Source organism: Bradyrhizobium sp. 192 (genome assembly GCF_023100965.1).
Classification (GTDB): Bacteria; Pseudomonadota; Alphaproteobacteria; order Rhizobiales; family Xanthobacteraceae; genus Bradyrhizobium; species Bradyrhizobium symbiodeficiens.
Map to the genome: position 1 here is coordinate 7,839,834 of NZ_CP064690.1, position 57,346 is coordinate 7,897,179.

50 protein-coding genes and 2 pseudogenes (2 of these 52 only partly in view) are annotated in these 57,346 nt (G+C 64.4%); 29 read left to right on the forward strand and 23 right to left on the reverse strand.

Features of this window, described 5'->3' with window-relative positions:
• The 4 genes from IVB24_RS36860 to IVB24_RS36875 form a co-directional block, all read left to right on the forward strand.
• Positions 1–272, forward strand: the 3' portion of a protein-coding gene (locus IVB24_RS36860) for a helix-turn-helix domain-containing protein (RefSeq protein WP_094973131.1). Its footprint begins 163 nt before the window's first position; only the last 272 of its 435 coding nucleotides appear in the window; its start codon lies beyond the left edge, outside the window; it ends in the stop codon at positions 270–272.
• Between the two features lie 244 nt (positions 273–516).
• Complete coding sequence (locus IVB24_RS36865) at positions 517–1,257, forward strand: haloacid dehalogenase type II (RefSeq protein ID WP_247771490.1); 741 nt, start codon at positions 517–519, stop codon at positions 1,255–1,257.
• A 21-nt stretch (positions 1,258–1,278) separates the two neighbouring features.
• The gene (locus tag IVB24_RS36870) at positions 1,279–1,746 is read left to right on the forward strand and encodes a YbaK/EbsC family protein (RefSeq protein WP_247771491.1); all 468 of its coding nucleotides are present in this window, start codon (positions 1,279–1,281) and stop codon (positions 1,744–1,746) included.
• Positions 1,747–1,805: 59 nt separating this feature from the next.
• On the forward strand, positions 1,806–2,627 hold the full coding sequence (locus IVB24_RS36875; RefSeq protein WP_247774245.1) for an adenylate/guanylate cyclase domain-containing protein: 822 nt from the start codon (positions 1,806–1,808) through the stop codon (positions 2,625–2,627).
• Positions 2,628–2,694: 67 nt separating this feature from the next.
• On the opposite strand, the gene IVB24_RS36880 is transcribed toward IVB24_RS36875, so the two are convergent.
• Entirely contained in the window at positions 2,695–3,051 is a 357-nt protein-coding gene (locus IVB24_RS36880; RefSeq protein WP_247771492.1) for a hypothetical protein, read from the reverse strand.
• A gap of 416 nt (positions 3,052–3,467) precedes the next feature.
• On the opposite strand from IVB24_RS36880, the gene IVB24_RS36885 reads away from it, so the two are divergent.
• The gene (locus IVB24_RS36885; RefSeq protein WP_140483741.1) at positions 3,468–3,725 is read left to right on the forward strand and encodes a hypothetical protein; all 258 of its coding nucleotides are present in this window, start codon (positions 3,468–3,470) and stop codon (positions 3,723–3,725) included.
• 116 nt (positions 3,726–3,841) lie between these two features.
• Here IVB24_RS36885 and IVB24_RS36890 read toward each other — a convergent pair whose 3' ends face one another.
• A complete protein-coding gene (locus tag IVB24_RS36890) occupies positions 3,842–4,777 on the reverse strand; it encodes a LysR family transcriptional regulator (protein WP_166467200.1) in 936 nt (311 codons plus the stop codon).
• A gap of 118 nt (positions 4,778–4,895) precedes the next feature.
• Here IVB24_RS36890 and IVB24_RS36895 point away from each other — a divergent pair, with 118 nt between their 5' ends.
• The 5 genes and pseudogenes from IVB24_RS36895 to wrbA all read left to right on the forward strand — a co-directional run.
• Positions 4,896–5,648 (forward strand): SDR family oxidoreductase, encoded by a 753-nt coding sequence (locus IVB24_RS36895; protein ID WP_094973137.1) that lies wholly within the window; start codon positions 4,896–4,898, stop codon positions 5,646–5,648.
• 29 nt (positions 5,649–5,677) lie between these two features.
• A complete protein-coding gene (locus IVB24_RS36900) occupies positions 5,678–6,376 on the forward strand; it encodes a pirin family protein (protein WP_166473878.1) in 699 nt (232 codons plus the stop codon).
• 156 nt (positions 6,377–6,532) lie between these two features.
• A pseudogene (locus tag IVB24_RS36905) lies at positions 6,533–6,601 on the forward strand (NAD(P)H:quinone oxidoreductase); the annotation flags it as partial.
• A gap of 55 nt (positions 6,602–6,656) precedes the next feature.
• Positions 6,657–7,810, forward strand: a protein-coding gene (locus IVB24_RS36910; protein ID WP_247768201.1) for an IS3 family transposase whose coding sequence is annotated in 2 segments (ribosomal slippage) — positions 6,657–6,906 and positions 6,906–7,810 — 1,155 coding nt in all. Because the reading frame shifts where the segments join, the coding sequence is not laid out codon by codon here.
• 32 nt (positions 7,811–7,842) lie between these two features.
• Positions 7,843–8,379, forward strand: a pseudogene (gene wrbA / locus IVB24_RS36915) (NAD(P)H:quinone oxidoreductase); the annotation flags it as partial.
• 60 nt (positions 8,380–8,439) lie between these two features.
• On the opposite strand, the gene IVB24_RS36920 reads toward wrbA, so the two are convergent.
• The 3 genes from IVB24_RS36920 to IVB24_RS36930 all read right to left on the reverse strand — a co-directional run bounded on the left by IVB24_RS36920 (position 8,440) and on the right by IVB24_RS36930 (position 12,173).
• A complete protein-coding gene (locus IVB24_RS36920) occupies positions 8,440–9,585 on the reverse strand; it encodes a GNAT family N-acetyltransferase (RefSeq protein ID WP_247771493.1) in 1,146 nt (381 codons plus the stop codon).
• Between the two features lie 119 nt (positions 9,586–9,704).
• Entirely contained in the window at positions 9,705–11,057 is a 1,353-nt protein-coding gene (locus tag IVB24_RS36925; protein ID WP_247771494.1) for an O-antigen ligase, read from the reverse strand.
• A gap of 15 nt (positions 11,058–11,072) precedes the next feature.
• Positions 11,073–12,173: a glycosyltransferase family 1 protein gene (locus IVB24_RS36930; RefSeq protein WP_247771495.1), complete on the reverse strand. Its 1,101-nt coding sequence runs from the start codon at positions 12,171–12,173 to the stop codon at positions 11,073–11,075.
• 245 nt (positions 12,174–12,418) lie between these two features.
• On the opposite strand from IVB24_RS36930, the gene IVB24_RS36935 reads away from it, so the two are divergent.
• Positions 12,419–13,411 (forward strand): glycosyltransferase, encoded by a 993-nt coding sequence (locus IVB24_RS36935; RefSeq protein WP_247771496.1) that lies wholly within the window; start codon positions 12,419–12,421, stop codon positions 13,409–13,411.
• A 3-nt stretch (positions 13,412–13,414) separates the two neighbouring features.
• Here IVB24_RS36935 and IVB24_RS36940 read toward each other — a convergent pair whose 3' ends face one another.
• Positions 13,415–14,443 carry a glycosyltransferase family 2 protein gene (locus IVB24_RS36940; RefSeq protein WP_247771497.1) on the reverse strand — a complete coding sequence of 343 codons (1,029 nt, stop codon included), beginning with the start codon at positions 14,441–14,443 and terminating at the stop codon, positions 13,415–13,417.
• A 395-nt stretch (positions 14,444–14,838) separates the two neighbouring features.
• Between IVB24_RS36940 and IVB24_RS36945 the strand changes: the two genes are divergently transcribed.
• The 5 genes from IVB24_RS36945 to IVB24_RS36965 all read left to right on the forward strand — a co-directional run bounded on the left by IVB24_RS36945 (position 14,839) and on the right by IVB24_RS36965 (position 21,146).
• Positions 14,839–15,639 (forward strand): methyltransferase, encoded by an 801-nt coding sequence (locus tag IVB24_RS36945; protein WP_140482685.1) that lies wholly within the window; start codon positions 14,839–14,841, stop codon positions 15,637–15,639.
• 291 nt (positions 15,640–15,930) lie between these two features.
• Complete coding sequence (locus IVB24_RS36950; RefSeq protein WP_247771498.1) at positions 15,931–18,300, forward strand: exopolysaccharide transport family protein; 2,370 nt, start codon at positions 15,931–15,933, stop codon at positions 18,298–18,300.
• A complete protein-coding gene (locus IVB24_RS36955; protein ID WP_247771499.1) occupies positions 18,293–19,096 on the forward strand; it encodes a WecB/TagA/CpsF family glycosyltransferase in 804 nt (267 codons plus the stop codon). The genes IVB24_RS36950 and IVB24_RS36955 overlap by 8 nt, the downstream gene beginning before the upstream one ends.
• Before the next feature lie 14 nt (positions 19,097–19,110).
• Positions 19,111–20,103, forward strand: coding sequence for a UDP-glucose 4-epimerase GalE (gene galE / locus IVB24_RS36960; RefSeq protein ID WP_094973144.1), 993 nt, complete (start codon positions 19,111–19,113; stop codon positions 20,101–20,103).
• A gap of 91 nt (positions 20,104–20,194) precedes the next feature.
• Positions 20,195–21,146, forward strand: a protein-coding gene (locus IVB24_RS36965; protein WP_247769420.1) for an IS630 family transposase whose coding sequence is annotated in 2 segments (ribosomal slippage) — positions 20,195–20,535 and positions 20,534–21,146 — 954 coding nt in all. Because the reading frame shifts where the segments join, the coding sequence is not laid out codon by codon here.
• Positions 21,147–21,216: 70 nt separating this feature from the next.
• On the opposite strand, the gene IVB24_RS36970 is transcribed toward IVB24_RS36965, so the two are convergent.
• On the reverse strand, positions 21,217–25,332 hold the full coding sequence (locus IVB24_RS36970; protein WP_247771500.1) for an EAL domain-containing protein: 4,116 nt from the start codon (positions 25,330–25,332) through the stop codon (positions 21,217–21,219).
• A gap of 297 nt (positions 25,333–25,629) precedes the next feature.
• Between IVB24_RS36970 and IVB24_RS36975 the strand changes: the two genes are divergently transcribed.
• From IVB24_RS36975 to IVB24_RS36985, 3 genes are read left to right on the forward strand one after another with little or no spacing between them, the layout of a single operon-like run.
• Complete coding sequence (locus tag IVB24_RS36975) at positions 25,630–26,682, forward strand: Ldh family oxidoreductase (protein ID WP_247771501.1); 1,053 nt, start codon at positions 25,630–25,632, stop codon at positions 26,680–26,682.
• Between the two features lie 21 nt (positions 26,683–26,703).
• Positions 26,704–28,071, forward strand: coding sequence for an LLM class flavin-dependent oxidoreductase (locus IVB24_RS36980; protein ID WP_247771502.1), 1,368 nt, complete (start codon positions 26,704–26,706; stop codon positions 28,069–28,071).
• 15 nt (positions 28,072–28,086) lie between these two features.
• Positions 28,087–28,872, forward strand: a complete 786-nt coding sequence (locus IVB24_RS36985) for a fumarylacetoacetate hydrolase family protein (RefSeq protein ID WP_247771503.1) — start codon at positions 28,087–28,089, stop codon at positions 28,870–28,872.
• Positions 28,873–28,982: 110 nt separating this feature from the next.
• Here the strand turns inward: IVB24_RS36985 and IVB24_RS36990 are convergent, their stop codons facing one another.
• A complete protein-coding gene (locus IVB24_RS36990; protein ID WP_247771504.1) occupies positions 28,983–29,438 on the reverse strand; it encodes an Lrp/AsnC family transcriptional regulator in 456 nt (151 codons plus the stop codon).
• Between the two features lie 153 nt (positions 29,439–29,591).
• On the opposite strand from IVB24_RS36990, the gene IVB24_RS36995 reads away from it, so the two are divergent.
• The 3 genes from IVB24_RS36995 (at position 29,592) to IVB24_RS37005 (ending at position 35,579) form a co-directional block, all read left to right on the forward strand.
• Positions 29,592–33,038, forward strand: a complete 3,447-nt coding sequence (locus IVB24_RS36995) for an indolepyruvate ferredoxin oxidoreductase family protein (protein ID WP_247771505.1) — start codon at positions 29,592–29,594, stop codon at positions 33,036–33,038.
• A 76-nt stretch (positions 33,039–33,114) separates the two neighbouring features.
• Positions 33,115–34,536, forward strand: coding sequence for an indoleacetamide hydrolase (gene iaaH, locus IVB24_RS37000; protein ID WP_247771506.1), 1,422 nt, complete (start codon positions 33,115–33,117; stop codon positions 34,534–34,536).
• A 91-nt stretch (positions 34,537–34,627) separates the two neighbouring features.
• Positions 34,628–35,579, forward strand: a protein-coding gene (locus IVB24_RS37005; RefSeq protein WP_247771507.1) for an IS630 family transposase whose coding sequence is annotated in 2 segments (ribosomal slippage) — positions 34,628–34,968 and positions 34,967–35,579 — 954 coding nt in all. Because the reading frame shifts where the segments join, the coding sequence is not laid out codon by codon here.
• A 12-nt stretch (positions 35,580–35,591) separates the two neighbouring features.
• Here IVB24_RS37005 and IVB24_RS37010 read toward each other — a convergent pair.
• Positions 35,592–36,641: a DUF3616 domain-containing protein gene (locus tag IVB24_RS37010; protein WP_247771508.1), complete on the reverse strand. Its 1,050-nt coding sequence runs from the start codon at positions 36,639–36,641 to the stop codon at positions 35,592–35,594.
• Between the two features lie 137 nt (positions 36,642–36,778).
• Here IVB24_RS37010 and IVB24_RS37015 point away from each other — a divergent pair, with 137 nt between their 5' ends.
• Positions 36,779–37,045 carry a hypothetical protein gene (locus IVB24_RS37015; RefSeq protein WP_247771509.1) on the forward strand — a complete coding sequence of 89 codons (267 nt, stop codon included), beginning with the start codon at positions 36,779–36,781 and terminating at the stop codon, positions 37,043–37,045.
• On the opposite strand, the gene IVB24_RS37020 is transcribed toward IVB24_RS37015, so the two are convergent.
• Complete coding sequence (locus tag IVB24_RS37020) at positions 37,029–37,940, reverse strand: LysR family transcriptional regulator (RefSeq protein ID WP_094973153.1); 912 nt, start codon at positions 37,938–37,940, stop codon at positions 37,029–37,031. The genes IVB24_RS37015 and IVB24_RS37020 overlap by 17 nt on opposite strands.
• A 134-nt stretch (positions 37,941–38,074) precedes the next feature.
• On the opposite strand from IVB24_RS37020, the gene IVB24_RS37025 reads away from it, so the two are divergent.
• From IVB24_RS37025 to IVB24_RS37035, 3 genes are read left to right on the forward strand one after another with little or no spacing between them, the layout of a single operon-like run.
• On the forward strand, positions 38,075–39,226 hold the full coding sequence (locus IVB24_RS37025; protein ID WP_094973154.1) for an HlyD family secretion protein: 1,152 nt from the start codon (positions 38,075–38,077) through the stop codon (positions 39,224–39,226).
• A gap of 4 nt (positions 39,227–39,230) precedes the next feature.
• Complete coding sequence (locus IVB24_RS37030) at positions 39,231–40,841, forward strand: MDR family MFS transporter (RefSeq protein WP_247771510.1); 1,611 nt, start codon at positions 39,231–39,233, stop codon at positions 40,839–40,841.
• A gap of 29 nt (positions 40,842–40,870) precedes the next feature.
• Positions 40,871–41,332 carry a carboxymuconolactone decarboxylase family protein gene (locus IVB24_RS37035; RefSeq protein WP_094973156.1) on the forward strand — a complete coding sequence of 154 codons (462 nt, stop codon included), beginning with the start codon at positions 40,871–40,873 and terminating at the stop codon, positions 41,330–41,332.
• A 131-nt stretch (positions 41,333–41,463) separates the two neighbouring features.
• On the opposite strand, the gene IVB24_RS37040 is transcribed toward IVB24_RS37035, so the two are convergent.
• The 6 genes from IVB24_RS37040 to IVB24_RS37065 form a co-directional block, all read right to left on the reverse strand.
• Positions 41,464–42,324 carry a D-amino-acid transaminase gene (locus tag IVB24_RS37040; protein WP_247771511.1) on the reverse strand — a complete coding sequence of 287 codons (861 nt, stop codon included), beginning with the start codon at positions 42,322–42,324 and terminating at the stop codon, positions 41,464–41,466.
• 189 nt (positions 42,325–42,513) lie between these two features.
• Positions 42,514–43,245, reverse strand: a complete 732-nt coding sequence (locus IVB24_RS37045) for an amino acid ABC transporter ATP-binding protein (protein WP_094973158.1) — start codon at positions 43,243–43,245, stop codon at positions 42,514–42,516.
• Between the two features lie 12 nt (positions 43,246–43,257).
• Positions 43,258–43,950, reverse strand: coding sequence for an ABC transporter permease subunit (locus IVB24_RS37050; RefSeq protein WP_094973159.1), 693 nt, complete (start codon positions 43,948–43,950; stop codon positions 43,258–43,260).
• Between the two features lie 2 nt (positions 43,951–43,952).
• On the reverse strand, positions 43,953–44,684 hold the full coding sequence (locus IVB24_RS37055; RefSeq protein WP_094973160.1) for an amino acid ABC transporter permease: 732 nt from the start codon (positions 44,682–44,684) through the stop codon (positions 43,953–43,955).
• 119 nt (positions 44,685–44,803) lie between these two features.
• Positions 44,804–45,715 (reverse strand): amino acid ABC transporter substrate-binding protein, encoded by a 912-nt coding sequence (locus tag IVB24_RS37060; RefSeq protein WP_094973161.1) that lies wholly within the window; start codon positions 45,713–45,715, stop codon positions 44,804–44,806.
• A gap of 101 nt (positions 45,716–45,816) precedes the next feature.
• Positions 45,817–47,202: a M20 family metallopeptidase gene (locus IVB24_RS37065; RefSeq protein ID WP_140482659.1), complete on the reverse strand. Its 1,386-nt coding sequence runs from the start codon at positions 47,200–47,202 to the stop codon at positions 45,817–45,819.
• A gap of 264 nt (positions 47,203–47,466) precedes the next feature.
• Between IVB24_RS37065 and IVB24_RS37070 the strand changes: the two genes are divergently transcribed.
• A complete protein-coding gene (locus tag IVB24_RS37070; RefSeq protein ID WP_166477002.1) occupies positions 47,467–48,846 on the forward strand; it encodes an LLM class flavin-dependent oxidoreductase in 1,380 nt (459 codons plus the stop codon).
• Positions 48,847–48,849: 3 nt separating this feature from the next.
• On the opposite strand, the gene IVB24_RS37075 is transcribed toward IVB24_RS37070, so the two are convergent.
• The 4 genes from IVB24_RS37075 to IVB24_RS37090 all read right to left on the reverse strand — a co-directional run bounded on the left by IVB24_RS37075 (position 48,850) and on the right by IVB24_RS37090 (position 54,102).
• Complete coding sequence (locus IVB24_RS37075) at positions 48,850–50,511, reverse strand: thiamine pyrophosphate-binding protein (protein WP_247771512.1); 1,662 nt, start codon at positions 50,509–50,511, stop codon at positions 48,850–48,852.
• Positions 50,512–50,698: 187 nt separating this feature from the next.
• On the reverse strand, positions 50,699–51,202 hold the full coding sequence (locus IVB24_RS37080; protein WP_247771513.1) for a GFA family protein: 504 nt from the start codon (positions 51,200–51,202) through the stop codon (positions 50,699–50,701).
• Between the two features lie 155 nt (positions 51,203–51,357).
• Positions 51,358–52,485: an alkene reductase gene (locus IVB24_RS37085; RefSeq protein ID WP_247771514.1), complete on the reverse strand. Its 1,128-nt coding sequence runs from the start codon at positions 52,483–52,485 to the stop codon at positions 51,358–51,360.
• A gap of 120 nt (positions 52,486–52,605) precedes the next feature.
• Positions 52,606–54,102 carry an aldehyde dehydrogenase family protein gene (locus IVB24_RS37090; RefSeq protein ID WP_247771515.1) on the reverse strand — a complete coding sequence of 499 codons (1,497 nt, stop codon included), beginning with the start codon at positions 54,100–54,102 and terminating at the stop codon, positions 52,606–52,608.
• Between the two features lie 183 nt (positions 54,103–54,285).
• On the opposite strand from IVB24_RS37090, the gene IVB24_RS37095 reads away from it, so the two are divergent.
• Positions 54,286–55,131, forward strand: a complete 846-nt coding sequence (locus tag IVB24_RS37095) for an SDR family NAD(P)-dependent oxidoreductase (RefSeq protein ID WP_247771516.1) — start codon at positions 54,286–54,288, stop codon at positions 55,129–55,131.
• 190 nt (positions 55,132–55,321) lie between these two features.
• Here the strand turns inward: IVB24_RS37095 and IVB24_RS37100 are convergent, their stop codons facing one another.
• The 3 genes from IVB24_RS37100 to IVB24_RS37110 form a co-directional block, all read right to left on the reverse strand.
• Entirely contained in the window at positions 55,322–55,528 is a 207-nt protein-coding gene (locus IVB24_RS37100) for a hypothetical protein (RefSeq protein WP_247771517.1), read from the reverse strand.
• A gap of 176 nt (positions 55,529–55,704) precedes the next feature.
• Entirely contained in the window at positions 55,705–55,980 is a 276-nt protein-coding gene (locus IVB24_RS37105; protein WP_091966026.1) for a YiaA/YiaB family inner membrane protein, read from the reverse strand.
• A gap of 40 nt (positions 55,981–56,020) precedes the next feature.
• Positions 56,021–56,716 (reverse strand): PspA/IM30 family protein, encoded by a 696-nt coding sequence (locus IVB24_RS37110; protein ID WP_094973168.1) that lies wholly within the window; start codon positions 56,714–56,716, stop codon positions 56,021–56,023.
• Positions 56,717–56,820: 104 nt separating this feature from the next.
• Between IVB24_RS37110 and IVB24_RS37115 the strand changes: the two genes are divergently transcribed.
• Positions 56,821–57,346, forward strand: the 5' portion of a protein-coding gene (locus IVB24_RS37115) for a TetR/AcrR family transcriptional regulator (protein WP_166476996.1). 107 nt of this gene lie beyond the right edge of the window; the window shows 526 of its 633 coding nt (coding positions 1–526); it begins with the start codon at positions 56,821–56,823; its stop codon lies beyond the right edge, outside the window.

Below are 57,346 nucleotides of genomic sequence, written 5' to 3' on the forward strand. Positions count from 1 at the left end.
GCTACGGCGAGCTTCGGCGCGCCATCCGCGACGTCAGCGACAAGGTGCTGATCCAGCAGTTGAAGGAGCTGGAGGCCGATGGGCTCGTGAAGCGGACCGACTACAAGGAAGTGCCGCCGCGGGTGGACTACAGCCTCACCCCGTTGGGCCACAGCCTGGCCCAGGCTCTGGTGCCGCTCTGCACGTGGGGCACGGAACACATGGCCGAGGTCAGCCAGGTGTTCGCAGAGCGGGCGACCTGGACGCGGCGAGGGCGTGAGCCGATCGGCTAGATTGCGCTGCATTTCGTGAGGACGGTGCCAAACACATGGCGGCTTGTCGGCTGTCATAGTCCGGCAGGTTTTTGCCTTGCGTTGATCGCCGGATCAGCGGACGGCGCGCCAAGTCCGCTCGGGGGTGACAAGCCGCCGATCACACTTTCATTGGCAGACTTCCGCTGTGCTTTGGTAAGCTGACGGTTATACGCACTCCCCAAGCGGGGTTCTTGTGACTACGACGATCCCGGAGGACTGGTCGATGCCCATCAACGCCGTCGTCTTCGACGCCTACGGAACGCTCTATGACATCCAATCGGTCGCCGACGTCACAGAGGATGCGTTTCCGGGCTATGGCGAGATCATCACGCAGGTCTGGCGCATCAAGCAGCTCGAATACAGCTGGTTGCGCTCGCTGATGGGACGATACCAGGACTTCGCAGCGGTCACGCGCGACTCGCTCACCTATACGCTGCGCATGTTGGGACTTGCCTACGAACGCGAGGCATTCGAGCGCGTGATCGAGAAATATATGCACCTCGAACTCTATCCGGATGCGATGAGCGCGCTCGCAGCCCTGAAGCCACGAAAACTCGCGATCCTCTCCAACGGCAGCCCGGACATGCTGAATGCACTGGTGCGCAATTCCGGCCTCGACGGCCTGCTCGATGCAACCATCAGCGTCGATGCCAAGAAGATCTTCAAGCCGAGCCCGGCAGCGTATGAGCTGATCGGCGAGGAGCTCGGCACCGCGCCGCATGAGGTTCTGTTCGTGTCCTCCAATCCCTGGGACGCGGCGGGGGCAAAGTCGTTTGGACTGAACGTCGCCTGGATCGAGCGGGTGACGCCGGAAGCCATGGCGCTGGCTTGCCTCGAGAACGAACTCGTGGCACCGCTGACGATGTTCAAGGCGATCCGCACCCAGATGGACGAGCTTGGCTTTGCACCTGACCACCGCGTCCGTTCACTCTCGGAATTGCCTTCACTTGCCGCCCGCCCGTAAGTTCTCGATGAGCCGACCTGAATGAGCCTGGAATCCGTTCGCGCCTTTTTCGCCGAGAAAGCCCCCGACATCTCCGTCATCGAATCCGAGGTCAGTTCGGCCACAGTGCCGCTGGCCGCAGAAGCCTATGGCGTCGAGCCCGGCATGATCGCCAAGACGCTGAGCTTGCGCGTCGGCGAACGCGTGATCCTGATCGTCGCCGCCGGCACCTCGCGGATGGACAACAAGAAGGTCAAGGCGCAGTTCGGCGGCAAGCCGAAGATGCTGGGGCTGGAGGAGGTCGCCGACATCACCGGACACGAGGTCGGCGGCGTCTGCCCGTTCGGCCTGAAGTCGCCGCTGCCGGTCTATTGCGACGTCTCGCTGAAAGCGTTCGACGTGGTGGTCCCGGCCGCGGGCTCGACCCACAGCGCGGTTCGCATCACGCCGGAGCGGATGGCCGAACTGACCGGCGCCGAGTGGGTCGACGTCTGCGAGGTCAGACCGTAAGGCGGCACCGGATACGATCTCTGGTGCATTTGCCGGTCAGGGAGGCTAGCATGGCGCCGATGACCGACGACAAGGTGAAACGACGACTGACTACCGTGCTGTGCGCCGACGTGTACGGCTATTCGCGTCTGATGGAAGCGGACGAGACAGGAACGCTGGAGACGCTCCGCCGCTACCGCACGGCCATCGCGCGACTGGTCGAGCGCCATGACGGCCGCATCGTGAATACCTGGGGCGATGCCGTCATCGCCGAGTTCGCCAGCGTCGTCGAGGCCGTGCAATGCGCGGTCGAGATCCAGCAGGAAATCGCAAGTCACGCTGCGGACGCGCCGCAGGCGAGCCCGATGCAGTTTCGCATCGGCATCAACCTCGGCGACGTCATGGTGGACGGCACCGACATCTATGGCGACGGGGTCAATATCGCATCGCGGCTGCAAGAGCTCGCCGAACCCGGCGGCGTCGTGATCTCGAGCTCCGTCTACGATCAGGTGCACAACAAACTGTCCGTTGGCTTCGACTGCCTCGGCCAGCGTCCGATGAAGAATATTGCCCCCCTGACCAGTTATCGGCTGACCTTGGGCGGCCAGACCGCTGTGCCGGGAGGCTTCCCGATCGAGGCGAGTGCAGAGCGCCCGCGCGCTTCGCGGATGGACGACAGGCGCGAGCCGTCGTCGGCGCCGAACATCGTCTCGGATTGGCTCGCAAAGCTGCCCCGCCCGCTTGCCGCGGCCCTCACGGTGTCGGCCTTCCTGATTCTGATCAATCTTTTCACCGGCAGTAAGATCTGGTTCCATTGGCCGGTCGCAGCCATTCTGTTCGGTGTCGTCCTGCGGATGGCGCTCGGACATCGAGCTGAATCGAACAGCAGGACGGAGCGCTGAACGAGCGCACGCCAGCATCGTCGCACCCGGCGCCGCGCAAATTTCCGGATCAAGCGCTCATCAGAGCCTAATCGTTGTCATCGTCATAGGGACGCGGTTGCGCCTGCGGAGGTGGCGGCAACGCATCGTCATAGCGCGGCGGCGGTGCGGCTCGATTGCGTGGCACCTGCTGCTGCGGCGGCATCTGGTTGTTGGACTGGAACACGGCGCGGCAGCCGCTCGATAGCTGCGGCGTATTCTGCCGCAGGCAGGCGGTGATCCGGCCGACGTCCGGAATCTGATCGCTGCACAGACGCCAGACGTCCGGCGTGCAGGCCATCTGCTGTTCCATGGTCCCGCGATATTCTTCGGCGAATGCTGCGCCCGGCGCCACCATGCCGCCGATCGCGAGCACGACACCCAGCGCAATTCGCTCTGTTCGCATGTCCCGATCCTTCTCGATTCCCATCTTCGATTTCCTGGGATTCTCATCAGTCAATGAGGCGGGAGCCGGTTCTGGACCAACAACAAAATGTGAAAAAGGGGCCTGGAACCTACTCCAACTTGCCGATCGTCTTCACCGCCGCAATCAGCCGCCTGCTGTCGGTCGCGACGAATTTCGCGAAGGCCGGACCTGGTAACGCAGCGCGCAGCAACGGCAATGCAGCAGCGGCGCGCAGGACATCGCGTCGATCCATGGCAGGTCCCTCCCCCGATTTTTTCTTGGTTCGGCACCAGCCTGGCGTGACGATCGGCAAGAACAAGACGTTAACGAAACGTTATCCATGTTTGGCCCGCAGCCCGGAACGCCGCACCAAAGCCACCGTTGCCTTCCCAGATCCGCTCGTCAGGGAGTGTGCCATGGGAAAGCTTGCGACCATCGACGTAGCCCTCGACGAGATGCTGGTGAATCTCGCAGCGATCGTCCTGCGGCTGTCAAAGCCCGAATTGACGCGAACCCCGGAAGCACGCAACGCATTGGCGCAATCGGTGCATCAATACGCGGTGTGCGCGGCGCGCTCCACCGATCCGCGTGTGCACGAATTGAAATCGCAGTTGGAAGAGACGCTGAAACCGAACTTGCGTATCGCCTCAATCGACGGCGTGAAGGTGTCGTAGTCAGGCTCCTTCGTTGCGACCAGCGCTTGCGACGAAGTAATCCAGTCTCCCCCTGCGGAGACACTCTGGATTGCTTCGCTGCGCTCGCAATGACGCGGACGTTGAGGCCGCTCGCTCTAAGACGCCTTCACCTTCCCGCGCGGCCGCCGCTTGCAGGTGCCCGGTAACTTCGCCGCGAGGAAATCGCCGAGCGCTTCGACGCGGGCGGGACGCGGGCCGCCGGGGGGCGTCACCAGGTGCACCGCGCCTTCAGCCTGCTTCCAGTCCTTCAGGATCACTTCGACCTCTCCCGAGGAGATGGCCTCGCCGACGATGAACTCCGGAAGCTCAGCAATGCCGAGGCCGGCGATCAGCGCCGGCATCACGGCTTCGCCATTGTTGACGCGGAGCTGTCCGCCCGGGCGCACGCTGGCCTGCTCGCCGGCCGAATTGGTGTAGTGCCAGACATTGGGCGTCGAGAGATAGGCGTAGCTGAAGCATTTGTGCTCGGCCAGATGCATCGGATGCGTCGGCCGTCCGTGCTTCTTCAGATAGGACGGCGCAGCCACGGTGAAGCGCGGCATGGTGAAGAGCCGCCGCGCGATCAGCGAGGAGTCCGGCAGCCGCGCGATCCGCACCGCCATGTCGAAGCCCTCGCCGATCAGGTCGATGGTCGCATCGCTCAAATGCAGATCGACCGAGACTTCCGGATAGGCCTCGAAGAACTCCGGCAACAGCGGCGCCACCGCCTTGATCCCGAACGTCATGGGCACCGCGAGCCGCACCAGGCCGCGCGGCGCCACCGATTGCGCCAGCGCCTCGTTCTCCGCCGCTTCGCCGTCGGTCAAAAGGCGCGTCGCGCGCTCGGCGAGCTTGTGCCCGGCGTCGGTCAGCGCAAGCCGGCGGGAGGTGCGGTTGAACAGCCGCGCGCCGAGCCGCTCCTCCAGCCGCGTGACGGCCTTGGACACCGTCGCCTTGGACATCGCCAGCTCGCTCGCGGCCCCCGCAAAGGACCGTAATTCCACGACTTTCGCGAAGATCGCGAGCGCCTCGAAATCGGGGAGTTTTGCCATGGCAGCCCATCCGCAGGGGTATTTATGGAAACAATGCGTTTCAACAGTTTCTATTTCTATACCACAGGCGGAGGCTTATCCAAGGGTCAATCACAAACCCACGGACTGGAGAAATCCAATGACCAAGAAGCTCTCAGGCAAGGTTGCCCTCGTCACCGGCGGCTCGCGCGGCATCGGCGCGGCCTCTGCCCGCGCCCTCGCCGATGAAGGCGCTGATGTCGCCATCAGCTATGTCGCCTCGCCCGACAAGGCGGAGGCCGTCGTCGCCGAGTTGAAGGCCCGGGGCGTCAAGGCCCGCGCCTTCAAGGCCGACCAGGCCTCTGCCAAGGACGTCACCAAGCTCGTCAACGATGTCGCCAAGGAATTCGGCCATCTCGACATCCTCGTCAACAACGCCGGCGTCGCGGCTGGTGGCGCTGCCGACGATGCCAATGCCGACACTGGCGCGCTGGAGCGTCAGGACCAGGTCAATGTCCACGGCGTCATCGCCGCGATCCGCGCCGCTTCGCAGTTGATGGGTGAAGGCGGCCGCATCGTCACCGTCGGCTCGATGCTGGCCGACCGCGCCTCGTTCCCGGGTCTTGCCGACTACGTCGCGACCAAGGCGGCCGTCGTCGGCTACACCAAGGGCGCGGCGCGCGATCTCGGCCCGCGCGGCATCACCGTCAACGTCGTGCAGCCCGGCTCGATCAACACTGACATGAACCCGGATGACGACCGCGACTTCGCGGAAGCCCAGCGCAAGCAGCACGCGCTGCAGCGCTTCGGCCGTCCCGAGGAAGTCGCAGCCGGCATCGTGTTCCTCGCGAGCCCGGACGCCTCCTTCGTCACCGGTACCGTTCTCAACGTCGATGGCGGCTTCGGCGCCTGAGACGTCAAAATCAAACAAGGACCACGCAAATGATTGAACTCAGACCTTTCGACAAGCTCGGCGGCGCCGATCACGGCTGGCTCAAGGCCAAGCACCACTTCTCCTTCGCCAGCCATTATGACCCCGACAACATGGGTCACGGCGCCTTGCGGGTGTGGAACGACGATGAGATCGCACCGAACACCGGCTTTCCCGCCCATCCCCACGCCAACATGGAGATCATCACCTATGTGCGCGAGGGCGCGATCACCCATCAGGACAGCCTCGGCAATCAGGGTCGTACCGAAGCGGGCGACGTGCAGGTGATGAGCGCCGGCAGCGGCATTCGCCACTCCGAGTACAATCTGGAGCCGAGCAAGACCCGGATCTTTCAGATCTGGATCGAGCCAACGCTGCGCGGGGGACAGCCGACCTGGGGCTCGAAGCCGTTTCCGAAGGCCGATCGCTCCGGCAAGCTCGTCACCATCGCGAGCGGGATCGAAGGTGACACGGACGCGCTGCCGATCCGCGCCGATGCGCGGGTACTCGCCACCACGCTGAAGGCCGGCGAGAGCGCGGAGTACGCGCCGCAGAAGTCCCGGCATCTCTACCTGGTGCCTGCGGCAGGCGCAGTCGAGATCAACGGCGTGCGCGTCAACGCCCGTGACGGCGCCGCAATTCGCGACGAGGATCGGCTGAAGATCACCGCGCTGGAAGATACGGAGCTCGTGCTCGTCGACGCTGCGTAAGCGCGCCCCACACACAACCCGTCATGACCGGGCTTGACCCGGGCATCCATCGCCTTCGCAAGGAGCTTTTCCGAGCTTGATGGATTGCCGGGTCAAGCCCGGCAATGACAGCGAACAAGACAACTCAACGCATCAAACCCACACACGGAGCCCATCATGACCAAAGTTCTCGTCCTCTATTATTCCGCTTACGGCCACATCGAAGCGATGGCCAACGCTGTGAGCTGCTGCCGGTTTGATGGACACCGAGATTGGGTGTTTCATGAAGCCGGAGGTGGTCATGCAGAGACGGAAGTTCAGTCGAGAGTTCAAGGTCGAGGCGGTCAAGCTTGTCAGGGAACGAGGGGTGTCGGTGGCGCAAGCCGGCCGCGACCTGGGGGTTCATGAGAACGTGCTGCGCAAATGGGTGAAGGAGTTCGGCTCCGATCCCGTTCAGGCCTTCCCCGGCCACGGGCAAATGAAGCCTGAGCAATTGGAGATCGAGCGGCTGCGGCGCGAGGTCACCAAGCTGAAGGCGGAGCGGGACATCCTAAAAAAGGCCGCTGCCTACTTCGCGAAGGAAGCGACATGAAGTTCGGCTTCATCGCGAAGCACCGGACCATCTGGCCGGTGGCATGGCTATGCGAAGCAATGGGCGTATCGCGGTCGGGCTTCCATGCCTGGCTGAACCGATCGCCCAGCGCCAGATCCCGAAGCGACGAGACGGTAGGCCAGAGGGTCAAGGCGAGCTTCGTTGCCAGCGACCGGACCTATGGCGCACGGCGCGTCTGGAGAGACCTTCTGGCAGACGGCGTCGACTGCGGCCTGCATCGAATCGAGCGGCTGATGCGCCTGCAGGCCTTGCGGGCGAGACCAAGGCGCCGGCGCCTGCCGAAGGACGAAGGCGACCGGCAGATAGCGAACGTGCCGGCGAACCTTCTGGATCGTCAGTTTGTGGCTGAGCGGCCGAACCAGAAGTGGATCGCCGACTTCACCTACATCTGGACCGCCGAGGGCTGGCTCTACGTGTCGGCCGTGATCGACCTGTTCTCGCGCCGTGTGGTCGGCTGGTCGATGAGCTCTAGTATGACAGCGCAATTGGTTGCCGATGCCCTGTTGATGGCAGTCTGGCGCCGCGGCAACCCGGATGCTTTGATGCATCATTCCGATCGCGGCAGCCAATACGTCAGCGAACAGTTCCAGCGCCTGATGGCCGACAGCGGGATCGTTTGCAGCATGAGCCGATCCGGCAATGTGTGGGACAACGCGGCGATGGAGAGCTTCTTCTCGTCGTTGAAGACCGAGCGCACCGAGCGCAAGACCTATCGCACCAGGAACGAGGCAAGAGCAGATGTGTTCGACTACATCGAGCGGTTCTATAACGCCGTCCGGCGTCATTCGACCATCGGCTATCTCAGCCCCGTTGAGTTCGAGCGTAAGGTGGGATTAGCTTAACCTGGTGTCCATCAAACCGGCAGCAGCTCACTGTCGCCGAAGGCGCGCGCGAGGCGGGCGCCACCGTCGACATCAAGCGCGTGCCGGAGCTGGTGCCGGCCGAGGTCGCAAAGGCCTCCTATTACAAGGTCGATCAGGCCGCCCCTGTCGCCAAGATCGACGATCTCGCCAATTACGACGCGATCATCGTCGGCACCGGCACCCGCTTCGGTCGTATGGCCTCGCAGATGGCGAACTTCCTCGACCAGGCCGGCGGGCTCTGGGCCAAGGGCGCGCTGCACGGCAAGGTCGGCGGTGCCTTCACCTCGACCGCGACCCAGCATGGCGGCCAGGAGACGACGCTGTTCTCGATCATCACCAACCTGCTGCATTTCGGCATGGTCGTTGTCGGCATGAACTACGGCTTCGCCGGCCAGATGAAGCTCGACGAAGTCACCGGCGGCGCGCCCTACGGCGCCACCACGATCACGGGCGGCGACGGCAGCCGCCAGCCCAGCGCAAACGAACTCGCCGGCGCGCGCTATCAGGGACGCCAGATCGCGGAGACCGCCAGGAAGCTCCATGGCTGACGTGAACGGCTGAGCTTCATGGCTGATGGAAACGCGGCATTCCCGTTCGGGAATGCCGCTTCAGCGTATTCCCTTGCCCAGGACTCGCGCCGCAAGAGCTGCGACGGCTGGATGGCGGCGCAGGCCCTGCGCGGCATGGTCGCGCCACGCAAAGGGAGCGCCGCGCCAGGACAGCGCGACGCTGACGTCGGTCAGCGGGACCCTCTCGGCGCCGAAGCGACGCTTGTAGTCCTGGTTGCCGATGCTGAGGTCGAAGCGGCGCACGCCCCCGGCATGCAGCGCCGCCATCGTGCGCTCGATGACGAGCAGCCCCGGCGAGCAGCTCGACCATGAGGTGCCGCCGTGGCTGATGCGGAGGAGGTAATAGGTTGCGCCGGATCTGACGCCGAACGCGGTGGCGACGGTCCCCTCGTCGCAGACGAGCGCCGTGACGACGGCATAGCCTTCCGCGACGCCCCGGCGGGCGACCTCGCGGTAAAACCGGGCATGGGCGTCGTCGTTGAGGACGAACCGCGAGCCGAGCTGGCGCATACGCGCCTGCTGCTGCACATCCATGACGTCGAGCAGCTCATGCGCGCGCGCAACGTCCGCCGCGATCTCGAACCGCGCGCCCTCATGCCGGTCGAAGACGCGCCAGCAACGCGGCATCTGCATGCGCTTGATCGAGGCCTGATAGTCGGCATAGTCGTCGCCCATCAGCACGACATTGCCGTTCAGCGATGACGATCCGATCCGCCCCATCGCGACCAGCGGGTTCGGCTTGCCACTGACCTGGGCCGGCATCTTCCTGAAGCGCAGCAGGTCGAAGCGGTCCGGCAACGCGCGCAACGCCTCGACCAGGGCCCCGCCGATCGCATCCATTGCGGCGGCGTCCAACGCGGCATCGAGCGCCAGGATCGGCGCGTTGTTGTCGGAGACGCCGAGATCGGCGAATTCGACGATACGGATGCCGCGCCTGATACGGCTGACCATCGGCACCAGCGCGATGTCCTTGCCGGTGGCGGCATCCGAGATCACCGCGATCAGCGGTGCAAAATCGTGAAACGCCTGATACCACGCATCGAGCCAGTGACAATGCTGGAATGCGGTGCGATGCCCGGCGCTCAGCCGCGGCGCAGCCTGCCGCCAGTCACGCACGAAATCGATCGCGATCTTCGGCGTGCTGGACACGAGATCATCTGGTTGCTCGACGCTGAGGAACGTCATCTGCGGGGCATACGATTACGGAACGTTTCGATATGGATGATGTTTTGTCGCACTCCGCAAGAGACCTAGCCGCTCAATCGTTAAGCCAATGCCACCGTCGCGCCGGCTGCGACAAGCTGTCAGCGCTCCGGCTTCATCTGCTCGACGCATTGGAACCTGGCGAGGAAATGCAGGCCGGCCACCGCGAGCGCGAACATGAACCAGATCGGATTCTGCCGCTCGAGCAGGAAGGTCTCGGTCGCGCCGTAATACAGGCCGAACAGCCAGATGGTCAGGAACAGCTTTCCCAAAGCGCCGCTGCGGCTGTGAGTCTGTGCGGACTGGAAATTGCCGAGTGGTGCGAGCACGAAGACGAGGATCACGAGCAGCAGTCCCGGCAGACCGATGGTGACGGCGAGGTCGAGATAGCTGTTGTGGCTGTGCGCCGCCGAGGTCGCCCATTCGGCGCCCTGCGCGGTCTGCCGCGCCGTGACGTTGTCCCAGAAGGCCGCGTAGCCGTGACCGATGATCGGCTTCTCGGCGACGGCCGCCAGCGCAAACTCCCAGATCGCGGAGCGGCCGGTAAAGGTCGGATCGAGCGGCAGCAGGCGCGTCATCGCGCCCAACGCCGGGCTCAAGACGCTGCCGACCGTAAGCAAATTCATCACGATCAGCGGCACGAAGCAGATGATCCGCTTGAGCCACAGGCTGGGGGTGACATAGACCAGCGACGCCAGCGCGTAGATCGCAAGGCACAGCACCGACGAGGTCTTGCCGCCGGTGAAGATCAGGAAGATGCCGGCCAGCGCGGCGATCGCGGGTCCCATCACGAACGAGCCGATGGCGGTCAGGTAGATCCCGACATAGACCAGGATGGTCATCACGGGCGAGGCGATATTCTTATGGCCGAAACTGCCGCGCCAGTCGCCGGCAAGCTGTGGCTCGCCGATATCGAGCGCGGTGTGGATCGAATAATGCGGCGCGAGGAAGACGCCGAGATAGCACAGCGCGAGCAGCACCAGCGCAGCTCCGCCCAGGCACCAATTGAAGCTGCGCTGCGTCGGCGGCAGCAATGGCAGCAGGACGGCGAGCGACGTTATGCTGGCCGCGAGCACGAAGCGCTGGATCGAGACGCCGCGGCTTTCGGAGAGGGCGATGTTGATCACCAGCCAGCCCACGAGGCAGAGGTGAAGCGGTGTCACCAGCGTCTTCAGCGCGGGCGCATCCGTGGTGGCGACGAGCAGCACCGCGACCGCGGCGAGCAGCCCCCAGGCAACATAGGTCAGCGCCATTCGCCCGCCGACGACGGCGGTGACATCGGGATTGCGCAGGTCCGGGAAGGGATCGAGAGTTACCAGCACCAGCAGCAGCGCTGCGACGGCGACGAGGCAGCGCGCCGCCTGCACGGCATTCAGCTCCGCCAGGCCATCGCGCAGGGCACGGGCCAACGAACGGGTATCGAGATCAGTGATGTCGGCGGCGCTGCGGTTCATGCTGCGATCCACGGCTCAAGACACTTGCTGACGCCGGGGAGGCTCCAGGTCCAAGCTCAGCCCCGTTGAGAGTCCGTCGCCAGGCCTTTCGGACGTCTGCGCCGCCGGCTGCCGCACGATGCTGCGCGCGATCTCGTAATATTGCAGCGCCCGTTGCTCCAACGTGAGACTGTCCAGAACGTAACCGCGCGGATCGAACGCGCCCGCGGCACATCCTCCCCAGAAATTTTGCCAACCCGCCTCGAAGCCCGCGACGTCGACGAACTTGGCGCCGCAGCGCTCATCCCAATATGGCACCGACGACACCGGCGCGAACTGTACGCGGTGCGGATAGTAATCGGGGTCCCGCCATGGGCCGCCCGGATCCCAGGCGAAAACAGGCACGCCGCAAGACAAGGCCTGCTGATAGGCAATGCCCTGGCTCTCGTTCTGGCACAGGAAGATCATCGCGCGCGAACGCGCCAGCGCTTCCTGATAATCTTCTTCCTTGTAGCTGCCATAGCGCAGCTCCGTGAACGAGCGGCCCTCTTGGCGCAGACGGGCGCGGACGGGTTCGATCAACTCCGGCGCATAGCGCTCGCGGTCCCAGTGGACCTTGTCGTAGACCAGCACGTCGATCGTCTTTTGCGCTTGCGCCGACGGCGCCCACAGATCGGTGTCGATGCCGACCGGCCATGCCTCCGTCTCGGGCCAATACGGCCGGTACATGTCGACATACCAGGGGCCCGGCACCACGACCTTCTTCACCGGCAGGCGCTTGAACAGATCGGGGTCGTCGAGCGGATGATTGTGGGCGGCAACGCCGAGCAGGATCGGGTTCTTCCACGCGAACTTGTCGAGCAGGAAGGTGCGGCCGATGATGCAGGCGAGCTCTTCGGGATGCTGCGCGATGTAGCCGTAGTCGTTGACGCGGTAGCGGATGCCGAGCCGGTCGAGTCCGGCACGGAGATTGAGGAACACGCGAAGCTGGCCACTCATGCGCGGCTCGCCCATCAGCATGCGGCGCGCCATGCGCCGCAGATGCCGGTCGCCGGGAAACCAGCGGTCGTCCTTGTCCTCGTAGAAGAGGTTGAGGATCATCGCATCGGGGTCGTGTTCGAAACTCTTAGCGGGCACTGGATCCATCCGCGGCAGCAGGTAGCGCATTCTCGCATGGGACCGGCTGCCGCACTCCCCCAAATTTACCTCAGGCTTAATGCCAGCGGCTTAACGCTAACTGACGAAACCCGCGCCGCGCACCCGTTCCCGTCAACGATCCGACTGTAATGTGAGTATCATTCGCGGGCATGCCCATGTTGCGATCGATCGCATCATCCGTTCAGCCGCATGCGCCCTGGTTAACAGACTCTTAAAGGCGAGCCGTGGCTCAGATCACCGCCGAAGACGTTCTCGATTTGCCGGCCACCACACGCCTGGTTCCGGCGGTTCGCCAGCCACTGCCGTCGAGCTCGACCTGGTCGGTGTCCGTCGTCATTCCCGCCAAGAACGTTGCGGCCTATGTCGGCGAAGCCATCGCCAGCGCACTGGCGCAAGGCGAGGTGGGTGAAGTGATCGTCGTGGACGACGGCTCGACCGACGACACCACCGCCATCGTCCGCGGCATTCGCGATCCGCGGCTGCGCCTGATCACCAATGATTCCGCCGGCGTGTCGGCAGCGCGCAACCTCGGTGCGCGATATGCCCGCGGCGACTGGCTGCTCTTCCTCGATGCCGACGACCGCCTTCGCCCCGGCGCCGTGGCGGCGCTGCTGGCGGCGGCACGCGGGGCTCCGCGGGCGGTGCTCGTCTATGGCGATTACAACACGATCGACAGCGAAGGACACCAGATCGGCCGGCGCGGCCTGCTGAAGGGGCGCCGGAAACCGTCCGGCGACGTGCTGACGCGGCTCGCCGCAGGCAATTTCATCGTCAATGGCGGCATCGCGCTCGCACGCGCCGAGGCTTTCCGGGCCATCGGCGGCTTCGATACGTCCTTGAGATATTGCGAGGATTGGCATTGCTGGTGTCGTCTGGCGGCGATCGGCGAGTTCGAATTCGCGCCAAAACTGCTGCTCGATTATCGTCTGCACACCGCCAACACCATGAACGCCGCGGTTCGGACGCCGAAGGATTTCTTCCCTGCCATCGCGCGGGTGTTCGACGACGGACTGATCCTGGCACGCCTGCCCGAGGGCACGGCGGCCGGACTGCGCCTCGCCGCCGAACTTCATCTCATCACCTATTCGGCGATGCAGGCGGTTCGCTTCGGCCGATATCGCCAGGCGTTTTTCTATCTCGGAATGGTCGGCCGGCGCTCGTTCAAGGCGTTGCCGCGCGCCGCGGCCAGGACCGCCCTCGCCCGCTTCGGCATCTGATCGTCACGACACGATCTTCGAGGCCTCATAGGGCTTCGGCTCGATCCCGAACGCCGCAAGCATGGAGCCGAGCGCGACCATCACGGGATGCATCGCCACGACGGCCTTCGACGACGTCAACAGACCTGCGGAACGAACCAGCGAGAGCGGCAACCGCCCGAGCATCCGCACGAACACTCGCGCGCGCGCCGCCGCACTCTGCGCGGCCTTGTACTGCACACGATAATTGATCGCCCCGATGCGCAGGCCGCGCTTGGCGATCCAGCCGAGGCTGGTGCGGCTCTGCGGCACGGTCTCGGTGATGACCGCCTCCGCCGTCCAGTGAAAGACCATGCCGGCATCGCGGCACCGCACGAAGAAATCGCAATCGCCGCCGCCGAGGAAATTGAAGCGCAGGTCGAAGGCGGGGCGATCGAACCGCTCGAAGGCGGACCGCGTGATCAGACAATTGCCGCAGCCATAGATCAGCGGCACCGCGCCGGAATAGTCGTAGGCGGGACAGAAGGCGGGATGACGCGACAGCCAGGGCTTGCTGTCGTCGTCGAAGTCAGGCAGCACCGGACCGCCGACCACGTCGGCGCCGGTCGCCTCCGCGGTGCGAACCATCAGCTCGAGCCAGTCGCTCGATGCGATCTCGTCGTCGTCGATCATCAGGAAGCGGGTCGCGGCAGGAAACAGCGCCTGCGCCGTCTCGAATGCGGCGTTGATCGCCTGGCAATTGCCCTGCCGCTTCTCGACGAGGCAGACGCCCTGAAGCCTGCCAGCAGCCAGAAACTCCGCGGCAACCGGCGCGCTCTCGCGCTGCGTGGCATCGTTCTCGACCATGACGACGGCGAAGGAACGCGGAGTCCGCTGGTTCGCCAGCGATTCCAGCGTCAGCCGCAGATGCTGAGGACGGCGGAAACAGGGAATGCAGACCACGATACCGACCGACAGGTCGATGACCCCGGAGCTCGCCACGATCTCCCGGTTGGGATCGCGCACGGCATCCGAGATACGCGTGGCGGACAGGTCTGTCGGGATCAATGTCATGACGTTCTCAATGTCCGAGATATGTTGAAAAAGCCCTGCTTCAATTACGCATTCCCGTGACGGCACACCGCCGCGGGACAGATTCGTCCCAGAGTGAACGGCCGGTCGATGGCGCGTGCCCAGAGCTCGCGCCGGTTTCCCGGCCGTCACAAGGCAACCTCATGCGCTTAACCGCTTTCGCCTGTTTCTCCTGCGAAACCATGTGCGCGTGGTACTGCAATTCGCGGTCCATGCGCCGATGAAGACCCAACATGAACAATGCCGTAGTTAATGCCCATGCGCATTAACCCGACCGTAAGCACTGCAACCGGTGGGACGTCGCGGCATCGGATTTGCTCTTCGGGCACGCGAGTTTTTTCCTGTAAATTTGAATAGAACAAGCGCGGTCAGAAAATATGAACAAGCCAGCCACGATCGATTTTGCGACAGCCACGGCGATCCGGATCCCCGCGGCCGCCGCACCCGTCCAGGCGCTTCACGATCTCGTCCCCGGCGAAGCGCGCGACAGCCTGCTCGCCGTTCACGACGTGCTGCGGCGCGAACTGCCGCAAGGCCAGCTCGCCATCTATGAAGCCGGCGGCGGCTCCTGCAGCGTCCTGCCGCCGGAGTTGCCTGGCCGCAGCAAGGTCACCGTGGTCGACATCGACGAAGACCAGGTCCGCAACAACACCTACGCGGATGAGGCGATCCTCGGCGACGTGCAGACCTACCGTTTCGCCCGCGAGACCTTCGACCTCGTGATCTGCTACAACGTGATCGAGCATCTGCCCCATGTCGACGCCGCGCTGCTGAACTTTCGCGATGCGCTCAAGCGCGGCGGGCTGATCCTGATCGGCGCGCCCAATCCCCGCTCGCTGTCCGGCATCGTCACCAAATATTCGCCGCACTGGTTTCACGTCTGGTTCTACCGGCACATCCGCGGCATCAAGGATGCCGGCCTGCCCGGCGAGCCGCCGTTCCCGACCTTCTTCCATCCGCTGGTGACGCTGCCCCGGCTCGAAGCCTTCGCGACCGCCAACGGGCTGGAGATGATCTACCGCCGTGAGGTCGAGAGCCCGCGCTATCCCGAGATGCGCCGGCGCAAGCCGCTGTTCGCGGCGCTCGTGGACGCCGGCGCGGCCGTGCTGAATACCATGCTGTCGCGTGGGACCGACGTCCGTCGCGGCGACTATCACGTCATCCTGCGGAAAAGCTGAGCATCATGACGCGCGCGCAGCCCGTTGCAGAACAGGCGGAGCCTCGCGGCCAAGCCGTGCGCGGTAACGAACCGTTAATCTCGAGGGATCCCCTGCATGTCGGGCGTCGCGAGGACGCACCGCGGAGTGGCGAGCGCTTAAACGCTTTGTTTGCCATTTCGGTGAATAGTCCCGCAATGAGTATGGTTAATTTTCCCTGTTGCGTTGATTGGGCACCTATATCCCGGGTGCATGGCGTAGAGCGAAGAGTAACCCCTCAGCCTGCGGCACTTGGAATGAAAGCTGGGGATCATGCTTGACTATAGTCAGCCGATAGATCGGGCGAGACCCGAGCCCCCTCAACAGAAGTCTCAGGCCGGTTTCAACGTGCTGGAGCTCGCCAATTTGCTCTGGCGGCGCAAGATCGCGATTGCCGCGGCTGCCCTGCTCGGCGCAACGCTTGCCGTCACCGTGGGCAAGAGCCTGACGCCACGCTACACCGCCACCGCCCAGCTCTATGTCGATCCGCGCGAGCTTCAACTCGTCGATCGTGAGCTCACACCGCGCGCGCAGGACGTCTCCGGCATGTCCATGGTGGTGGAGAGCCAGGCGCGGCTGATCACCTCCAACAGCGTGCTGCTCAAGGTGATCCAGCAGGCCGCTCTCGACAAGGACCCGGAATTCGGCGGCGGCGGTGACGGCCAGAGCCTGATGTCGTCGCTGCTCGGCCTGATCGGCCTGCAGCCGCGCGCGCCATCCGCTGCGGACAACAAGGAAGTGCAGCTTGCGGCGCTCGAGGCGCTGAACCGGCACATCACGATCCGCAAGACCGAGAAGAGCTTCATCGTCGACATCGAGGTCTGGTCGACGGATCCGGCGAAAGCGGCGATGCTCGCCAACACGCTGACCAATGCCTACCTCGCCGAATCCCGCAACTCGCAGGCTTCGGCCGCACGGCGCGCCACCAACGATCTCTCCGGCCGCCTCAAGGAGCTGCGCGAGCGGCTGCGCAATGCCGAGACCACGCTCGCCACCTACAAGGCCCAGAACAATTTCGTCGGCACCCAGGACGCGCTGATCAGCGATCAGCAGCTCTCGGCCAGCAACCAGCGGCTTTCCGCGGCCCGCGCGGCGACGATGGATGCGCAGGCGCGGCTCGACCAGATCGAGGCGAGCCGCCGTACCGCTGCCGATGCCGGCGCGATCCCGGAAGCGCTGCAATCGCCGACGATCGCGAACCTCCGCGCGCAATATGCCGATGCGCGCAAGAAATACGCCGAGCAGGCCGGCGAGCTCGGGCCGCGCCATCCGGCGCTGCGCCAGACCGAGAAGCAGGTCGAGGATCTCAAGCGCACCATCAGCGAGGAGATCGACCGCTTCGCCCAGTCCGCCAAGAACGATCTGACGCGCGCCCGCGACTACGAGGCCTCGCTCAACCGGGCCATGGAAGCGCAGAAGCGGCAGAGCTTGCAGCTCAGCCAGGCCGCCGTCCGCCTGCGCGAGCTCGAGCGCGAATCCGATGCCAGCCGCGACGTCTATCAATCCTTCCTCAAGCGCTCGCGCGAGACCGAGGAGCAGGAGACGCTGAACACGTCGGCGGCCCGAATCATCGGCGAGGCGACGGTGCCGCAGCGGCGCTCGTTCCCGCCCGCCATGAGCATGTTCGCCATGATCGGCTTCATCTTCGGCGCGCTCGCGGCGTCGAGCTGGTTTGCCGCGGCCGAACTGCTGCTCGTCGGCGCGCCGGCGCCCGCACCGGCCAACCGTGAGCGCAAGCCGGCGCCGGAGAGAACGCGCACTCCCGAGGTTTTGCCGGCTCCGGAAGCGCCGCAGCCTGCCCAGGTCTCTCGACTTGCGGAGGTGGCGCAGGACCTGCCCGAACTTGTCGCGCCGTCGCTGCAGCCTGCGATGGTCGAAGAGCCCCTGATCGAAAAGCCACTGATCGCGCGCCTCCAGGAGGCCGACGTCATCCACACGTTAGGCGCCATTCTCGCCACCGGCGGCGGCGTCGACCTCACCCGGCTGGGCTGGCCGACGTTGCGGCCCGGTTTTCCCCTGACGAAGCTGCTCAACACCTGGCGCGACATGCGCACTGCCGCGGCCCGGCGCGCCGGCGACAAGGCGATGCCGGTCATCGCGATCGTCGGTGCAGGCGAGACCAGTGGGCGCAGCGTGAGCGCGCTGAACTTCGCGCTTGCGGCGGCGCGCGACGGCGCCCGCGTGCTGATGATCGATACCGACCATCAGGCCCGCGCGCTCTCGAACAAGGTCAGCCGCCCCGGCAAGAGCGAGCCGAGCAGGCTCGGCTGGCTCTCGATCGGCAGCAAGGCCGCCCGCGAGATCAAGACGGTCAACGGCATTTCGGTGCTGCCGGTCGGCGAAAGTGACGCCGGCAAGGCCGCCGACGCGATCCGCAAGGCGATTGCGCAGGCGCGCGCCGCAGGCGGCTATGACCTCGTGATCCTCGACGGCCCCGCGATGCCGCTCTCGGCCGGCGGCCGCAAACTGCTCGACGACACCGACGCGCTGGTGGCGGTGCTGCCGACCAGCCTCGACATCAACGACAGCCTGGAAGAAATCCTGACCGCGCTGGGCCGCGCCGAGCGCAAGCTCGTCGGCGTCGTGCTGGACGAACTCACCCCGGCACTCCAAACGCGCCAGCGAGGCAGACAATATGCTTGAGCGTCGCGTCAACATCGATGGACGGGCAGCAACGGTCGACGTGCCGCGCATCACCGTCGGCGGGCTTCGCATGGCAGCGATCGATCTGGAAGCGACCGCCGATTTCATGATCGAAGCGACCGATCCCGACAATCGCATCGGCCGCCCGTTGTTTCTGACCTCGGCCAATGGCGAGGTGCTGGCGCGCTGCTCGACGGAGCCGCAGACCGAGCGCCTGTTCCGCGCCGCCGACCTGATCAACGCCGACGGCCAGCCGCTGGTGGCGGCCTCGAGGCTGCAATCATGGTTTCCCCTGCCCGAGCGCGTCGCGACCACGGACCTGTTCCACGTCGTCGCGCGCAAGGCGGAGGCGGTCGGCCGTACCTTCTACCTGTTCGGCGCCAGCGAGGCCGAAAACATCGTGGCCGTCGAAAACGTCCAGAAGATGTATCCGAACCTCAAGATCGTCGGACACAGCCACGGCTATCTGAGAGGCGAGGCGCTGCGCGCCAAGGTCGAGGAGATCAACGCCCTGGCGCCGGACTATCTTTGGGTCGCGCTCGGCGTGCCCAACGAGCAGGCATTCGTGGAGGAGTTCACGCCGCACCTGACCAATGTTGGCGTTATCAAGACATCGGGCGGCCTGTTCAACTTTTTGTCGGGCAGCCGTTCCCGCGCGCCGCGATGGATGCAGAAGGTCGGACTCGAATGGGCCTGGCGCACCTTGCTCGAGCCGCGCCGCCTGTTCTGGCGCTATTTGACCACCAACCCCCGCGCGCTCTATCTTCTCTTCAGCCGCAATAAACCCCTCCGCTAAGAGAAGAAGACGACATGACCGACCGACCGACTGTCCTCGTCACTGGGGGCGCGGGCTATATTGGCTCGCATGCCTGCCGCGCATTGACCGCCGCCGGCTACCAGCCCGTCGTTTACGACAATCTTTCGACAGGTCATCGCAGCTTCGTTGCCGGCCCGCTGGTGACGGGCGATCTGCTCGACGGCACGGCGCTGGCACGCGCCTTCGCCGACCATGAGATCACGGCGGTGATGCATTTCGCCGCGGCGAGCCTGGTCGGCGAGTCCATGACCGATCCGCAGAAATACTACATCAACAACGTGCAGGGCACGCTGTCGCTGTTGCAGGCGATGCGCAACGCAAACTGTCAGCGCATCGTGTTCTCCTCGACCGGCGCCGTCTACGGCAACGCCGATTCCAAGGAACTGCCGGAAGACTTTCCCTGCATGCCGATCAATCCCTACGGCGCATCGAAGTTGATGATCGAGCGGATGCTCGCCGATTACCGCTCGGCCTACGGTTTCGGCGCGTTCTGCCTGCGCTATTTCAACGCCAGCGGCGCCGATCCGGCGGGCGGCATCGGCGAGCTGCGCGACAATGAAACCCACCTCATTCCCCGCGCCATGATGGCGCTGCAGGGCCATGTCGAATTCGCAGTGTTCGGCGAAGACTACGACACGCCCGACGGAACCGCGATCCGCGACTATATCCACGTCACCGACCTGGCCGCGGCGCATGTCGCTGCCCTGAAGCTCCTGGAAGGCGGGCATGCCGGCGGCAGCTTCAATCTCGGCACCGGCTCCGGCTTTTCCGTGCGCCAGATCCTGAACGCGATCAGGCAGGAGACCGGCCGCGAGGTGCCGCACACCGTCAAGCCGCGCCGCGCCGGCGATCCGACTTATCTGGTCGCGGATCCTTCCGCGGCGAGAAAGGTGCTGAACTTCGTACCTGGCCATTCCGACCTGGCTACGGTCATCCGCACCGCCTGGGCCTGGCACCAGAAGGCGCATCCGTTCAGGCAGCGTTAGAGCATTTTCCAACCTGTCGGAATCGGTAGGGGATTCCCTTGCGAGGCAAATTGTGATTCACCCTGAGGGCTGGTGATGGAGGCCAGCCCCCATGGCTAAACCGCTGTCGCCGGACCTTCGCATTCGTATTATTCGGGCTGTGGAAGATGAAGGCATGAGCCGTCGGGGCGCCGCTGTTCGGTTCGGCGTGGCGCCCTCGACAGTGATCGAACTGGTTGGCGAGTGGCGAAGGACCGGCGCCTGTGAGGCGGGAACGCAGGGCGGAGACCGGCGTTCAGCTCGGATCGAGGGTCACGCTGCGGAGATCCTCTCCCTGGTCAAGGTTACGCCTGACATGACGCTGGCCGAGATCGCTGACCATCTCTTCAAAGTCCACGGCGAGCGTTTCGTGCCGAGCGTGATCTGGCGATTCTTCGATCGTCGCAACATCACGTTCAAAAAAAACATCGCACGCCAGCGAGCAGGATCGGCCGGACGTGGCCGCTGAACGCGCAGCGTGGAAGGCGTCTCAGCCTGAGATCGGCATCCATCGGTTGGTGTTCATCGACGAGACGGGGGCTTCGACCAAAATGGCGCGGCGCTACGGCCGTTCGCCGTACGGCCAGCGCTGTGTCGCAGCGCTTCCGCATGGTCATTGGAAGACGACGACATTCGTCGGCGCGCTTAGAGCGACCGGTATGACCGCGCCGATGGTCCTCGACGGCCCCATGGATGGTCCGGCGTTCGAGGCTTACGTGACGCAAGTCCTGGTACCGACACTCAAGCCCGGTGACATCGTGGTGATGGACAATCTCGCAGCACACAAGCGGACCGAGATCGCCATCGCAATCGACGCGGCGGGCGCTCAGCTCCTCTATCTCCCGCCTTATTCGCCCGACCTCAATCCGATCGAAATGGCCTTCGCAAAGCTCAAAGCCGCCCTGCGAAAGGCCGCCGCCAGATCAATCCAGGCTTTGGACAATGCTATCGCCCTCACCACAGCCGCCTTCACCGCCCAAGAGTGCCTGAACTTCTTCGCCGCGGCAGGTTATGATCGCGCCTGATCAGAATCTGCTCTAGCCGATCAAGGCGCCCGCGTCTTGCTCCGGCGGCATCGGACTACACCCGCGGCCGTCAGACGACAGCGCGCTTCAGCCGTGACGCCGCAGCTTCCGTGGCGGCAACGTCCGGCTCCGGCTGGAGCGGCGGGGCAATCGGCAGAACCATCGGCCGCAGCAGTTCGGCCATCTGCCTGGCCGGCAGCGGCTTCGAGATCAGGAAGCCCTGCATCTCGTCGCAGCCATGGGTACGCAGGAATGCCTCCTGCTCGGCGTTCTCGACGCCTTCGGCGACGACGGTCATGCCGAGCGCCTTGCCCATGCTGATGATGGCCTGTGCGATCGCCTGGTCCTCGGAGTCCTGCGGCAGGTCTCGCACGAAGGAGCGGTCGATCTTGATGGTGTCGATCGGGAAGTGCTTCATCAGCGACATCGACGAATAGCCGGTGCCGAAATCGTCGATGGCGAGGCGGATGCCGCGGCTCTGGATGGCATCGAGCACCTTGAGCGCCCGGCCGACGTTGCGCATCATCATGCTCTCGGTGACTTCGAGCTGGAGCAGCACCGGCGACATGCCGCTGGCCGCCAGTGCCTCGTCGACGTCCTGCAACAGATGCTCGTCGGCGAACTGCCGCGGCGACAAATTGACCGCCATCGACAACGGCAACAGGCCGCGGCGTTGCCACGCCATGGCCTGCGCGCAGGCTTCCCTCAGCACCCAGCGGCCGATCGGCACGATCAGGCCGGTCTCCTCCGCGAGCGGGATGAACTGAGCCGGCGAGATGTTGCCGAGATCGGGATGCGCCCAGCGCAGCAGGGCTTCCACGCCGGTGATCTGGCCGGTCGCCATGTCGACCTTGGGCTGGTAGTTCAGCGAGAACTGCTCGCGCTCCAGCGCGCGGCGCAGCGCGCTCTCCAGCGACAGCCGCTCGATCGACTGCGTCGTCACTTCCTTGGAGAAGAAGCGGTAGCCGTTCTTGCCGTCCTCCTTGGCCAGGTACATCGCCATGTCGGCGTTCTTGGTCAAGGTCTGCGCGTCGGAGCCGTTGGCCGGATACATCGCGATACCGATCGAGGCCGTGGTGTGGCACTCGTGTCCGGCCAGTTCCATGGGCTCGGCGAGTGCCGCGAGCAGCTCGGTCGCGATGCGCTGGACGTCGCCGATCTCGCCGCACCGGTCGAGGATCACGACGAACTCGTCACCGCCGAGCCGCGCCACCACGTCGCTTGCCCGCAACGCGCCACGCAAGCGGTTGGCGACTTCGAGCAGGAGCAGGTCGCCGGCCTCGTGCCCCAGTGAATCGTTGATGACCTTGAAGCGGTCGAGATCGATGAACAGCACGGCAAAACGATGATCGTGACGCTCCGCCGTATCGATCGCCTCCCGCAGGAGTCCGTTGAAGGTCTCGCGGTTGGGAAGGTCGGTCAGGCTGTCGTGCGAGGCGAGGTACTCGATCCGCTCGTCCGCCTCGTTCTTGGCATCGGCGCGATCGAAATTCTCCATCGCAAAGGACACGTTGTCGGCCAGACGCTGCAACAGCTCGACGAACTCGGTCGTGAAGGTGCCGGGCTCGGTCGACATGTAGATCATGACGCCGACGGGCTGGTCGTGCGCGATGAGCGGAAATGCTGCGCCCGAGCGCGCCCCGTCGCCGCGGACGACCGCATGGAAGGCGCGGACGCGATCGTCGTTGAGATAGTCGTTGCTGATGCAGGGTTGTCGCGTGCGGAACGCCGTACCGCTCATCCCGCGCCCTTCGGGCCGCTCCGGATCGACGGAGAGGCGAACGTTCCGTGTGGTGTCGGCGGACGGGCCCGCGCTCGCCACGATCTCCAACTGGTCGCTGTCGGCCCTGGCCAGCGCGATCGTGGTCGACGTGAACTTGGCGCCGTTCGATGCGGCAAGGCAGACCAGGTCGAACAACTCGGCTCGCGACTTCGCCCGCATGATCGCCTCGTTGGTCGCGCTCAGGGCCGCGAACATGCGCGTCAGGCGCTCTTTCTGCGCCTCGGTACGGGCCTTTTCCTCGGCACGATCGAAATTGTCGAGGGCGAAGGAGACGTTTTCGGCAAGGCGCCCGAGCAGCTCGACCAGATCGGGCGTGAACGTGTTCGCCTCGGGTGCGAGGAAAAGCAGAATGCCGATCGATTCCTGGCCTGCTTTCAGAAGCGGGAAGCAAGCGGCGGCCCGCGTTCCATCCTCGATCGCCTTCGTCCGCCAGTGGGCCGATCGCGGCTCGTTCAGATAGTCGTTCATGACGCTGGGCCGGCGGGCCCGGAGCGAAGTGCCGATGATCCCGTGGCCTTCGGGATGGTCGACGGAAATGCTGCAGGTCCGTCCGACCATTTGCTGCTGCAGCCGCCCCTTCACCGCGACGACGCGAACCAGCTCTTGTTCCTTGTCGATGATACCGATCGTGGCCGACGCGAACACGTCACCGAGGACGGCCGCCTGGCACGCCGCCTCGAACAGGTCTTCGCGCGTCTTGGCGCGCATGATCGCTTCGTTGGTTGCGCTCAGCGCTTCGAACATTCCGCTCAGGCGGTTGCGCAGCTTGTCTGCCCGTGCCTTCTCCTCGGCACGGTCGAAGCCCTCCAGTGCGAAGGCGACATTGGCCTGCAGCTTGCGCAGCAACTCGACGAATTCGGGTGTGAACGTGCCGCGCTCCGGAGAGTTGAACAGGAACACGCCCTCGACCTGATCGCCGTTGAACAGCGGCAAGGCCGCGGAGGATGCGATCCCGTTGCGGCGCGCGCTGGCGTGCCAAGGCGCGATACGTTCATCGGCGAGCACGTCGTTGCTGACGGCCGGCCGGCGCGTGCGGAACGCAGTACCCGTCAGTTCGCGCCCCTCCGGCACATCCTCGGAGATCGAGAACTTGAAGTTGCGAATCTGGTCCGCGTTCGGCCCGTAACAGGCGACGACACGCAGCAGCTTGGCGTCACGGTCGACCATGGCGATGTTGGCCGACGTGAACTTGGCGCCCTTTGCCGTCGCCTCGCAGACGAGATCGAACAGTTCGGCGCGCGACCGCGCCCGCAGGATCGCCTCGTTGGTCGCGCTGAGTGCGGCATACATGCGCGCCAGCCGCTCCTCCTCGGCCGCGATTTGGACCTTCTCGGACTCTCGACCGAAATTGTCGAGGGCAAAGCATACGTTTTCGGTGATCCGGAACATCAGGGCGACGCCTTCTTCGTCCCTGGCCCACGAGCTGCTGACGAAGGACAGCATGACGCCGATGCTTTGCCCATGCTTGATCAGGGGAGCAGCGACACAGGCGACGACGCCAGTGCTGACGTTGGCTTGCTCCCAGGGCGTGCCCTTGGTGCGGCGGGGCAGATCGTCCTCCAGGCATGGCTTTTGCGAGCGAAACACCTCACCTGAGATGCCGCGGCCATGGGGATTATCCGGATCGACGGAGTACCGGGCCTGAGCGACCAGCTCCAGATTCTTGCCCGTGCCGGCGACAGGTTTCAGCCAATCGGAATCCTGCTCCTTCAGCAAGATGAAGGTCGCCAGCGATTTCCCTCCGTGGACGGAGGCATCGCACACGAGCTGATACAGCTCCTGCTCGGTCTTGGCACGCAGGATGGCCTCGTTGGTAGCGCTGATCGCGCCGTACATGCGGTTGAGCCGCCGCGCCGTTCGCTCGCTGGTCTGCCGCGCGGTCTCACGCGCGAAATTGTCCAGCGCATAGGAAATGTTGGCCGACATGCGCTCGAACAGCGACACCATCTGGTCGCTGAGCGAATTCGGGTCGCTGCGGGTCACCAACAGCACGCCGACACATCTGCCGTCGCAGAGCAGTGGCAGCGCAGCGGCCGCGCCTATGCCAGCCGCAGCCGCCCCCTCGCGCCACGCCAGCGAGCGCGGATCGTTCAGATAATCGTTGCTGATGCACAGCTTCTGATCGCGAAACGCCTCGCCCCCGACGCCCGAGCCTTCAGGCGTGCCGGCTTCCGTCGTGATCAGGATGGAGCGCAGTCGCGGAATGTCGTCGCCGCAGCCGGCCGCAAAACGAAGCCGTCCGCCATCCTGTCCCGCCAGGAACACGGTAACGGCCAAGAAATCCCCACTCGAAAACCCGGCGTCGCAGACCTTCTGGTACAGCTCGTCCGGCGATTTCGCGTAGAGGATCGCTTCGTTAATGGCGCTCAACGCCGCAAAGGTGCGCGCGAGTGTCGTCGACACGATCTCAACTCCCGGGCATTTCTGCCTATTTGTCCCGGGTGACTTTATGAGGGCCATCGCCTAAGTGGTCGTTATTGCGCGCTGCAAACAATCGATCAAAGTGAACGAGCTGCGAACGACCCGGGCAAAATCATCGAAAATACCGCCGCACGGGACGGATCCTCAGCGAGAGGCGCGACCTCTTTACGAATTTGCAGCCCTGTATTGGTTTACGAGAGATTGATATCGCAGCAGCGCTTTGAGACGATGGCCTCCAACAATCAGTGCCCGCCAAGGGCAAGGACCCCGGGGAACGCCATGCCGATCGTCACGGCCGATCGCCTCACGCGCGTCGGCGCCGCGCTGCTCCGCGCCGCCGGAGCTTCCGAGGAAGAAGCCGACGCCGTCGCGGTCGGCTGCGTCAACGCCAATCTGGCCGGCCACGATTCCCACGGCGTGATCGCCGTTCCCACCTATATCGACCGCATCAAGGCCGGCCACATCGTTCCCGGCGCCAAATGGACCGTCGTCCAGGAATCGCCGACCACGACCGTGATCGACGGCCATTGGGGCTTTGGTTTCCACGTCAACGCCAAGGCGATGGCGCTGACGATCGAGAAGGCCAGGACGGCGAATGTCGCGGCCTGCACCGTGTTCCGGCAAAGCCACGTCGGCCGCCTCGCCGCCTACCCCTTGATGGCGATGCGCGCAGGCATGATCGGGATTGCCACGGCGGATTCCGGGCGCTCGCCGAAGCACGTGGCGCCGTTCGGCGGCAAGGAGGCACGGCTCGGCACCAACCCGATCTCGATCGCGGTGCCGTCCGATCTCGACGCGCCGTTCTATCTGGATATGGCGACTTCGGCGGTGGCGGCCGGCAAGATCCAGCTCGCGGTCGCGCGCGGCGAGGAGATTCCGGCGGGCTGGATCATCGATGCCAACGGACGGCACACCACTGACCCGACGCAATACCGCAAGGGCGGCGCGCTGCTGCCGCTCGGCGGCACCGAGGGCTACAAGGGCAGCGGTCTTGCCGCCATGGTCGAGGTGCTCTGCGGCCTGCTCACCGGTCTCGGCTTCGGCGTCGAACCGACGGGCCGTCACAACGACGGATGCTTCATGGCCGTGTTCAACGTCGCCGCCTTCCGGCCGCTGCAGGAGTTCAAGCGCGAGGTCGCGGAGTTCGCGCGTTATCTGAAATCGACGCCGCCGTCCGAAGGCAGCAAGGGCGTGTTCTATCCCGGCGAGATCGAAGGCCTGCGCGAGCAGCAGCGCCTGCGCGACGGCATCGAGATCGAGGATGCCACCTGGGAGAAGCTGCGCTCCCTGGCGCGCGAGTACAGGCTCGACACCGTCCTCGATCTGACCTGACGGCATCAGGAGAACAGCAGCATGACGAGACAGATGGTCCTGGTCGGCTTCCTCCAGGCGCAGAACTGCACCAATCTGCCGAGCTCCTGGCGGCATCCGGACTCGCGCGACGATTCGATGTCGGCGGACTATTATCAGGAGATCGCCAGAATTCTCGAAGCCGGCAAGTTCCACATGGCCTTCTTCGACGATCGCCTGGCGATGCCGGATCGCTACGGCAACGACCACGCCCATACCGTCGAATACGGCATCCGCTGCGTGAAGATGGATCCGCTGATCGTGCTGACCACGATGGGCATGGTCACCGACAAGCTCGGGCTTGGCGCAACCTGCTCGACCACTTATTACGAACCGTTCGACGTCGCTCGCCGCTTCGCGACGCTCGATCTGATGTCGGGGGGACGCGCGGGCTGGAACGTCGTCACCTCGCTCAATGACGGTGAAGCGCTCAACATGGGGCGCGACTCCCATCCCGAGCATGATTCCCGCTACGACAAGGCCGACGAGTTCATGGAGGTCGTGCTCGGTCATTGGGACACCTGGGAGGACGGCGCCCTCATCATGGACAAGCAGAGCGGCCGCTTTGCCGATCCCGCCAAGGTGAAGCGGCTCGATCACAAGGGCGCCGCGTTCAAGTCGCGCGGGCCGTTCACCGTGCCGCGTTCGCAGCAAGGCCATCCCGTGATCATCCAGGCCGGGGCATCGGGCCGAGGCCAGCGCTTTGCCGGGCGATGGGGCGAGGTGATCTTCACCGCCGCGCGCAACCTTCAGGCCGCCAAGGACGGCTACGCATCCGTGCGCAGCGAGGCCGCCAAGGCCGGTCGCGATCCCGATGAGATGTTCCTCTGCAATTTGACGACGCCGGTCTGTGCCGCGACCAAGGCCGAAGCCGAGGACAAGATGGCGCTGATCAACAAGCTGCCGCTGCAGATCGACGCGCTGTCGCTGCTTGCCGAAGCTCTCAATTACGACTTCGCCTCCAAGGATCTCGACGAGCCGCTGACGACGGACGAGCTGAAGAGCATGCAGGGCATCCTGGGCATCCGCGACGGCGTGCTGAAGAATTCGGGCAAGAGCAATCCGAGCGCGCGCGACTTCGTCACCTTCTCCGGCCGCGGCCAGGTGCAGGACGCCATGGTCGGCGGCCCCAGGGAGATCGCGGACAAGCTCGAGGAGATGTTCGTCGAGCGCGGCTGCGACGGCTTTGTCATCGCCGCGACCTACGTGCCCGGCTCCTACGCCGATTTCGTCCAGCATATCGTGCCGGAGCTGCAGCGCCGCGGACTGTTCCAGAAGGACTATCGCGGCAAGACATTGCGGGAAAACCTTGGCCTCGAGCGACCGGCGGCCGGCGCCTGGAAAGTGCGGCCGCGCGATGCCGCGGAATGATGGCGGGTACATAACATGCGCTGGTTGAAGTTCACGGAGACAGGCAAGTCCTCGTGGGGGATTATCGAGGGCGACAAGGTCATCGCGGTCGACGGAGATCCTTTCGGCGAATGGCAACGCAGCTCGCGCACGCATCCGCTTGGCGACGTCAGGATCGAGCTGCCGCTGATCCCGCGCACCTTCTACTGTGTCGGCCTGAACTATCTGAAGCACCTGAAGGAGGCCGCTGACAAGCGCGGCGAAGTGCCGGCCGTGCCCGATAGGCCCGAGATCGGCTATCGCGCCCAGAACGCGCTGATCGCGCATGACGAGGACGTGGTGATCCCGTCCTTTGCGACGGAGAAGATCCACTATGAGGGAGAGCTCGTCGTCGTCATCGGCAAGAAGGTGAAGCACCTCACCGAAGAGAACGCGATGGATTGCGTGTTCGGCTACACCATCGGCAACGACGTCAGTGAGCGCAGCTGGCAAAAGGCCGATCGCAGCCTGTGGCGCTCGAAGAACGCCGACACGTTCAAGCCGATGGGGCCGTGGATCGAGACCGAAGCCGATCTCGAAAAAATGGAAACGATCGTCCGGGTCAACGGCCAGGAGACCAACCGCTTCGCGACCGCGGACATGATCTTCGGCGTGGTGCCGTTCCTGGTGGAGCTGACGAAGTATTTTACGCTGTGGCCCGGCGACGTGATCTGGATGGGCACGGACGGTGCCTCGCCCGACATCAAGCATGGTGACGTCGTGGAGATCGACATCACGGGGGTCGGGACGTTGCGGAACAGGTTTGTGCGGGAGGGGCGGTAGCAACGGTGCCGTAGGGTGAGCAAAGCGAAGCGTGCCCACCGCGTTTGCAATTGAAAGATGGTGGGCACGGCGCTGTGCGCCTTTGCCCACCCTACGGCATCTCTCTCATCTCAAAACGGTAGCGCCACGCTCGACTTGATCTCCTTCAATACCACGTTGCTGCGGACGTAGCGGATGCCGGGGATGCGGAACATGAACTCGTCCAAAAATCGATTGTAGGCCGCCATGTCCTGCACGACGACGCGCACATGATAATCGGCATCGCCCGTGGTCGCAAAGCACTCCAGCACCTCGCGCCGCTTGGTCACCTGCGCGACGAATTCGTCGACGAATTTGGCGTCGTGCCGCTCCAGCGAGACGTGAAGGATGGCCGACATCGCAAAGCCCGCCTGCTCGCGCGCGATGAGCGCCGCATAGCCCTGGATGACGCCGGCTTCCTCCAGCGCGCGCACCCTGCGCCAGCAGGCCGAAGTGGACATGCCGACCTCGTCCGCCAGTTGCTGGTTGGTGGCACGGCCATCCTTCTGGAGATGAGCGAGAATCCGCACGTCCTGGTCTTCAATCATGGAATCTCCGGGTTTGATAAGAATCTACCAAAATCGACCACGATATGCAAAATTCTACCGATATCGTGTTCGACATCGGTTGAATAGGTAAGACCTACCAGCGGCCCGGGCATACCCTTGCGTCATTCGGCAGGATGCCGCGGGAGGTCCGCCTTGGACGCCGTTCCGTCACTCGACACGTACGAACTCTCCGACCGCTACGATCGCGAGGAGGGCCGCGTCTTCCTCACGGGAACGCAGGCCATCGTCCGCATCGCGCTCGATCAGGTCAGGCGCGACCGGGCCCATGGCCTCAACACCGCCGGTTTCATCTCGGGTTATCGCGGTTCGCCGCTCGGCGGCATCGACCTCGAGCTCTGGCGCATCCAGGAGCGGCTGACGCGGGACCGGGTCGAATTCCTCCCCGCAGTGAATGAGGACCTCGCCGCGACCGCCGTGCTCGGCTCGCAGCAGGTCGAAACGCAAGGAGATCGCGAGGTCGATGGCGTGTTCGGGCTCTGGTACGGCAAAGGTCCCGGCGTCGATCGTTCCGGCGACGCGCTGAAGCACGGCAATGCCTACGGCTCCTCCCCGCATGGCGGCGTGCTGGTGGTCGCAGGCGACGACCACGGCTGCGTCTCCTCCTCGATGCCGCATCAGTCCGACGTGGCCTTCATGAGCTGGTTCATGCCGACGCTGCATCCCGCGAGCGTCAGCGAGTATCTCGCGTTCGGCGAATATGGCTATGCGCTGAGCCGCTTCTCCGGCATGTGGGTCGGCTTCAAGGCGATCTCGGAGATCGTCGAGTCCGGCGCCTCCGTCGCGCTGCGTCCGCCGCGCGTCTTCCGCACACCGGACTTCACGCCGCCGCCGGGAGGTCTGCACTACCGCTGGCCGGATTTGCCGGGCCCACAAATCGAGGAGCGGCTGGAGGCGAAGAAGCACGCGGTCTACGCCTTCGCAAAGGCCAATCCAATCGACCGTCGCATCTACGACGTTCCGGATGCGACCTACGGCATCGTCACCACCGGCAAGGCCCATCTCGATCTGATGGAGGCGTTGCGGCTGATGGGTCTTGACGACGCCGCCTGCCGCAGCATCGGCATCGATATCTACAAGGTCGGCATGGTCTGGCCGCTGGCGCTGCATGACGCCATGGATTTCGTGAGGGGCAAACGCGAGATCCTCGTGGTCGAGGAGAAGCGCGGCATCATCGAGAGCCAGTTCAAGGAGTATTTTTACGATTATCCCGGCAGCAAACCCGAACGCATGGTCGGCAAGCACGACGAAACCGGCGCAAGGCTGATGTCCTGGATCGGCGAGCTGTCGCCCCGCGCGCTGGCCGGCGTGCTGGCGCGCCGGCTTGATCCGATGTTTCCGGGCCTCAATCTCGCCGCACGCGCGGCCGCGCTGATGCCGGAGGCCGCACGCACCATCAACGTATCAGGCGCAACGCGCACGCCCTATTTCTGCTCAGGCTGCCCGCACAACACATCGACGAAGGTGCCTGAAGGCTCCAAGGCGCTGGCCGGCATCGGCTGCCACTTCATGGCAAGCTGGATGGACCGCGAGACATCGTCGCTGATCCAGATGGGCGGCGAGGGCGTGAACTGGGCGGCGTCGTCGAAATTCACCGGGCGCAAGCACGTCTTCCAGAATCTCGGCGAAGGCACCTACTACCATTCCGGCTCGATGGCGATCCGGCAGGCGATCGCGGCCAAGGCCAATATCACCTACAAGATCCTTTTCAACGATGCCGTCGCGATGACAGGCGGTCAGCCGGTCGACGGTCCCATCAGCGTGCAGGCCATCGCCCACAGCGTCCGGGCCGAAGGCGTGACGCGCATCGCGCTGGTGTCGGACGATCCCGCACAGTTCTCACCTGCCGACCTGCCGGCCGGCGTCACCCTTCATCCCCGCGAGGAGATGGATGCCGTGCAGCGCGAGCTGCGCAATATTCCCGGGGTCTCGGTCCTGATCTATCAGCAGACCTGCGCCACTGAGAAGCGACGCCGGCGCAAGTGTGGGCAGATGGCCGACCCAAAGCGCTTTGCTTATATCAACGATCTCGTCTGCGAAGGCTGCGGCGACTGCTCGGTCGAGTCCAACTGCCTCAGCGTCGAACCGAAGCAGACGCCGTTCGGCCGCAAGCGTCAGATCAATCTCTCAGCCTGCAACAAGGATTTTTCCTGCCTCAACGGCTTCTGCCCGAGCTTCGTCACCGTCGAGGGCGCCACGCGCCGGACGAAGGGTGCAAACCAGATCGACGCCGCTGGGCGGGCCGCGACACTTCCCCTGCCCGAGCCGGCAACGCTCGACCGTCCCTACGACCTGCTGGTGACCGGCGTCGGCGGCACCGGCGTGATCACCGTTGGCGCGCTGATCGGCATGGCCGCGCATCTGGAACATCGCGGCGTCTCGGTGCTCGACTTCACCGGCTTTGCGCAGAAGTTTGGGCCTGTGCTGAGCTACATCCGCCTTGCCTCGAGCCCCGAGACGCTGCATCAGGTCCGCATCGACCAAGGCGCGGCCGATGCGCTGATCGGCTGCGATCTCGTCGTCAGCTCCTCGCCAAAGGCGTCCGGTACCTACCGCCGCGGCACGCGCGCTGCCGTCAACACCGCGGAGATGCCGACCGGCGACGTCGTCCGCTTCCGCGACGCCGATCTCGCCTCCCCCGCCCGCCTGCGCGCGATCGGCCAAGTCATCGGCGAGGGCAATCTCGGCACCATCGATGCCAACGCGCTCGCCGAGCGGCTGCTCGGCGATGCCGTCTACGCCAATATCATCATGCTCGGCTTTGCCTGGCAGCGCGGGCTGGTCCCGATCTCGCTTGCCGCGCTGCTGCGCGCGATCGAGCTCAACGGCGTCGCAGTCGAGCGCAACAAGCAGGCCTTTGCCTGGGGCCGGATCGCGGCCGCCGATCCCGACCTCTTGAAGGCGGACGATGCGCCCAAAGCCGAAACGCTCGACCAGCTCATCGACTGTCGCGCCGACTTCCTGACCGCCTATCAAGATGCCGCCTATGCCGCACGCTACCGAAAGACAGTCGCAAAAGTCCGCAATGTCGAAGCTGTCCTGAGCAGCGAGGCTCTGACCGAGGCGGTCGCGCGCGCCCTGTTCAAGCTGATGGCCTACAAGGACGAATACGAGGTGGCACGGCTGCACATGCAGAGCGGATTCCTCAATGAGCTGAAACGAGAGTTCGAGGACGGCTTCAGCGTCCAGTACCACCTCGCACCGCCATTCCTGCCGTCGCAGCGCGACGCTCGCGGGCGGCCGCGCAAGCGCGCCTTCGGCCAATGGATCCAGATGCCGCTTGCCATGCTCGCGCGGCTGAAGGGATTGCGCGGAACGCCGTTCGATCCGTTCGGCTACGCCCGAGAGCGGCGGACCGAGCGCGAACTGATCACATGGTATGAAGCTCTGATCGATCGGATGCTCGGCGAGCTCGGCACGGCGCGTCTTCCGGATCTCGTCGCGATTGCCAAGGCGCCGATGGAAGTCCGCGGCTATGGCCCGGTCAAGGACGCCGCGATCGGGAAGACGAAGACCGAGGTCGAGCGATTGCTTGGCGAACTCCACACGTCGTCGCCGGCAAAGATGCGCGCCGCCGGTTGACGCGGAGCCGGCGAGGCTTCAGCCTCTATGCTCGGGAGGGCGCCCTGATGGCTGCCCGCCAGGAGAGTGACGCATCATGGATTTCGACCAATTGACCCTGGGCCAGGCCGCAGCCGGCGTCCGCGCCGGGACCGTCACGAGTGCAGCCCTCACGGCGGAGGCTCTTGCCCGCGCCAAGGCCAACGCCGATCTCAATGCCTTCATCACCCTGGACGAGGCCGGCGCCCTGAAGGCCGCCGCGGCATTCGACGCGACGGGCAACAAGGACAAGCCGCTCGGCGGCGTGCCCATCGTGATCAAGGACAACATCGAGGTCGCGGGACTGCCTTGTAGCGCCGGCACGCCCGCCCTCAGAGACTACGTTCCAAAGGCCGATGCGCCGGTCGTGGCAAAGCTGCGCGCGGCGGGCGCGATCATCATCGGCAAGTCCAGCATGCACGAGCTGGCCTTCGGCATCTCCGGCTACAACACCGCGTTCAGGACCGGCGCCGAGTTCGGCGTGCGCAATGCCTATGACCGCACCCTGATCGCCGGCGGCTCCTCGTCCGGGACCGGCGCTGCGATCGGCGCGCGGATCGTCGCAGGCGGGCTCGGCACCGACACCGGCGGATCGGTGCGCGTGCCGGCCGCACTGAACGGATGTGCCTCGCTGCGCCCGACCGTCGGCCGCTATCCGCAACAAGGCATCGCCCCGATCTCGCATACCCGCGACACCGCGGGGCCGATGGCCGCGACCATGGCCGACGTCGCGCTGCTCGATCGCGTGATCACGGGTGGCGCGGCGGTCGCATCGGCCGACCTGAAGCAGGTGCGGATCGGCATCGTGAAGACGATGTTGACCAATCTCGATGTCGACACCGAAACCGCTTTCCAGGCCGCCATCGAGCGAATGAAGGCACAGGGCGTCACGGTCGTTGAGGTCGAGATGCCGCAGCTCGCCGAGCTCAACGGCCAGGTCGGCTTTCCCGTCGCGCTGTATGAAGCCTACGACGACATGGTCGGATATCTCGCCCACACCGGCACAGGCCTCACCATCGAAGCGCTGGCGATGGAGATTGCCAGCCCCGACGTGAAGGGTACCTATGATGGCCTGGTGATCCCGCGCAAACTGCCGGGTCCGGACGATACGCTGCTCGATGCCAAGCCGATCTACGACGCAGCGGTCAAGACCGCGCGACCGGCGCTACAGGCGCTCTACAGTAAGATCTTTGCTGACAACCGGCTCGACGCCATCGCCTTCCCGACCACCCCCCGCGTTGCGATCCCCTCCGATCCCGAGTCCAGCACGCTCGAGAATTTCGCTCTGTTCATCCAGAACACCGACCCCGGCAGCAACGCGGGCATCCCCGGAATCCAGATCCCGATCGCGCTCGGCGCCACCAGCAAATTGCCGATCGGACTCGAACTCGACGGCCCCGCCGGCAACGATCGTCGCCTGCTCGCGATCGGCATCGCGCTCGACGACGTATTCGGCCGATTGCCGGCGCCGACGCGCTAGAGCATTTTCCAACCTGTCGGAATCGGTAGGGGATTCCCTTGCGAGGCAAATTGTGATTCACCCTGAGGGCTGGTGATGGAGGCCAGCCCCCATGGCTAAACCGCTGTCGCCGGACCTTCGCATTCGTATTATTCGGGCTGTGGAAGATGAAGGCATGAGCCGTCGGGGCGCCGCTGTTCGGTTCGGCGTGGCGCCCTCGACAGCGATCGAACTGGTTGGCGAGTGGCGAAGGACCGGCGCCTGTGAGGCGGGAACGCAGGGCGGAGACCGGCGTTCAGCTCGGATCGAGGGTCACGCTGCGGAGATCCTCTCCCTGGTCAAGGTTACGCCTGACATGACGCTGGCCGAGATCGCTGACCATCTCTTCAAAGTCCACGGCGAGCGTTTCGTGCCGAGCGTGATCTGGCGATTCTTCGATCGTCGCAACATCACGTTCAAAAAAAACATCGCACGCCAGCGAGCAGGATCGGCCGGACGTGGCCGCTGAACGCGCAGCGTGGAAGGCGTCTCAGCCTGAGATCGGCATCCATCGGTTGGTGTTCATCGACGAGACGGGGGCTTCGACCAAAATGGCGCGGCGCTACGGCCGTTCGCCGTACGGCCAGCGCTGTGTCGCAGCGCTTCCGCATGGTCATTGGAAGACGACGACATTCGTCGGCGCGCTTAGAGCGACCGGTATGACCGCGCCGATGGTCCTCGACGGCCCCATGGATGGTCCGGCGTTCGAGGCTTACGTGACGCAAGTCCTGGTACCGACACTCAAGCCCGGCGACATCGTGGTGATGGACAATCTCGCAGCACACAAGCGGACCGAGATCGCCATCGCAATCGACGCGGCGGGCGCTCAGCTCCTCTATCTCCCGCCTTATTCGCCCGACCTCAATCCGATCGAAATGGCCTTCGCAAAGCTCAAAGCCGCCCTGCGAAAGGCCGCCGCCAGATCAATCCAGGCTTTGGACAATGCTATCGCCCTCACCACAGCCGCCTTCACCGCCCAAGAGTGCCTGAACTTCTTCGCCGCGGCAGGTTATGATCGCGCCTGATCAGAATCTGCTCTAGCCGCTGGAGCAGGGCGGAGGTCGAGGCCCTGATCCCGGTATTTCGATCGGGGTGGGCGCACCTTCCTTGTCGCCGTCGAACACGATCAGGACACGCAGCCCGGTCGACGTCTTGTCCAGCGGCAGGAGTCCCTCCGGCTTTCGCTTCGGATCGAATGGCAGGTCCTTCAGCAACTCGACGGATTCCGATGCGCCGTCCCACGCATAAACGGCGTAAGTCCCGGGTCCGTCTGCACCTGGACCTGCCAGAACGAGAATGCGATCCCCGAAGGATGCGAGATCGCGCACGCCGCGTCCGTCGCCGAGCGGCAGCCGGTACAGACGATGGTCCGGGCTTTTTCCATTGCCAAACAGAGGGGCCATCTCGACGGACAGAACGACGGCGCAGTTGCCGTTCAGCACGGGGCCTCGGAATCCGGCGAGCAGCGTCCGATCGTCCTTGATCGCGACGCCTTCGATCGTCAGCCCGTTGGCCTCCAGCCGCATGTCCACGAAGGGGAGAAGAGCCGGCTCGCTCGCAATGACATCTCTCAGCTTGGGCGTACGCTCGCCTGACGCATTGCCATCCGCCCCCGTCGTGCGGAATCGGACGATCTGGCTGCTTGCGGCGATCTTCGCTCCGATCTTGGCGGCATCTTTCTTGGGATCGAGCTTGTGCTCCTTGTCCCGCGGATGGCCGTGCGAGCCGATGACGTAATAGTATCCGTTGGAGAAGGCGACGCCCTCGCCATCGAGTTCGAGCGCCTTGTCATTGAACGTGTTGTCGATCAGCTTGACCGGGCTGCCGGCAACGAGCTTTCCGTCGGTCAGCTCGATGAATTGAGCGTCCTGGAGGTTGTCGTCGATGACGAGGCACGAACGGGGAAATCCATCCGCGGTCGTGCAGGCGATGCCGCTGACGTCCTTGGACTTGTCGCCATTCTTGCCGATCAGTCTGTTCTTGACCGGCCACGCATCGTCGGTGGCAGCAAAAGAAGGCTGCACACTGCTCGCCGCCATGAGGCCGAGCAGCAAGATCGCAAGCCATCCCGTTCTGGCAAGGGTCATCGAAGCCTCCTTCAGCTGCAGTCGGTCCCGCTATGGCCGAGCCGTCCAGCTTCACCGCGATATGATGTCGCCAGTCCCCTGCGAAGTGGGCACGCCATCGAACGCTGATCGGCTTGCCGCCTGTCGATGCGTCAGACATGGAGAAGCAAGAGATGGAGAAGCAAGAGATGGAGAAGCAAGAGATGGAGAAGCAAGAGATGGAGAAGCAAGAGATGGAGAAGCAAAAGCCGGAAAGCCGGCTTGAACGAAACGTCACATCGAAGAAACAGGATCGGACCGAACCATCTCGGTCCAAAATAAATCAGCATATCTTAGGTTGCATTGTTCCAGATACCCAGCTGATGTCAACTCAACTTTCCGGCGGACATGGCGCCGTCGGCGAGAGTCTCATGAATACGGATTGATCAGCTTTTGCTGCTCGGCGCTGTGCTGCGCGAGCAGGTCGATGAAGGTCCTGACCTTCGCCGACAAATGATGACGATGCGGATAGACCGCGTTCATGGACAGCTCGATCGTCCGAAGTTCCGGCAAGAGGCGCACGAGGCGGCCGGCTTCGAGGTCGTCCTGAATGAGAAATCCCGCCATCAGACAGATTGCGGCACCGTCCAGTGCGACCTTGCGCAGCGCTTCCCCGCTATTGGTGACGAAGCTGCCCGAGATGCGTACGGAGGCCGGTGCGCCTTTGCGATCGAGGAAGCGCCATTCATCGCCGAACGGATAGTTCAAGTGCCGGCCACAATTATGCGCGGCGAGCTCGTCGAGCTTCTGCACCCGGCCGTACTTCTCGAGGTAATCGTGCGAGCAACACAGGACGTGACGCCAGGTGGCGAGGCTGCGGACGATCAGGCTCGAATCCGGCGGCGAGGTCATGCGCAGGGCGACGTCGTAGCCTTCCTCGATAAGATCGACGTCGGCCTCGCCCATGCGCAGATCGACCTTGAGCTCCGAATAGGTCGACAGCAGCTTTGCCACCACAGGCGCGACGAACTGCACCATATGCGTGGCGACGTGGATGCGCAGCGTGCCGCGGGGCACCGACTGCAATTCGCTGGCGATATCGTCGGCCTGTTCGAGATCGGCGAGGACCTGGGTCGAGCGGTCGTAATAGGCCTTGCCGATTTCGGTGAGGCTCACCTTCCGCGTGGTGCGGTTGAGCAGGCGCACACCGAGCCGATCCTCCAGCGCCTGCACGTGATTGCTCACCATGGTCGTCGACATGTTGAGCCGGCGCGCGGCGGCGGAAAAGCCGCCGTTTTCGACGACGTGGACGAAGGCAGTGAGGCTGGTAAAGCGATCCATCGCTCTGATTATCCACTCTTGCTGGATAATGCTTCAACTTATTCCAAGATTATCACAAGGACCGCGACAGCACATCTTACCGATACCCAACAAGGTACCTTCAGTGCGGGCCGTCTGGGATTTCCGAGGATGCCATGTCGAACGCTACTTATGTCACTGAAACAAAAAGAAAAATCAGCCTGCGCCCGTCCCGGCAGGCAATCGGGCGTGCAGCAATCGGGCTGGCGCTGGCCATCGGCGTCGCGATGGCCGCCGACTATGGCTACGACTATTTGAAAACGGGTCGCTACCTCGAGACAACCGACGACGCCTATGTGAAGGCCGACTCCACGATCATCGCGCCAAAAGTCTCCGGCTACATCGCCAAGGTGCTGGTCAGTGACAACGAAAAGGTGAAAGCGGGCCAGGCGCTGGCAAAGATCGACGATCGCGACTTCAGGGCGGCGCTCGACCAGGCCAAAGCCGACGTGGCCGCCGGCGAGGCCTCGGTGCGCAACATCGATGCCCAGATCGAACTGCAACAGCCGATCATCGAGCAGAGCACGGCTGATGTCACCGCAGCCGACGCCAACCTGAAATTCGCCCAGGAAGAACGCGCCCGCTACGACGACCTCATGAAGACCGGCTCCGGCACCATCCAGCGCGCGCAGCAGACCGACGCGGCGCTGCGCGCAAGCAGCGCGCAATTGCAGCACGCGAAATTTGGCCTGCTGGCCGCGCAGCGCAAGATCGACGTACTCACCACCCAGCGTGCCCAGGCCGCGGCCCAGCTCGAACGGGCCCGCGCGGTCGCGCAGCAGGCGGCGCTGAACCTGTCCTATACCGAAATCACCGCGCCGGTCGAGGGCACCGTCGGCGCCCGGAGCTTGCGGGTCGGCCAATACGTCCAGGCCGGCACGCAATTGATGGCGGTGGTGCCGCTCGATGCGGTCTATGTCGTCGCCAACTTCAAGGAGACCCAGCTCACACATATGCGCCCGGGTCAGCCGGTCGAGTTGCACGTCGACAGCTTTCACAATCGAACCCTGCACGGCCACGTCGACAGCCTGTCGCCGGCGAGCGGGCTCGAATTCGCGCTGCTGCCGCCCGACAATGCCACCGGCAATTTCACCAAGATCGTGCAGCGGGTCCCGGTGAAGATCGTGCTCGACGACCACAGCCTCACCGGCCTGCTGCGCCCCGGCATGTCGGCGGTGCCGACGGTCGACACCAAGCAGACGGTGCTGGCCGGGCGCGAGACGGCGAAGCGGCTGGCGGACAACACGTCCCGCCCCAACGGCGGCTGAAGCCATGAGCACGCTCCAACCCACTGTAAACGCCGCCGCGCGTGTCCCAGCTCCCACTGCGCCCGCCGCTCCGGCGGTATCCGCAAAAACCTGGGTCGCGGTGATCGGTGCAACGCTCGGCGCCTTCATGGCTGTGCTGAACATCCAGATCGTCAACGCTTCGCTCGCCGACATCCAGGGCGCGATCGGCGCCGGAATCGATGACGGCGGCTGGATCTCGACCTCCTATCTGATCGCGGAAATCGTGGTGATCCCGCTCTCGGGCTGGCTGGCGCAGGTGTTCTCGATCCGGATTTATCTTCTGACCAACGCGGTCCTGTTCCTGGTTCTCTCGGCGGCCTGCGCGCTTGCACAGGATCTGTCGCAGATGATCGTACTGCGCGCCGTGCAGGGATTTACCGGCGGCGTGCTGATTCCGATGGCGTTCACGCTGATCATCACGCTGCTGCCGCGCGCAAAACAGCCGGTCGGCCTCGCGCTGTTCGCACTGTCGGCGACGTTCGCGCCCGCGATCGGCCCGACCATCGGCGGCTATCTCACCGAGAATTTCGGCTGGGAATACATCTTCTACGTCAACCTCATCCCCGGCGCGGTGATGGTCGGCATGCTCTGGTACGCGCTCGACGCCAAGCCGATGAAGCTGGCGCTGCTGCGCGAGGGCGACTGGGCCGGCATCGTCACCATGGCGATCGGCCTCTCCGCGCTTCAGACCGTGCTGGAGGAAGGCAACAAGGACGACTGGCTCGGTTCGCCCTTCATCGTCAAGCTCAGCGTGATCGCGGCCGTCGCGCTGACCGCGTTCCTGATCATCGAGCTCACGGTGAAGAAGCCGCTGCTCAACCTGCGCCTGCTGGTCCGCCGTAATTTCGGCTTCGGCATGCTCGCCAACTTCCTGCTCGGCATCGCGCTCTACGGCTCGGTCTTCATCCTGCCGCAATATCTGTCGCGCATCCAGGGCTACAATTCCGAGCAGATCGGCATGGTGCTGGCCTGGACCGGATTGCCGCAGCTGCTGCTGATTCCGCTGGTGCCGCGCCTGATGCAAAAATTCGATGCGCGGATCATCATCGGCATCGGTTTCGTGCTGTTCGCGGCTTCCAATTTCATGAACATCCATATGACCAGCGACTACGCCGCCGACCAGCTGCTGTGGCCCAACGTCGTGCGCGCCGTCGGGCAGGCGCTGGTGATGGCGCCGCTGTCGGCGGTCGCGACAGCAGGCATCGAAGCGGAGAACGCGGGCTCGGCCTCCGGCCTGTTCAACATGATGCGCAATCTCGGCGGCGCCGTCGGCATCGCGCTGCTCCAGACCGTGCTGACCAAGCGCGAGCAGTATCACTCCAACGTGCTGATGCAATCGGTCTCGGTGTTCGAGCAGGCGACGCGCAACCGGCTGGAGCAGCTGACGCAATATTTCGTCAATCACGGCATCCTCGACCGTGCGGACGCGGCGCATCGCGCCTATGTCGCGATTGGCCATACCGTGCAGAAGCAGGCCTATATCTTGGCCTTCAGCGACACGTTTTATCTGCTCGGCGTGGCGCTGATCGTCGCGCTCGCCGCGGTCCTGTTCCTGAAGAAGCCCGGCCAGACCTCGGCCGGTGGCGCTCACTGACCTCACCCCAGCAAGCAAGGAGAACGACCATGAAGCCCCGCATGAATTTCTACCAGGCCGCACCCGACACGATGAAAGCGCTGATGGCGCTGGAGACGCAGATCCAGTCCACGGGACTGGAGAAATCGCTGATCGAAATCGTCAAGATCCGCGCGTCGCAAATCAACGGCTGCGCCTTCTGCATCAACATGCACACCGAGGACGCCCGCAAGCGCGGCGAGACCGAGCAGCGCATCTACCTGCTCGACGCCTGGCGCGAATCCCCGCTCTACACCGATCGCGAACGCGCCGCGCTGGCCTGGACGGAATCGGTCACGCTGATCTCGCAGACGCATGCGCCTGATGACGTCTACGAGCAGGTCCGCGCGCAGTTCTCCGAGGAAGAAACGGTGAATCTGACCATGCTGATCGGCGCCATCAACGCCTGGAACAGGATCGCGATCGCGTTTCGCGCGGTCCATCCGGTGAAGGTGAAGGCGTCGGCGGCGTGAGCCAACCACAACCACAGTCTTGTAGGGTGGGCAAAGCGAAAGCGTGCCCACCTTCTGTGGCTACCAGGAGAGAAGACGTGGGCACGGCGCGAGGCGCCTTTTGCCCACCCTACGACAACAGAGTACGCGCCTCAGACCGCCGTCGCCTTGGCGAACTCCACGTAGATCTCGCGGAGCCGCGTCGCCATCGGGCCGGGCTTGCCATCGCCGATCTTCTTGCCGTCGACGGCGACCACCGGCTGGACGAACGAGGATGCGCTCGTGATGAACGCTTCCTTGGCGGCGTGCGCTTCGGCGACCGTGAAGGAACGCTCCTCGACGCGGAGCTGACGTTCCTCGGCGAGCGCGATCACGGCCTTGCGGGTGCAGCCCGGCAGGATCGCGTTGGAGTTCTGGCGGGTGACGATGACATCGTCCTTGGTCAGGATGAACGCCGTGGACGAGCCACCCTCGGTGACATAGCCATCCTGCAGCATCCAGGCCTCGCCGGCGCCGGCTTCGGCCGCGGCCTGCTTCGCCAGCACCTGCGCGAGCAGTGCGACGCTCTTGATGTCGCGCCGCTCCCAGCGGATATCGGGCACGGTGATCACGTTGATGCCGGTCTTTGCGACCGGAGTATTGATGATATCCTTCTCCGAGGTGAACATCACCAGGCTCGATTTAACGTCAGCCTTGGGGAACGGGAAGTCGCGGCCCTTGTCGGCGCCGCGGGTCACCTGAAGATACACCAGGCCGTTCTCGACCTTGTTGCGCGCGATCAATTCCTTCTGAATCTCGGTGATGCGCTCGAGCGTCTCCGGCAGCTTCAGCTTGATCTCGCCGACCGATCGCTCCAGACGCGCAAGATGCGAGGCGTTGTCGACCAGCTTGCCGTCAAGCACGGCCGAGACCTCATAGATGCCGTCGGCGAACAGGAAACCACGATCGAGCACCGAGATTTTGGCGTCCGAGAGCGGGACGAATGAGCCGTTGACGTAGGCGATCGGGTCCAAGGCAGGTCTCCTGGGGGGAATAGGGATTTGGCGCGGTTATACGCCGATTGAGGGGCGTCGGGCACCCTCGTTTCGTCATTCCGGGGCATTCGCGCAGCGAATGAGCCCGAAATCCATTCCACTCCGCGTGCTGCCGCCCGATGGATTCCGGGCCTGCGCCTTCGGCGCATCCCGGAATGACGGCGGGAATTAATGCGACAATATCTTCGACAAGAACTTTTGCGCGCGGTCGCTGCGCGGCTTGCCGAAGAAGTCCTCCTTCGCCGCGTCCTCGACGATCTCGCCGCGGTCCATGAAGATCACGCGATTGGCCACTTTGCGGGCAAAGCCCATCTCGTGGGTGACAACCATCATGGTCATGCCTTCATGAGCGAGGTCCACCATGACGTCGAGCACCTCGCTGACCATTTCCGGGTCGAGCGCCGAGGTCGGCTCGTCGAACAACATGACGATCGGATCCATGGCGAGCGCACGGGCAATCGCAACGCGCTGCTGCTGGCCGCCGGACAGGTTCGCGGGATACTTTTGGGCCTGTTCCTTGAGGCCAACACGCTCCAGCAGTTGCATGCCTTTCGCCATCGCCTTGTCGCGCGACCGGTCGAGCACCTTCTGCTGCGCAAGGCAGAGATTGTCGATGATCTTCAGATGCGGGAACAGCTCGAAGTGCTGGAACACCATGCCGACGCGCGAGCGCAGCTTGGGCAGATTGGTCCTGGGGTCGTTGACCTTGGTGCCGTCGACGCTGATGTCGCCGCTCTGGAACGGCTCCAGCGCATTGACGCATTTGATCAGGGTCGACTTGCCCGAGCCCGAGGGGCCGCAGACCACCACGACCTCACCCTTGGTGACGCTGGTTGTGCAATCGGTCAGCACCTGGAAGCTCGGGCTGTACCATTTGTTGACGTGGCTGATTTCGATCATGACGGACACGCTCTATCGAATGATGGCGATGCGCGCCTGAAGGCGACGGACGCCGAAGGACGCGATACAGGAAATGGTGAAGTAGACGACCGCTGCGAACAGGTACATTTCGACGAGACGCCCGTCGCGCTGCGCAACCTTGCTTGCCGCGCCCAGGAAGTCCGTGATCGACAGGACGTAGACCAGCGAAGTGTCCTGGAACAGCACGATGGTCTGCGTGATCAGCACCGGCAGCATGTTGCGGAAGGCTTGCGGCAACACGACGTAGCGCATGGTCTGGGCGTAGGTCAGCCCGAGCGCGTTGGCCGCGGCCGGCTGGCCGCGCGAGATCGACTGGATGCCGGCGCGCATGATCTCGGAGAAGTATGCTGCCTCGAACATGATGAAGGTGATGAGGCAGGATGCGAAGGCGCCGACGCTGATCGGGCGCGAGGCGCCAGTCAGCCATTGCCCGATATAGGGCACCAGGAAGTAGAACCAGAAGATGACCAGCACCAGCGGCAGCGAGCGCATGAAGTCGACATAGACGCCGGCAATGCGCCCGAGGATCTTGTAGCCGGACAAGCGCATCAGCGCGAGCGCCGTGCCGAAGACCAGGCCGCCGAGGGCTGCAAGCGCCGTCAGCGTAAGCGTGAACGTCATGCCCTCGTAGAACAGATAAGGCAGCGCACGGCGGATGACGTCGAAATCGAGGTTGGAGAACATCGCTATTTCCCCGTGATGTAGCCGGGGATCGCGACCCAGCGTTCGAGGAAGCGCATCGCCGTCACGACCACGGCATTGACGAGGAGGTACAGGATCGTCGCGGCAGTGAAGGCCTCGAACACCTGGAACGAGAATTCCTGCATCGAGCGCGCCTGCCCGGTCAGCTCGAGCAGGCCGATCGTGATCGCGACGGCCGTATTCTTGATGGTGTTGAGGAATTCGGAGGTGAGCGGCGGCAGGATGATGCGGAACGCCATCGGCAGCAGCACGTAGCGATAGGCCTGCACGGTGGTGAGGCCCAGCGCAGTGGCCGCCATCTTCTGCCCTCGCGGCAGCGAGCCGATACCGGCCTGCAGCTGAACGGCCACGCGCGCCGACATGAAGAAGCCGATGCCGATCGCGGCCGTCCAGAACGGCGCGTTCGGGAGTTGCTTCAGCCAGGTACCGGCAGCCTTGGGCAGCAACTCCGGCAGCACGAAGAACCACAGGAACAGCTGCACGAGCAGCGGCATGTTGCGGAAGAATTCGACCCAGCAGAAGCCGAACCAGTCCGCGCCCCGGGAGGGAAGCGTGCGCATGACGCCGACGAGCGAGCCGAAGATCAGCGCGATGATCCAGGCGAGCGCGGCCGTCTTAAGGGTCAGCACCAGTCCCGACAGCAGCATGTCGAGATAGGTGCCCGTCCCCATCGGGTTCGGCTGGAAAAAGATTCCCCAGTTCCAGTTATAGTTCACGTGTCCCCCGCGCGAACGCGCCACTGATAGAGATTGTCCCGGCGCCTATGCAAATGTCCGGCCACCCCTGTGTCAAGAGTGGCCGGACATGATCCCGATCGAAAGATCGAGGTTGTATCTTACTTGTAGTCGTCCGGGTTCGGCGAATCCGTGGGCTTCGCGAACTCGTTCTTCAGCTCGGGCGAAATCGGGCTGTTGAGGTTGAGGCCCTTCGGCGGGATCTTCTGGGTGAACCACTTGTCGTAGATCTTCTGGCCCTCGCCCGAGGTGTAGAGCGCGGCAGTCGCGGCATCGACCACCTTCTTGAACGGCGCGTCGTCCTTGCGCAGCATGATGCCGTAGGGCTCGGGCTTGGAGAACGCGTCCTTGGAGATGACGTAGTCGGCCGGCGACTTCGAGCCGGCCACGAGGCTCGCGAGCAGGATGTCGTCCATCACGAAGGCGACCGCACGGTCGGTCTCGACCATCAGGAAGGCTTCAGCATGGTCCTTGGCCGGGATGATGTTGGCGCCGAGCTTTTTCTCGACGTTGGCCTCGGTGAGCTGCTTGATGTTCGTGGTGCCGGCGGTGGAGACCACCGTCTTGCCCTTGAGGTCGTCGATCGACTTCAGGCCGCTCGACTTCTTGAAGACGTAGCGGCTGGCGGTCAGGAAGTGGGTGTTGGTGAAGGCAACCTGCTTCTGGCGCTCGGCATTGTTGGTGGTCGAGCCGCATTCGAGGTCGATGGTGCCGTTGGCCATCAGCGGGATACGGGTCGCCGACGTCACCGGGTTGAGCTTGACCTCGAGCTTGTCGAGCTTGAGCTCCTTCTTCACGGCGTCGACGATCTTGTAGCAGATGTCCATCGCGAATCCGACGGGCTTCTGGTTGTCGTCGAGATAGGAGAACGGGATCGAGGAGTCGCGGAAGCCCAGCGTGATGGCGCCGGTGTCCTTGATGTTCTTCAGCGTGCCTGTCAGCTCCTGGGCCCCGGCCTGGCTGACGGCGAAGGTCGCGGCGAGCGCAAGCCCGATGCTACGAAAATGTTTCACTTTTTTGGTCCCCTTTCAGGATGATGCGGCCCGGATGCAAGCACAGATTGGGCCAGATTAGAATGTGACTTTCGGCTGGCTTGTGGCTCAGGTTAATGGGCTCAGGTCAGCGGCTTGGGTAATTCCCCGAGATCCCAGAACAGCCCGGCCATCACCGTCAAGGCTTCTTCCGTCAGAGGCAGCAGGATGTGCTCATTGGGCGCATGCTGGGAGCAGCCGGGATAGGAATGCGGGACCCAGATCGTCGGCAGACCCAGGATCTCGGAGAACACGTCGTTGGGCAGCGAGCCGCCGAAGTTCGGCAGCACCGCCGGCAGCTTGCCGGTGGTCTCTTTCACCGAATCCGCCGCCCATTTGATCCAGGGGCTGTCGAAATCGGTGCGCGAGGCGGCAAAGCTCTGCGCCGCCCGCACCTCGACCATCGGAAAGCCCTTCTGGACAAGATGCGCGCGGATCGCCTCGATCAGGCCGCCGACCTCGGTGCCGACCACGAAACGCAGTTGCAGCACGGCATTGGCATGGCCCGGAATGGCGTTGGCCGGCTTCTCGATATTGCCCGACGACATCGCCAGCACTTCCAGCGTATTCCAGGCATAGAGCCGTTCGGCCGCCGACAGACCCTCCTCGCCCCAGTTCTCCGCCAGCGCCGGCTCGTCCTCGGTCGGGACCACCTGCACGTCGGCGAGATAGGAGCGGATCTGGTTGGTGAGGCGCGGCGGCTTCAGCGCATCGAGCTGAAGACGACCGTGGCCGTCGACCAGCGTCGAGATGGCGTTGACCAGGATGGTTGCGGGGTTGGCCAGCACGCCGCCCCAATTGCCGGAATGATGGCCGCCATCGCGCAGGTTCACATCGAGATGAATGCGGATGCCGCCGCGGCATCCCAGGAACAGCGTCGGGCGGTCGGCGGACAAACGGGGCCCGTCGGAGGCCATGAACAGATCGGCCTTGAGCGCGTCGCGATTGAGGTCGCAGACCTTGCCGAGATCGGGCGAGCCGATCTCCTCGCCCATTTCGACGATGAACTTGGCGTTAAAGCCGAGCTTGCCGCCACGGGCGTCGCGCACCGCGCGGAGTGCCGCCATGTTGATGCTGTGCTGGCCCTTGTTGTCGGCGGTGCCGCGGCCATACAGCCGGTTGCCCGCAACCGTCGTGCGCCAGGGATCGCGGCCGTCGCGCCACTCGCCTTCCATACCGTCGACGACATCGCCATGGCCGTAGATCAGCACGGTCGGTGCTGAGCCGCTTTCGAGATGCTCGGCGAACAGGAACGGCGACTTGCCGCTGGGGGACTCGACGATGCGGCTGGTGAAATCGAGCGCGGCAAACGCCGGCTGCATCTCCTGTTCCAGATAGGCGCGCAGCTCGGGGCCACGCGACGGATTCTGGCTTTCGGTCTGATAAGCGACGCGGCGGTCGAGTTCAGCGAGGAACGCGCCGGATTTGAAGTCGTCCCGGGCGCGGGCGATGGCGTCGGCTCTGGTCATTGCTTTTCGTTTTCAAGGTCTCGAGGCGAGCGAACCTAGCGGGCTACACTGGCCGTCGAAAGTGGCGGGGAGTTGGATAGTTCTTGTAATTCTCTTGTACTTCTCTTGGGATTTCGTTCTTGCTCTCTTGAGATTGGCTTGCCAAAGGCGGGAGCCCGCTGATTTTGGCCTTGCCAAGCGCAGCTTATATGCAAGAACTTCGCCAAGTTCGGGCGCACATCTACCATTCGAAGAGCGCTCGGTATAGAGCGCCGGGGAACGATCATGGCCAAGCAGATCAGGCTCAACGCCTTTGCGATGAATTGCGTCGCGCACCAGTCGCCGGGCTTATGGACCCATCCACGCGACCGTACCGCCGAGTATAACCGCCTGCCCTACTGGATCGATCTCGCCAAGACGCTGGAGCGCGGGCGTTTCGACGGTTTGTTCCTGGCCGACGTGCTCGGGGTCTACGACGTCTATGGCAACAGCCCCGACGCGGCCCTGCGCAACGCCGCTCAGACGCCGTCGAACGAGCCGCTGCTGCTGCTCTCGGCAATGGCCGCAGTGACGAAAAACCTCGGCTTCGGCGTGACCAGCAATCTCTCCTTCGAACCGCCCTATCCGTTCGCGCGGCGGATGTCGACGCTGGACCATCTCACCGAAGGCCGGATCGGCTGGAACGTCGTCACCGGCTATCTCGACAGCGCCGCGCGAGGTGCCGGCAAGGACAAGCAGACCGGCCACGACGACCGCTACGACATCGCGGACGAATACATGGAGGTCGTCTACAAGCTCTGGGAAGGGAGCTGGGAGGACGACGCCGTGCTGCGCGACCGCAAGCGCGGCATCTTCACCGATCCCAGCAAGGTTCACCGCATCAATCACGAGAGCGCGAACTACCGCATCAACAACACCATCCATCTCAGCGAGCCGTCGCCGCAACGAACGCCGGTGCTGTACCAGGCCGGCACCTCGCCGCGCGGCCGGCAGTTCGCGGCCAAGCATGCCGAATGCGTGTTCATGTCGGGACCGTCGGCAAAGATCATCGCGCCGCGCGTCTCAGCGATCCGCCAGGAGGCCGCCGCACTCGGCCGCGATCCCGCGGGAATCCTGATGTTCAACATGATGACGATCATCCTCGGCAACACGGAAGCAGAGGCTGCGGCGAAATATGCCGACTACCGCTCGCATATCAATCCGGAAGGCGCGCTCGCGCTGATGTCGGGATGGACCGGCATCGACTTCTCCGGCTACGAGCTCGACCAGGAGGTCCGCCACGTCCAGAACGATGCCGGCCGCAGCGCCCTCGATAACGTCACCCGGGGCGACCCCGACCGCGTCTGGACCGTGCGCGACGTCATCGAGCATGTCGGCATCGGCGGCGCCGGCCCCGTCGTGGTCGGCACGCCGGAGAGCGTCGCCGACAAGATCGAGGACTGGTTCGAGAAGACCGATGTCGACGGCCTCAATGTCGCGTTTGCGGTCTCGCCCGGCGATTTCGAGGATATCGCCGACATGCTGGTGCCGGAGCTGACCAAGCGCGGACGGTACAAGCCGGAATACGCAAAGGGCACGCTGCGGGAGAAGCTGTTCGGCGATGGCCGCGCACGGCTCGACGCGCCACATCCCGCGGCGGGATATCGGGTGGGGAAGACGGGGTAGAGCCTACACTTTCCCGTCCACCATCACCTCGATCAGCTTCGTCCCCGGCCGGCCAAACGCCGACGCCAGCGTCGCCTTCAACTCGCGGGGATCGTTCACCTTGATCGCCTCGCAGCCGAGCGCCCTGGCAACGCCGGCGAAATCCACGGGCGGATCGATAAAATCCATGCCGACATAATTGTCGTCGCCATGGAAGGCGAGCAGGCGCTGCTTGATGATGCGGTAGCCGCCATTGTTGGCGATGACGACGTTGAGCGGCAGCTTGTGATGCGCCGCGGTCCACAGCGACTGGATCGAATACATCGCGCTGCCGTCGCCCGAGAAGCACACCACGGGGCGATCCGGATTGGCGATGCTGGCGCCGACCGAGGCCGGCAGGCCCCAGCCGATGCCGCCTGAGGCAAGGCCGTGATAGCCGTAGCGATCGCGATGCGGTCGCAGCGCCGTCACCTGGCGGCTGGAGGTGAGGCCCTCGTCGACGAGGATCGCGTTGTCGGGCATGGCCTCGACCATCTGCAGCACCAGATAGTCCGGATCGATCGGCGTGCGGCTCGCGCTCTTGCCGATCTGCTCGATGAGCGCGGCGCGGCGTGCGGTCCAGTTCTTCGGCGCGAGCTCCGCGAGGCGCTGCCTCGCCCGGCTCGCGAGCGCGGCACCACCCATCTCCTTCAGCACCGGGATCAGCGCGCGCAGCGTTTCCTTCAGGTCCGCCTTCAGCGCGATCTCGGCGCCGTAGTTCTTGGCGATCTCCCAATCGACGAGACCGATCTGCACGATGCCGAGTCCGTCAGGCAGCGCATCGACCTCGCTGTAAACCGACATGCGCAAGGGATCGCCGCCGAGCGCAATCAGGAGGTCGTAGGGCGCCAGCGTGTCGCGCGCCACCTTCTGCACGCGTGCAAGCGTGCCGACGAAGCTCGGACTCTCCGAGAGGAAGTGCGAGCCATAGGGCGTCGAGGACTGGTAGGCGGCAGCTCCAAGCAGCTCTGCGAGTTCAGCCGCTTCCTTCAGCGCGTCGCTCTTCACCACCTCGTCCATGGTGACGATGACGGGGCGCTCCGCCTTCAGCAGCCGCGCGGCAAACGCCCTCAGCACCTCGTCCGATGGCCTTGTCCGCGCGTCGATGCGGGTGGAGCGGCCGAGATCGATGCCGGCTTCGCTATTCAGTATGTCGCCGGGCAGCGAGATGAACACCGGACCGGTCGGCGGCGTCGTCGCGATCTTGGCGGCACGGCGCACGATGCGCGGCAGGTCTTCCAGACGCGTCACCTCGACCGCCCATTTCACCAGCGGCTCGGCCATGCGCACCAGCGGACCGTAGAGCACCGGCTCCATCAGGCCGTGGCCCTGCTCCTGCTGGCCGGCCGTAAGAATCATCGGCGTGCCCGTGAACTGGGCGTTGTAGAGCGAGCCCATGGCGTTGCCGAGGCCGGGCGCGACATGGACGTTACAGGCGACGAGTTTTCCCGAGGCGCGGCTGTAGCCGTCGGCGATCGCGACCACCAGGCTCTCCTGCATCGCCATCACATAGGTGAGATCGGGATGGTCCTTCAACGCATGCATGATCGGCAGCTCGGTGGTGCCGGGGTTGCCGAACAGATGCGTGATGCCTTCATCCTTGAGCAGCGCGAGAAAGGCGGAGCGGCCGGTGATCTTGTTCTTCATGTTTCCTCCAGGAGCGGACGTTACCGCAAGGACGGAAGGCATGATGGACGAAGTCTTGGGAGGCGCGCAAGGAAGCGTGGTCATGGCTGCGTTGCGTGGGCGCGGCAAACTGCGCTCTCGTGTCCCGGACGCGCCGCAGCGCGCAGCGGTGCGGCGCGTCCGGGACACGAGAGCGGGGCGAACAGGGCTACATCTCCTCTCGCCCCAGTTCGAACGGGTCCTCGCCACTCGCCCGCTTCTTCTTTTTCGACCGCTGCCAGACCACGCCCGGAAACCCTTTCAGCGGCACCAGGGGCTCGCCGGTATAGGCCCATTCCTGCAGCTCCTCGATCGCGATGTGATAGAGCGGCTGACGGCCGGTGCGCTCCCTAAAGAGCGCACGGGGGATGTTGACCATGTGCGGACGGCGCGGACGTTCATAGGCAATCGGCGTGCCGCACTGCGAGCAGAAGCTGCGCGTGGTTTTGGTCGACTTGTCCTCGTAGCGGGTAAGAGCGGTCTTGCCGGACGTGATGCGAAAGCGCTTCTTCCAGCTGCCGACATAGGTGGCGTAGGCGGCACCATGAGCGCGGCGGCTGGCGGCCGAATGATCGTGCCAGGCCCAGCGCGCGGGAACGTCGATCTCGAAGGTGACCTTGCCGCAGAGGCATTGCCCGGTGGCGATCCCTGCGGCGGTGGCGAGTTTGGCCATGGTATCTCCCCGTCGTCATTGCGGGGACAACAATACATGATTGTCATTCCGGGGCGCGACGAAGTCGCGAACCCGGAATCCATCGCGCAGCAAACCAGGACGTGAAATGGATTCCGGGCTCGACGCTTCGCGTCGCCCCGGAATGACGGAGGGACTTACGCCGGCGTCAGTTCGTCATAAACTGGGTAATCCGTATACCCCTTCTCCTCGCCGCCGTAGAACGTCGCGCGATTGTACGGCGTGATCGGATAGTCGTGCTCCAGTCGCCGCGGCAGGTCCGGATTGGAGATGAAGATCCGGCCGAAGGCCATGATGTCGGCGTGGCCGTCGGCGATCGCCGCGTTCGCGGTCTCGCCGGTGAAGCCGCCGGCAGTCATCAGCACGCCGCTGTAGAGCGGACGGAACAGCACCATTGCCGACGGCACGTTCTGCCAGTTGACCTCGGCGCGACCCGAGCCGCTCGATCGCGGCTCGATGAAGTGCAGATAGGCGAGGCCGAGCTTGTCGAGGGCCTTCACCACATGGGTGTAGAGCGGCATCGGATCGGGCTCGCCGGAATCATTGGCGATGCCGTAGGGCGACAGCCGGACGGCGACGCGATTGGCACCCCAGACGTCGATCGCGGCCTGCGTAACTTCGAGCAGCAGCCGGGCGCGGTTCTCGATCGAACCGCCATATTGATCGGTGCGCTGGTTGCTGCGCGATTGAAGGAATTGCTCGAGCAGATAGCCGTTCGCGCCGTGGATTTCGACACCGTCGAAACCGGCGGCAAGTGCGTTCTTCGCGCCCTGCCGGAACGCCTCGACGATACCCTTGACTTCGTCCGTTTCCAGCGCGCGCGGCGTCTCATAGTCCGAGATCTTGCCGTCGGCCGTCATCGCCTTCATGCCCTCGGCCTTGATCGCGATGGCCGAGGCGGAAACAGGCAACTCGCCGCCGTGGAAGGAGGAATGCGAGACGCGGCCGACATGCCAGAGCTGGAGGAAGATGATGCCGCCCTTGGCGTGCACCGCATCCGTCACCTTGCGCCAGCCGGCGATCTGCGCGTCGGAATAGATGCCCGGCGTCGCCGGATTGCCGCGGCCCTGCGAGAGCACCGGCGAGGCTTCGGCGATGAGGAGGCCGCCTTGCGTCGCGCGCTGGCCGTAATATTCGGCGTTGAGCGGCCGCGGCGCAAAGCTCTCGCGCTCGGCCCGCATGCGCGTCAGCGGCGCAAGCGCGACGCGATGCGCAAGCTTGTACGGACCGACCTGCAACGGTCTAAACAACGCTTCGAATTTCATGCGGGCCCCGAATGTCTGTGAAAGGATGCGGATCATATAGCGTGGGGCGGCCACCGGAAAAGGCGCCGCCCCACGAAAAGCAGATATTCCCCCTCGCGGAACGCGGGGAGAAAACAGGCCTCAGGCCGTCTTGATCCAGACGGACTTCACGTTGAGATATTCCTCGACATGCTGCTTGCCGGACTCGCGGCCGTAGCCGCTCATCTTGTAGCCGCCGAAGGGCACGGCCGGGTCCATCGCCTGGTAGCAGTTCACCCACACCGAGCCGGCACGCAGCGACTTCGCGACCGCATGCGCCTTGCTGACGTCGCGCGTCCACAGGCCCGAGCCGAGGCCAAAGGTGGTGTTGTTGGCACGCTTGACCAGCTCGTCCATGTCCTTGAACGCGATCGCGGAGATGACGGGGCCGAAAATCTCCTCCTGCGCGATGCGCATGTTGTCCTGGACGCCCGCGAACACGGTCGGCGAGACGAAGAAGCCCTTCGACAGCGCGCCTTCGGTGACGCGGCCGCCGCCGGCGAGCGCCTTCGCGCCTTCCTTCTGGCCGATGTCGAGATAGCTGGTGACGCGCTCGAGCTGCTGCTCGGACACCAGCGGACCGATCTGCACGTTGGGATCGAGCCCGTTGCCGACCTGCAGCTTCTTGCCGAATTCGGCGACGCGGCCGACGAACTCCTCGTAGATCGACTGCTCGACGAACAGCCGCGTGCCGGCGCTGCAGATCTGGCCCGAATTGGCGAACACCGCCATCGCCGCACCCGGCACCGCGGCGTCGAGATCGGCATCCGCGAACACGATGTCCGGCGACTTGCCGCCGAGCTCGAGCGAGACGCGCTTGAGGTTGCCGGCGGACGCACGGATGATCGACTGCCCCGTGACGTGCGAGCCGGTGAAGGCGACCTTGTCGACGTCGTGGTGCGAGGCGAGCGCGGCGCCCGCGGTCTCGCCATAGCCGGGCACGACGTTGATGACGCCGGGCCGAATGCCCGCCTCCATCGCCAGCTCGGCGATGCGCAGCGAGGTCAGCGGCGCCTCTTCGGCGGGCTTGAGCACCACGGTGCAGCCGGTCGCGATCGCGGGGCCGATCTTCCAGATCGTCGCGGTGAGCGGCCCGTTCCAGGGAATGATGGCGCCGACGACGCCGATCGGTTCCTTCAGCGTGTAGGAGAAGATCTCGCCGGGCAGCGAGTTCTCGATGGTCTCGCCGTGGATCGCCGTGGTCTGGCCGGCATAATAGCGCAGCATGCCGACGGCGCGCAGGCGATAGGCGCGGGTGCGGCTGAGCGGCGCGCCCATGTCGAGCGTGTCGAGCTGCGACAATTCGTCGAAATTCTTCTCGACGAGGTCGGCGAGCTTGAGCAGCAGATTCTGCCGCTCGAACGGCTTGACCTTGCTCCAGGGGCCCTCGAAGGCGCGGCGGGCCGCGGCAACCGCACGATCGATGTCTTCCTTGTCGCCCTCGGCGACGGTTGCGAGCAATTCGCCGGTGGCAGGGTTATGAGTCTCGAAGCGCTTGCCTGAGGCGGCATCGATCCACTTACCGTCGATCAGCATCTGCTTGTAGGACCCGTTGGCGAACGGATGGCGCGTGATCGGAATAGCCTGCGACACAGCCATGGCTGCACTCCCTGTCAGGTGTTTGATTGGTTCGATCTGGGCGGGATCGTTAGACTGAAGGATACAGCCGCGCCGGATAGGCGTAAAGGCAGCGTCGAACGAAGACCTCCCATGCCGACTTGTGCAGGGTCGGACTGCTGCCATGTTATAGCTCGATCGAGAGTTCTTCCCCGGAGACGATCCATGCCACATCCCACCATCGTCAAAGACAATGTCGCCGTGATCACAGGCGGCGCATCCGGAATCGGGCTTGCCGCCGCGGCGGCCTTCGCGCGCGCCGGCATGAAGGTGTGCATCGCGGATGTCGACCGGGAACGGCTGGCGGACGCCGCGACAAGACTGTCATCTGTCACATCTGCCACAAACGTGATGACCTCAGTCGTCGATGTCAGCAGCGCGGAGAGCGTGAGGGAATTGGAACGTGCCGTGAGCGCGCAATTCGGCGGAACGGACCTGCTGATGAACAATGCCGGCATCCAGCCGGGCAGCACGCTGTTCGGCGAACCCGACAATTGGCAGCGCATCATCGCCGTCAACATGTGGGGCATCATCAACGGCTCGCGCATCTTCGCACCCAACATGATCGCGCGCGGCAAGACCGGCCTCATCATCAACACCGGCTCGAAGCAGGGTATCACCACGCCGCCGGGCGACCCCGCCTACAATGTCTCCAAGGCCGGCGTGAAGGCATTTACCGAGGCGCTGCAGCACGAGCTGCGCAACACGAAAGGCTGTCGCCTCACGGCACATTTGCTGATCCCCGGCTTCGTCTTCGCCGGCCTCACCGCGAAGGGACGCACCGAAAAGCCGGCCGGCGCCTGGACGCCGGAACAGACGGTCGATTTCATGCTGGCGCGGCTGGAGGCTGGCGATTTCTACATCCTGTGCCCGGACAACGACGTGCCGCGCGCGCTCGACGAGAAACGCATCCAATGGGCCGCCGGCGACATCGTCGAGAACCGCCCGCCGCTGTCGCGCTGGCACCCGGATTACACGGATGCGTTCACGAGGTTCGTGGAGAGGGAGTAACCGTCAAATCTTCATGGTGAGGAGCGCGCCCTTGCGCGCGTCTCAGGAACGATGCTTCGCATCGCCTGGAGAACGATGCAGGCCCAACTGCAGCGGCCCGGCCTCGATCCTTCGAGACGCCCGCTTTCGGCGGGTTCCTCAGGATGAGGGGTTGGAGTGTTCGCGGCGCGGCAAGTTCGCGCAAGCCGCCCTACAGCGTCTCTTGCTGGTGCCCGCAATTCTTGCAAGCGAACTTGACCCGGGTCTGGCCTTTTTCCGCCTGGACCCGATTCGGCGCGCCGCACTTGCCGCAGACGGCCTCGATGCGGGTCGCGCCCTGCTTGACGACGATGGTCTTCTTTTCCATCGATTCGCGGACCAGGCGCTCGGCCTCCTCACGCAGCGATTGTTTCGACAAAGCTCGTCTCCGCATCTGGAAAGCGCGAGAGCCATATCGCACCTGCGTTCGAAGTACAATGCGGGATGCGGATCGGAAGGCCCGATCAAAACGTCATTCCGGGCGGACGCGAGAGCCGCGGCGCGTCGCTCCGCGGCTCTCGTGCTCGTCGTCCGGATTGGCGCAAGGCAGATTCTTCAAGCCGCCTTGGAAACTTCCATCAGCAGCCGTTCGGCCTTGGCATCCTCGATGCGATTCACCAGTCGGCTGCTCTCGTGATTGTCACGCACGGTCTTGGTCAGGGTGATGCAGGTCTGGATCAGCATGACGATGCCCATGGTGAGATAGCCCTTCATCCAGAAGTCGATCGGCAGGAAGAAAATACCGATGGCGATGAGGAACGCGGAGGCTGCGAAGGACGCGTAAGTGAAGGTCACCCAGGCGCTGCTATGGGGTTGGCCGTTCTGGTTCATGATGGTCTCCTGTTGGTTCGAATGATGATGGGGTTGGGGATCAGGCGGTCGGCGCGCGCTTGGACTTCAACCGGACCAGCACGTCGTCCGCAGTCGTCTTCAACCGTGGGCCAAAACCCTGCTCGGCAAGTCTCTCGGCGGTGGCGAGCGGTCCGGTGGCCGCATCGAGCTCGACCAACGCATCATCGGCGGCCTGGGCTTCCATCTGCCGCTCGCGCAGGCGCCGCAGGGTGCTCTCCGCCTCCGGCAGCGTGGATTCGTAAGGACGTGCCGCCTCGATGCCGCTGCGGCGAAGCGAGCGCACCGCCTCCGAGGCTCGGGCGACGCGGCGGCCGCGATCGAGCTCGGTGATGCGGGCCTGCGCGGTTGCGACGTGCCGCTTCAGCCTGATGATCTCAGTCGCGAACAAGGCGCGGGCCGTCATGGCCGCATCGCGGTCAGCCTCCAGGCCTGCGATGGCGTCGGCAGCGTCCCTGGCGAGATCCTCGCGGCCGCCATCGAGCGCCGCGACCGCGCGCGTCTCGAGATCGGCGATGCGGGCGACGGTCGCCTCGAGCTTGCGGCCCTCCTGCTGGTCCTGCGCGATCGCGAGCGCCAGCGTCCGCTTGCTGCGCTCGACGGCGGCGGCCGCATCGCGCATCTGCTGGTCGAGAATGAGGAGGGCGGTCCGGTCCTCCAGTTCCTCGCCGGCGGCGGCCACGCTGCCCCGGAAGAGTGTTACGACGGTCTTGAACATCTGCTGCTCCCTGTTTATGAGCATTGCTCACAAATCGTTTGTAGCAACAACCATGAACATTGTTCAAGAAGAATTTGAGCAACGCTCAAGAATTTGATAGGCGCATGTCTAAAGCCTTGGAACGTCGAGAGAAACTTCGATCCGATCTCATCCTGGCGGCGGAGCGGATGATCGCCGACCGTGGCTTGTCGGGGCTGAAAACCCGCGATCTCGCCCGCGAGATCGGCTGTGCCAATGGTGCGGTCTATAATCTCGTGGCCGATATGGACGAGCTGATCCTGCGGGTGGGCTCGCGCACGCTGCACCGGCTCGACGAGGCGCTGAGCGCGGCGGAAAGCTCGGGCGCCTCCTTGCCGCAGGAGACGCTGGTCCGCATCGCCATCGCCTATTGCGATTTCGCGGCGGAGAATCTCCAGCTCTGGCGCGCACTGTTCGAGCACCGCATGGAGGCCGACAAGGTCGTTCCCGACTGGTCCGTCGATGACCAGATGCGGTTGTTTCGCCACATCTACCAGCCGCTGGTCTCGCTGTTTCCAAAACGCGGCCCGGAAGAGCTCGGCATCACCGCGCGCAGCCTGTTCTCGGCGGTGCATGGCATGGTGGCGCTGGGGTTGGAGCAGAAACTGGTCG

What these genes read in the sequence shown, in the direction of transcription:
- IVB24_RS36955 (WP_247771499.1), top strand. Translation starts at nt 18,293, where the DNA reads ATGCTTGAGCGTCGCGTCAACATCGATGGACGGGCAGCAACGGTCGAC.
- IVB24_RS37020 (WP_094973153.1), bottom strand. Translation starts at nt 37,940, where the DNA reads ATGGATCGCTTTACCAGCCTCACTGCCTTCGTCCACGTCGTCGAAAAC.
- IVB24_RS36880 (WP_247771492.1), bottom strand. Translation starts at nt 3,051, where the DNA reads ATGCGAACAGAGCGAATTGCGCTGGGTGTCGTGCTCGCGATCGGCGGC.
- IVB24_RS37050 (WP_094973159.1), bottom strand. Translation starts at nt 43,950, where the DNA reads ATGTTCTCCAACCTCGATTTCGACGTCATCCGCCGTGCGCTGCCTTAT.
- IVB24_RS37085 (WP_247771514.1), bottom strand. Translation starts at nt 52,485, where the DNA reads ATGAAATTCGAAGCGTTGTTTAGACCGTTGCAGGTCGGTCCGTACAAG.
- IVB24_RS36990 (WP_247771504.1), bottom strand. Translation starts at nt 29,438, where the DNA reads ATGATTGAAGACCAGGACGTGCGGATTCTCGCTCATCTCCAGAAGGAT.
- IVB24_RS36895 (WP_094973137.1), top strand. Translation starts at nt 4,896, where the DNA reads ATGACCAAGAAGCTCTCAGGCAAGGTTGCCCTCGTCACCGGCGGCTCG.
- IVB24_RS37070 (WP_166477002.1), top strand. Translation starts at nt 47,467, where the DNA reads ATGGCCAAGCAGATCAGGCTCAACGCCTTTGCGATGAATTGCGTCGCG.
- IVB24_RS37110 (WP_094973168.1), bottom strand. Translation starts at nt 56,716, where the DNA reads ATGTTCAAGACCGTCGTAACACTCTTCCGGGGCAGCGTGGCCGCCGCC.
- IVB24_RS36940 (WP_247771497.1), bottom strand. Translation starts at nt 14,443, where the DNA reads ATGACATTGATCCCGACAGACCTGTCCGCCACGCGTATCTCGGATGCC.
- IVB24_RS36980 (WP_247771502.1), top strand. Translation starts at nt 26,704, where the DNA reads ATGACGAGACAGATGGTCCTGGTCGGCTTCCTCCAGGCGCAGAACTGC.
- IVB24_RS37025 (WP_094973154.1), top strand. Translation starts at nt 38,075, where the DNA reads ATGTCGAACGCTACTTATGTCACTGAAACAAAAAGAAAAATCAGCCTG.
- IVB24_RS37095 (WP_247771516.1), top strand. Translation starts at nt 54,286, where the DNA reads ATGCCACATCCCACCATCGTCAAAGACAATGTCGCCGTGATCACAGGC.
- IVB24_RS36875 (WP_247774245.1), top strand. Translation starts at nt 1,806, where the DNA reads ATGACCGACGACAAGGTGAAACGACGACTGACTACCGTGCTGTGCGCC.
- IVB24_RS36920 (WP_247771493.1), bottom strand. Translation starts at nt 9,585, where the DNA reads ATGACGTTCCTCAGCGTCGAGCAACCAGATGATCTCGTGTCCAGCACG.
- IVB24_RS36975 (WP_247771501.1), top strand. Translation starts at nt 25,630, where the DNA reads ATGCCGATCGTCACGGCCGATCGCCTCACGCGCGTCGGCGCCGCGCTG.
- IVB24_RS36890 (WP_166467200.1), bottom strand. Translation starts at nt 4,777, where the DNA reads ATGGCAAAACTCCCCGATTTCGAGGCGCTCGCGATCTTCGCGAAAGTC.
- IVB24_RS36945 (WP_140482685.1), top strand. Translation starts at nt 14,839, where the DNA reads ATGAACAAGCCAGCCACGATCGATTTTGCGACAGCCACGGCGATCCGG.
- IVB24_RS36865 (WP_247771490.1), top strand. Translation starts at nt 517, where the DNA reads ATGCCCATCAACGCCGTCGTCTTCGACGCCTACGGAACGCTCTATGAC.
- IVB24_RS36985 (WP_247771503.1), top strand. Translation starts at nt 28,087, where the DNA reads ATGCGCTGGTTGAAGTTCACGGAGACAGGCAAGTCCTCGTGGGGGATT.
- IVB24_RS37075 (WP_247771512.1), bottom strand. Translation starts at nt 50,511, where the DNA reads ATGAAGAACAAGATCACCGGCCGCTCCGCCTTTCTCGCGCTGCTCAAG.
- iaaH (WP_247771506.1), top strand. Translation starts at nt 33,115, where the DNA reads ATGGATTTCGACCAATTGACCCTGGGCCAGGCCGCAGCCGGCGTCCGC.
- IVB24_RS37065 (WP_140482659.1), bottom strand. Translation starts at nt 47,202, where the DNA reads ATGACCAGAGCCGACGCCATCGCCCGCGCCCGGGACGACTTCAAATCC.
- IVB24_RS36870 (WP_247771491.1), top strand. Translation starts at nt 1,279, where the DNA reads ATGAGCCTGGAATCCGTTCGCGCCTTTTTCGCCGAGAAAGCCCCCGAC.
- IVB24_RS36900 (WP_166473878.1), top strand. Translation starts at nt 5,678, where the DNA reads ATGATTGAACTCAGACCTTTCGACAAGCTCGGCGGCGCCGATCACGGC.
- IVB24_RS37035 (WP_094973156.1), top strand. Translation starts at nt 40,871, where the DNA reads ATGAAGCCCCGCATGAATTTCTACCAGGCCGCACCCGACACGATGAAA.
- IVB24_RS37090 (WP_247771515.1), bottom strand. Translation starts at nt 54,102, where the DNA reads ATGGCTGTGTCGCAGGCTATTCCGATCACGCGCCATCCGTTCGCCAAC.
- IVB24_RS36950 (WP_247771498.1), top strand. Translation starts at nt 15,931, where the DNA reads ATGCTTGACTATAGTCAGCCGATAGATCGGGCGAGACCCGAGCCCCCT.
- IVB24_RS37080 (WP_247771513.1), bottom strand. Translation starts at nt 51,202, where the DNA reads ATGGCCAAACTCGCCACCGCCGCAGGGATCGCCACCGGGCAATGCCTC.
- IVB24_RS37045 (WP_094973158.1), bottom strand. Translation starts at nt 43,245, where the DNA reads ATGATCGAAATCAGCCACGTCAACAAATGGTACAGCCCGAGCTTCCAG.
- IVB24_RS37105 (WP_091966026.1), bottom strand. Translation starts at nt 55,980, where the DNA reads ATGAACCAGAACGGCCAACCCCATAGCAGCGCCTGGGTGACCTTCACT.
- IVB24_RS37010 (WP_247771508.1), bottom strand. Translation starts at nt 36,641, where the DNA reads ATGACCCTTGCCAGAACGGGATGGCTTGCGATCTTGCTGCTCGGCCTC.
- IVB24_RS37030 (WP_247771510.1), top strand. Translation starts at nt 39,231, where the DNA reads ATGAGCACGCTCCAACCCACTGTAAACGCCGCCGCGCGTGTCCCAGCT.
- IVB24_RS37015 (WP_247771509.1), top strand. Translation starts at nt 36,779, where the DNA reads ATGGAGAAGCAAGAGATGGAGAAGCAAGAGATGGAGAAGCAAGAGATG.
- galE (WP_094973144.1), top strand. Translation starts at nt 19,111, where the DNA reads ATGACCGACCGACCGACTGTCCTCGTCACTGGGGGCGCGGGCTATATT.
- IVB24_RS36925 (WP_247771494.1), bottom strand. Translation starts at nt 11,057, where the DNA reads ATGAACCGCAGCGCCGCCGACATCACTGATCTCGATACCCGTTCGTTG.
- IVB24_RS36885 (WP_140483741.1), top strand. Translation starts at nt 3,468, where the DNA reads ATGGGAAAGCTTGCGACCATCGACGTAGCCCTCGACGAGATGCTGGTG.